Origin of the sequence: Bradyrhizobium sp. WSM3983 (assembly GCF_000473045.1) — a bacterium.
Lineage (GTDB): Bacteria > Pseudomonadota > Alphaproteobacteria > Rhizobiales > Xanthobacteraceae > Bradyrhizobium.
The window spans coordinates 100,393-157,662 of the sequence record NZ_KI421490.1 but is presented as its reverse complement, the minus strand read 5'-3'; the positions used below and the strand labels follow the sequence as shown (position 1 = coordinate 157,662).

The 57,270-nt window shown below is 64.1% G+C and carries 50 protein-coding genes, 1 tRNA gene and 2 pseudogenes (2 of these 53 cut by a window edge); 35 read left to right on the top strand and 18 right to left on the bottom strand.

What is annotated here, in order from left to right:
• The 5 genes from YUA_RS0142835 to YUA_RS49655 all read left to right on the top strand — a co-directional run.
• Positions 1 to 1,089, top strand: the 3' portion of a protein-coding gene (locus YUA_RS0142835; protein ID WP_027536155.1) for a CmpA/NrtA family ABC transporter substrate-binding protein. 75 nt of this gene lie to the left of the window's left edge; the window shows 1,089 of its 1,164 coding nt (coding positions 76-1,164); the start codon falls outside the window, past its left edge; its stop codon occupies positions 1,087 to 1,089.
• A 350-nt stretch (positions 1,090 to 1,439) separates the two neighbouring features.
• Complete coding sequence (locus YUA_RS0142830; RefSeq protein ID WP_027536154.1) at positions 1,440 to 2,270, top strand: formate/nitrite transporter family protein; 831 nt, start codon at positions 1,440 to 1,442, stop codon at positions 2,268 to 2,270.
• 13 nt (positions 2,271 to 2,283) lie between these two features.
• A complete protein-coding gene (locus YUA_RS0142825) occupies positions 2,284 to 4,080 on the top strand; it encodes a NirA family protein (protein WP_027536153.1) in 1,797 nt (598 codons plus the stop codon).
• The gene (locus YUA_RS0142820; RefSeq protein WP_027536152.1) at positions 4,077 to 5,690 is read left to right on the top strand and encodes a sulfite reductase subunit alpha; all 1,614 of its coding nucleotides are present in this window, start codon (positions 4,077 to 4,079) and stop codon (positions 5,688 to 5,690) included. Before YUA_RS0142825 ends, YUA_RS0142820 begins: the two co-directional genes overlap by 4 nt.
• 305 nt (positions 5,691 to 5,995) lie before the next feature.
• Positions 5,996 to 6,148, top strand: coding sequence for a hypothetical protein (locus YUA_RS49655; protein WP_198029604.1), 153 nt, complete (start codon positions 5,996 to 5,998; stop codon positions 6,146 to 6,148).
• A gap of 131 nt (positions 6,149 to 6,279) precedes the next feature.
• On the opposite strand, the gene YUA_RS0142810 is transcribed toward YUA_RS49655, so the two are convergent.
• The 3 genes from YUA_RS0142810 to pxpB are packed head-to-tail and all read right to left on the bottom strand — an operon-like array spanning position 6,280 to position 8,842.
• A complete protein-coding gene (locus YUA_RS0142810) occupies positions 6,280 to 7,047 on the bottom strand; it encodes a LamB/YcsF family protein (protein WP_027536151.1) in 768 nt (255 codons plus the stop codon).
• Positions 7,048 to 7,076: 29 nt separating this feature from the next.
• Complete coding sequence (locus YUA_RS0142805; RefSeq protein WP_027536150.1) at positions 7,077 to 8,114, bottom strand: biotin-dependent carboxyltransferase family protein; 1,038 nt, start codon at positions 8,112 to 8,114, stop codon at positions 7,077 to 7,079.
• Positions 8,111 to 8,842, bottom strand: a complete 732-nt coding sequence (gene pxpB, locus YUA_RS0142800) for a 5-oxoprolinase subunit PxpB (RefSeq protein WP_027536149.1) — start codon at positions 8,840 to 8,842, stop codon at positions 8,111 to 8,113. The genes YUA_RS0142805 and pxpB overlap by 4 nt, the downstream gene beginning before the upstream one ends.
• Positions 8,843 to 9,090: 248 nt before the next feature.
• Between pxpB and YUA_RS0142795 the strand changes: the two genes are divergently transcribed.
• The 5 genes and pseudogenes from YUA_RS0142795 to YUA_RS0142775 all read left to right on the top strand — a co-directional run bounded on the left by YUA_RS0142795 (position 9,091) and on the right by YUA_RS0142775 (position 11,848).
• Entirely contained in the window at positions 9,091 to 9,789 is a 699-nt protein-coding gene (locus YUA_RS0142795) for a ribonuclease activity regulator RraA (RefSeq protein ID WP_027536148.1), read from the top strand.
• 18 nt (positions 9,790 to 9,807) lie between these two features.
• Entirely contained in the window at positions 9,808 to 10,212 is a 405-nt protein-coding gene (locus tag YUA_RS0142790) for a cupin domain-containing protein (protein WP_027536147.1), read from the top strand.
• A 59-nt stretch (positions 10,213 to 10,271) separates the two neighbouring features.
• Positions 10,272 to 10,586 (top strand): hypothetical protein, encoded by a 315-nt coding sequence (locus YUA_RS0142785; RefSeq protein ID WP_156947629.1) that lies wholly within the window; start codon positions 10,272 to 10,274, stop codon positions 10,584 to 10,586.
• A gap of 808 nt (positions 10,587 to 11,394) precedes the next feature.
• A pseudogene (locus YUA_RS52895) lies at positions 11,395 to 11,505 on the top strand (PEPxxWA-CTERM sorting domain-containing protein); the annotation flags it as partial.
• A gap of 40 nt (positions 11,506 to 11,545) precedes the next feature.
• Positions 11,546 to 11,848, top strand: a complete 303-nt coding sequence (locus YUA_RS0142775) for a hypothetical protein (RefSeq protein ID WP_156947628.1) — start codon at positions 11,546 to 11,548, stop codon at positions 11,846 to 11,848.
• A gap of 3 nt (positions 11,849 to 11,851) precedes the next feature.
• Here the strand turns inward: YUA_RS0142775 and YUA_RS0142770 are convergent, their stop codons facing one another.
• The 3 genes from YUA_RS0142770 to YUA_RS0142760 form a co-directional block, all read right to left on the bottom strand.
• The gene (locus YUA_RS0142770) at positions 11,852 to 12,232 is read right to left on the bottom strand and encodes a hypothetical protein (RefSeq protein ID WP_245285402.1); all 381 of its coding nucleotides are present in this window, start codon (positions 12,230 to 12,232) and stop codon (positions 11,852 to 11,854) included.
• 150 nt (positions 12,233 to 12,382) lie between these two features.
• Positions 12,383 to 13,246 carry a DUF2147 domain-containing protein gene (locus tag YUA_RS0142765; RefSeq protein ID WP_027536142.1) on the bottom strand — a complete coding sequence of 288 codons (864 nt, stop codon included), beginning with the start codon at positions 13,244 to 13,246 and terminating at the stop codon, positions 12,383 to 12,385.
• Positions 13,247 to 13,415: 169 nt separating this feature from the next.
• Positions 13,416 to 14,210 (bottom strand): transporter substrate-binding domain-containing protein, encoded by a 795-nt coding sequence (locus YUA_RS0142760; RefSeq protein WP_035973172.1) that lies wholly within the window; start codon positions 14,208 to 14,210, stop codon positions 13,416 to 13,418.
• A gap of 114 nt (positions 14,211 to 14,324) precedes the next feature.
• Between YUA_RS0142760 and YUA_RS0142755 the strand changes: the two genes are divergently transcribed.
• A complete protein-coding gene (locus tag YUA_RS0142755) occupies positions 14,325 to 14,822 on the top strand; it encodes a DUF1993 family protein (protein WP_027536140.1) in 498 nt (165 codons plus the stop codon).
• Between the two features lie 198 nt (positions 14,823 to 15,020).
• Here YUA_RS0142755 and YUA_RS51455 read toward each other — a convergent pair whose 3' ends face one another.
• The 6 genes from YUA_RS51455 to YUA_RS0142725 all read right to left on the bottom strand — a co-directional run bounded on the left by YUA_RS51455 (position 15,021) and on the right by YUA_RS0142725 (position 21,110).
• Complete coding sequence (locus tag YUA_RS51455; RefSeq protein ID WP_027536139.1) at positions 15,021 to 15,491, bottom strand: hypothetical protein; 471 nt, start codon at positions 15,489 to 15,491, stop codon at positions 15,021 to 15,023.
• 165 nt (positions 15,492 to 15,656) lie between these two features.
• Entirely contained in the window at positions 15,657 to 16,646 is a 990-nt protein-coding gene (locus YUA_RS0142745) for a hydroxyacid dehydrogenase (RefSeq protein WP_027536138.1), read from the bottom strand.
• A gap of 35 nt (positions 16,647 to 16,681) precedes the next feature.
• Complete coding sequence (locus tag YUA_RS0142740) at positions 16,682 to 17,782, bottom strand: ABC transporter ATP-binding protein (RefSeq protein WP_027536137.1); 1,101 nt, start codon at positions 17,780 to 17,782, stop codon at positions 16,682 to 16,684.
• A 6-nt stretch (positions 17,783 to 17,788) separates the two neighbouring features.
• A complete protein-coding gene (locus YUA_RS0142735; RefSeq protein WP_027536136.1) occupies positions 17,789 to 18,694 on the bottom strand; it encodes a carbohydrate ABC transporter permease in 906 nt (301 codons plus the stop codon).
• The gene (locus YUA_RS0142730) at positions 18,694 to 19,632 is read right to left on the bottom strand and encodes a carbohydrate ABC transporter permease (protein WP_027536135.1); all 939 of its coding nucleotides are present in this window, start codon (positions 19,630 to 19,632) and stop codon (positions 18,694 to 18,696) included. Before YUA_RS0142730 ends, YUA_RS0142735 begins: the two co-directional genes overlap by 1 nt.
• Positions 19,633 to 19,766: 134 nt before the next feature.
• Positions 19,767 to 21,110, bottom strand: a complete 1,344-nt coding sequence (locus YUA_RS0142725) for an ABC transporter substrate-binding protein (protein WP_027536134.1) — start codon at positions 21,108 to 21,110, stop codon at positions 19,767 to 19,769.
• Positions 21,111 to 21,592: 482 nt separating this feature from the next.
• Here YUA_RS0142725 and YUA_RS0142720 point away from each other — a divergent pair, with 482 nt between their 5' ends.
• Entirely contained in the window at positions 21,593 to 22,405 is an 813-nt protein-coding gene (locus YUA_RS0142720; protein WP_027536133.1) for a Spy/CpxP family protein refolding chaperone, read from the top strand.
• 111 nt (positions 22,406 to 22,516) lie between these two features.
• Positions 22,517 to 22,894, top strand: a complete 378-nt coding sequence (locus YUA_RS0142715; protein ID WP_027536132.1) for a response regulator — start codon at positions 22,517 to 22,519, stop codon at positions 22,892 to 22,894.
• A 100-nt stretch (positions 22,895 to 22,994) separates the two neighbouring features.
• On the opposite strand, the gene YUA_RS51450 is transcribed toward YUA_RS0142715, so the two are convergent.
• The 3 genes from YUA_RS51450 to glk form a co-directional block, all read right to left on the bottom strand.
• The gene (locus tag YUA_RS51450) at positions 22,995 to 23,150 is read right to left on the bottom strand and encodes a hypothetical protein (protein WP_198029603.1); all 156 of its coding nucleotides are present in this window, start codon (positions 23,148 to 23,150) and stop codon (positions 22,995 to 22,997) included.
• 148 nt (positions 23,151 to 23,298) lie between these two features.
• Complete coding sequence (locus tag YUA_RS0142705) at positions 23,299 to 23,502, bottom strand: hypothetical protein (RefSeq protein WP_027536131.1); 204 nt, start codon at positions 23,500 to 23,502, stop codon at positions 23,299 to 23,301.
• Between the two features lie 148 nt (positions 23,503 to 23,650).
• Positions 23,651 to 24,619, bottom strand: coding sequence for a glucokinase (glk, locus tag YUA_RS0142700; protein ID WP_027536130.1), 969 nt, complete (start codon positions 24,617 to 24,619; stop codon positions 23,651 to 23,653).
• A 254-nt stretch (positions 24,620 to 24,873) separates the two neighbouring features.
• Between glk and pncA the strand changes: the two genes are divergently transcribed.
• From pncA to YUA_RS0142615, 16 genes are all read left to right on the top strand, one after another.
• Positions 24,874 to 25,512: a bifunctional nicotinamidase/pyrazinamidase gene (gene pncA / locus YUA_RS0142695; RefSeq protein WP_027536129.1), complete on the top strand. Its 639-nt coding sequence runs from the start codon at positions 24,874 to 24,876 to the stop codon at positions 25,510 to 25,512.
• 16 nt (positions 25,513 to 25,528) lie between these two features.
• Positions 25,529 to 26,644, top strand: a complete 1,116-nt coding sequence (locus YUA_RS0142690; protein WP_027536128.1) for an alpha/beta fold hydrolase — start codon at positions 25,529 to 25,531, stop codon at positions 26,642 to 26,644.
• Positions 26,645 to 26,771: 127 nt separating this feature from the next.
• Positions 26,772 to 28,805, top strand: a complete 2,034-nt coding sequence (locus YUA_RS0142685; protein WP_027536127.1) for an NAD(+) synthase — start codon at positions 26,772 to 26,774, stop codon at positions 28,803 to 28,805.
• 439 nt (positions 28,806 to 29,244) lie between these two features.
• Positions 29,245 to 30,060 carry a sugar phosphate isomerase/epimerase gene (locus tag YUA_RS0142680; protein WP_027536126.1) on the top strand — a complete coding sequence of 272 codons (816 nt, stop codon included), beginning with the start codon at positions 29,245 to 29,247 and terminating at the stop codon, positions 30,058 to 30,060.
• A 28-nt stretch (positions 30,061 to 30,088) separates the two neighbouring features.
• Complete coding sequence (locus YUA_RS0142675; RefSeq protein WP_027536125.1) at positions 30,089 to 31,726, top strand: ABC transporter substrate-binding protein; 1,638 nt, start codon at positions 30,089 to 30,091, stop codon at positions 31,724 to 31,726.
• A 3-nt stretch (positions 31,727 to 31,729) separates the two neighbouring features.
• Positions 31,730 to 32,713, top strand: coding sequence for an ABC transporter ATP-binding protein (locus YUA_RS0142670; RefSeq protein ID WP_027536124.1), 984 nt, complete (start codon positions 31,730 to 31,732; stop codon positions 32,711 to 32,713).
• Positions 32,710 to 33,702: an ABC transporter ATP-binding protein gene (locus tag YUA_RS0142665; protein WP_027536123.1), complete on the top strand. Its 993-nt coding sequence runs from the start codon at positions 32,710 to 32,712 to the stop codon at positions 33,700 to 33,702. Before YUA_RS0142670 ends, YUA_RS0142665 begins: the two co-directional genes overlap by 4 nt.
• Positions 33,702 to 34,631 (top strand): ABC transporter permease, encoded by a 930-nt coding sequence (locus YUA_RS0142660; protein WP_027536122.1) that lies wholly within the window; start codon positions 33,702 to 33,704, stop codon positions 34,629 to 34,631. The genes YUA_RS0142665 and YUA_RS0142660 overlap by 1 nt, the downstream gene beginning before the upstream one ends.
• Positions 34,628 to 35,488, top strand: a complete 861-nt coding sequence (locus YUA_RS0142655) for an ABC transporter permease (protein ID WP_027536121.1) — start codon at positions 34,628 to 34,630, stop codon at positions 35,486 to 35,488. The genes YUA_RS0142660 and YUA_RS0142655 overlap by 4 nt, the downstream gene beginning before the upstream one ends.
• 161 nt (positions 35,489 to 35,649) lie before the next feature.
• Complete coding sequence (gene ilvD / locus YUA_RS0142650) at positions 35,650 to 37,506, top strand: dihydroxy-acid dehydratase (RefSeq protein ID WP_027536120.1); 1,857 nt, start codon at positions 35,650 to 35,652, stop codon at positions 37,504 to 37,506.
• A 238-nt stretch (positions 37,507 to 37,744) separates the two neighbouring features.
• On the top strand, positions 37,745 to 38,071 hold the full coding sequence (locus YUA_RS0142645; RefSeq protein ID WP_035973168.1) for a hypothetical protein: 327 nt from the start codon (positions 37,745 to 37,747) through the stop codon (positions 38,069 to 38,071).
• Positions 38,072 to 38,372: 301 nt separating this feature from the next.
• Positions 38,373 to 38,462, top strand: a tRNA-Ser gene (locus YUA_RS0142640).
• A gap of 409 nt (positions 38,463 to 38,871) precedes the next feature.
• Complete coding sequence (locus tag YUA_RS46740) at positions 38,872 to 45,759, top strand: alkaline phosphatase family protein (RefSeq protein ID WP_035973166.1); 6,888 nt, start codon at positions 38,872 to 38,874, stop codon at positions 45,757 to 45,759.
• A gap of 383 nt (positions 45,760 to 46,142) precedes the next feature.
• Positions 46,143 to 47,615 (top strand): esterase-like activity of phytase family protein, encoded by a 1,473-nt coding sequence (locus YUA_RS0142625; RefSeq protein WP_027536118.1) that lies wholly within the window; start codon positions 46,143 to 46,145, stop codon positions 47,613 to 47,615.
• Positions 47,616 to 48,104: 489 nt separating this feature from the next.
• Positions 48,105 to 48,296, top strand: a complete 192-nt coding sequence (locus YUA_RS0142620; RefSeq protein ID WP_027536117.1) for a hypothetical protein — start codon at positions 48,105 to 48,107, stop codon at positions 48,294 to 48,296.
• Between the two features lie 240 nt (positions 48,297 to 48,536).
• On the top strand, positions 48,537 to 48,869 hold the full coding sequence (locus tag YUA_RS0142615; protein ID WP_027536116.1) for a DUF1476 domain-containing protein: 333 nt from the start codon (positions 48,537 to 48,539) through the stop codon (positions 48,867 to 48,869).
• A gap of 5 nt (positions 48,870 to 48,874) precedes the next feature.
• On the opposite strand, the pseudogene YUA_RS46735 reads toward YUA_RS0142615, so the two are convergent.
• Positions 48,875 to 49,108 (bottom strand): annotated as a pseudogene (locus YUA_RS46735) (TIGR00645 family protein); the annotation flags it as partial.
• A gap of 73 nt (positions 49,109 to 49,181) precedes the next feature.
• Between YUA_RS46735 and YUA_RS0142605 the strand changes: the two are divergent.
• Positions 49,182 to 49,502 carry a hypothetical protein gene (locus tag YUA_RS0142605; RefSeq protein WP_051383660.1) on the top strand — a complete coding sequence of 107 codons (321 nt, stop codon included), beginning with the start codon at positions 49,182 to 49,184 and terminating at the stop codon, positions 49,500 to 49,502.
• A gap of 7 nt (positions 49,503 to 49,509) precedes the next feature.
• Here YUA_RS0142605 and YUA_RS52460 read toward each other — a convergent pair whose 3' ends face one another.
• Positions 49,510 to 49,638, bottom strand: a complete 129-nt coding sequence (locus YUA_RS52460; protein ID WP_256375437.1) for a hypothetical protein — start codon at positions 49,636 to 49,638, stop codon at positions 49,510 to 49,512.
• A gap of 819 nt (positions 49,639 to 50,457) precedes the next feature.
• On the opposite strand from YUA_RS52460, the gene YUA_RS0142585 reads away from it, so the two are divergent.
• Positions 50,458 to 51,384, top strand: a complete 927-nt coding sequence (locus YUA_RS0142585) for a septal ring lytic transglycosylase RlpA family protein (protein ID WP_051383659.1) — start codon at positions 50,458 to 50,460, stop codon at positions 51,382 to 51,384.
• Here YUA_RS0142585 and YUA_RS0142580 read toward each other — a convergent pair.
• Positions 51,381 to 52,346, bottom strand: coding sequence for an alpha/beta fold hydrolase (locus YUA_RS0142580; RefSeq protein WP_027536113.1), 966 nt, complete (start codon positions 52,344 to 52,346; stop codon positions 51,381 to 51,383). The two genes, YUA_RS0142585 and YUA_RS0142580, sit on opposite strands and share 4 nt — an antisense overlap.
• Positions 52,347 to 52,498: 152 nt before the next feature.
• Here YUA_RS0142580 and YUA_RS0142575 point away from each other — a divergent pair, with 152 nt between their 5' ends.
• The 4 genes in view from YUA_RS0142575 to metG are tightly spaced (at most 48 nt apart) and all read left to right on the top strand, a layout consistent with a single transcriptional unit that may run on beyond the window.
• Positions 52,499 to 53,761 (top strand): D-alanyl-D-alanine carboxypeptidase family protein, encoded by a 1,263-nt coding sequence (locus tag YUA_RS0142575; protein ID WP_027536112.1) that lies wholly within the window; start codon positions 52,499 to 52,501, stop codon positions 53,759 to 53,761.
• Between the two features lie 2 nt (positions 53,762 to 53,763).
• A complete protein-coding gene (tmk, locus tag YUA_RS0142570) occupies positions 53,764 to 54,450 on the top strand; it encodes a dTMP kinase (protein ID WP_027536111.1) in 687 nt (228 codons plus the stop codon).
• On the top strand, positions 54,447 to 55,493 hold the full coding sequence (locus YUA_RS0142565) for a DNA polymerase III subunit delta' (protein ID WP_027536110.1): 1,047 nt from the start codon (positions 54,447 to 54,449) through the stop codon (positions 55,491 to 55,493). The genes tmk and YUA_RS0142565 overlap by 4 nt, the downstream gene beginning before the upstream one ends.
• A gap of 48 nt (positions 55,494 to 55,541) precedes the next feature.
• A protein-coding gene (gene metG, locus YUA_RS0142560; RefSeq protein ID WP_156947627.1) for a methionine--tRNA ligase crosses the window boundary here: on the top strand, positions 55,542 to 57,270 show its 5' portion. Its footprint extends 233 nt past the window's final position; only the first 1,729 of its 1,962 coding nucleotides appear in the window; the start codon lies at positions 55,542 to 55,544; the stop codon falls past the right edge of the window.

The following is a 57,270-nucleotide window of genomic DNA, read 5'->3' as shown; positions in this document are numbered from 1 at the left end:
TTTGCCGCAGCCGAAGGGCTCGAGGTCGAGCTCGTGCGCGAGGTGTCCTGGTCCAACGTTCGCGACAAGCTGAACATCGGCCTGTTCGACGCGGCGCATCTGTTGGCGCCGGTGGCAATCGCGTCCTCGCTCGGGCTCGGTCACGTCAAGGTACCGATCGCAGCACCCTTCAACCTCGGCATCAACGGCAATGCGATCACGGTGTCGCCGGCGCTGCATGCCGCGCTGATGGAGGAGATCGACGGCGACCGTTTCGATCCGATGGCCACCGCGAAAGCGCTGGCCAAGGTCGTTGCCAGGCGGCGCAGGGAAGGGGCCGATCCGCTGACCTTCGGCATGACCTTCCCGTTCTCGACCCACAATTACCAGCTGCGGTTCTGGATGGCGACCGCCGGCGTCGATCCCGACGAGGACGTGCGCCTGGTGGTGCTGCCGCCGCCTTACATGGTGGACAGCATCAAGAACGGCCACGTCGATGGGTTCTGTGTCGGCGCGCCCTGGAATTCGATCGCCGTCGATCTCGGCATCGGCCACATCTTGCATTTCGTCTCCGACATCCTGGTGCATGCCGCAGAGAAGGTGCTGGCGGTTCGAAAGGTCTGGGCCGACAAGCAGCCGGACGTGGTCGCTAGCCTGGTGCGCGCGGCGGTGAAGGCAGCAGAGTTCATCGAGCAGCCTGCAAATCTGGCCGAGGTCGCGCAGCTCCTCGCTCAGCCAGAGCGGATCGGTGTCGATGCTGAGGTGATCCAGCGTTCGCTTATCGGGCGCCTGAAGATCTCGCCCGACGGCGCGGTGCGCGAGAGCGAACGCTATCTGCTGGTCGGACGCGAAGGCGCAGGGCGCCCGGACCCGGTCCAGGCCGCCTGGCTCTATGCGCAGATGGTGCGCTGGGGGCAGACGGCGCTGAGCCCCGACGCGCTCAAGACGGCCATGGCCGTATTCCGGCCGGACCTGTACGACGCCGCTTTAGGGCGGAGCGGGGGCGGTCAGGCCAGCACCCCATTCGGCGCCTTTGCCGGACCGCGTTTCGATGTCGCTGATCTCGGCGGCTACTTGGCCTCATTTGAAGTCGGCCGGCGGGCTCCGTAGTCCTGCTCAAATCTTAATCAGAGCGATTCGAAGCTTAATTTTTGGGCTATTGCTGCCCGAAGTAGCATGAACCTCAATCCACTTCATGCATTGCACACAAATCTAAATCACTGATTTCATGCGGCTTTGCAGTCTATGCTGCGTTGGCACACTCCTTGAATAGATGAGCCCAAGCCGCCTGGCGTGGGCGCCGGCGGCTCCAAGTCCATGGTGGATTTCCGCAGCAACGAAGCTGATCGGATCGTTCCGGGTTCCGGCTGGGCGCTTATGCGCCTCCAACCGGCTCCCAGCGATCAACGTCCGTTCAACCCGTTGACGCCGCCTTTCGTGCGGCAAGCTGGAGCTACGATATGGATTACGCGAAACCCTCCGACGTTGTGGCCTCGATGGTCGATGCCAGCCTGAAGAAGCTGGCGCTTGCCCCCCGCGACATTCTGATCCGCGGCGCGATCTCCGGCGCACTGCTCGGCGCCGCCACCACGCTCGCCTTCAGCGGGGCGATCACGACGGGCCAGCCTCTCGTCGGCGCGCTGATCTTTCCCGTCAGCCTCGTGATGATCGTTCTGCTGGGCCTCGAGCTCGTTACTGGCAGCTTCGCCATCGTTCCGCTTGCCCGCCTCGAAGGCAAGGCGAGCTGGAATGCGGTCATCGCCAACTGGTCCTGGGTCTTCGTCGCCAACCTGCTCGGCAGCCTCGCCGTCGGCGCCCTGATCGCGATCTCGCTCACCAACATGGGCAAGCTCGAAGTTACCGGCGTCGCCGCGCGCATCGTCGCGGTTGCCGAGGCAAAGACAATCGGCAACGCCGCGATCGGCACCGCCGGCATGGTCTCCGTCTTCGTCAAGGCGGTCCTCTGCAACTGGCTGGTCTGCCTCGGCGTCGTGATGGCGATGACCTCGACCTCCACGGTCGGCAAGATCGCGGCGACCTGGCTGCCGATCTTCCTGTTCTTCGCGCTCGGTTACGAGCATGCCGTCGTCAATATGTTCGTGATCCCGACCGGCATGATGCTCGGCGCCAAGGTCAGCGTCTCCGACTGGTGGCTGTGGAATCAGATCCCCGTGACGCTCGGCAATCTCGTCGGTGGCTTCGTCTTCACCGGCCTCGCGCTCTACGTGACGTACAAGCCCGCAAAGCCGGCGGCCGAAATGGCGCAGGTCGCGATCCAGGCAGCAGAGTAGGTCCATTCCGCCCATGAAACTCGATGCAGCACCCACGGCCGATTTCTCCGACGAGCAGAAGCGCTATCTCGAAGGTTTCATGTCCGGCATGCAGGTCGGACGTGTCGGGCGCGCCTTTGCAGCCGGCGGCGCGCCTGCGGCCAATGCTCCATCCGAGCCGACGGGGCCGGATGCCGCAGCGATCAAGGCGCAGGACAAGCTCACGGCGGCGGGCAAGAAGCTCGCCGACCAGGAGAAGTTCAAGCGCGAGATGCATCCGTTCGATGCCTATGATCGGTTGAAGGACCAGGCGCGCAACAACGCCAATCCGACGCCGGCGGACAATTTCCGCTGGCGCTATTACGGCATCTTCTGGGTGGCGCCGGCGCAGACCTCCTACATGGCCCGCCTGCGCATCCCCAACGGCATCCTGAAGCACTGGCAGATGTCGGGCTTGGCCGACATCGCCGAAAGCTGTGGCGGCGGCTACACCCACGTCACCACGCGCGCCAACTTCCAGATCCGCGAGATCGAACCGAAGAACGCGGTCGCGCTGATCGAGGGCGTCCAGGACATCGGCCTGTGCTCGCGCGGCGCAGGTGCCGACAACATCCGCAACGTCACGGGCACGCCGACGGCCGGCATCGATCCGCAGGAGCTGCTCGACACGCGCCCATATGCGCGCGAGTGGCACTACCACATCCTCAACGACCGCTCGCTGTTCGGCCTGCCGCGCAAGTTCAACGTTGCCTTCGACGGCGCCGGCAAGATCGCCGCGCTGGAGGAGACCAACGACATCGCCTTCACCGCGGTCGAGGTGAGGGACGGCCATGGCGTCGAGCCCGGTGTCTGGTTCAAGCTCGGCCTCGGCGGCATCACCGGCCACAAGGATTTTGCAAAATACTCCGGTATCGTCGTTCGCCCCGAGGACGCGACCGCGGTTGCCGATGCCATTGTGCGCGTCTTCATCGAGCACGGCGATCGCACCAACCGCAACAAGGCGCGGCTGAAATACGTGCTCGACAATATGGGGCACGACGGCTTCCTCAAGCTGGTCGAGGAGCGGCTCAAGAAGCCGTTCGCACGCGTGCCGGCCGAGGCGCTTCTGCCGCGCCCCGTGTCCGATCGCATGGCCCATATCGGCGTGCACAGGCAGAAGCAGGCCGGGCTCAACTGGGTCGGCGTGGCGCTGCCGGTCGGAAAGCTCACTTGCGAGCAGATGCGGGGCATCGCGAAGATCGCGCAGGATCTCGGCGACGGCGATATCCGTCTGACGGTTTGGCAGAACCTCTTGATCTCCGGCGTGCGTAACGAGAGCGTCGCGCTCGTCACCGCGGCGATCGAGAAGCTCGGCCTCGCCACTGAAGTCTCGAACGTCCGCGCCGGCCTGATCGCCTGCACCGGCAATGCCGGCTGCAAGTTCGCGGCCTCCGACACCAAGCGCCATGCCGCCGCGATCGGCGACTGGTGCGACGAGCGCGTCAATCTCGATACGCCGCTCAACATCCATCTGACCGGCTGCCATCACTCCTGCGCGCAGCATTACATCTCCGACATCGGCCTGATCGCGGCCAAGGTGCCGGGTGCGACGGAGGATGACCAGGTCGAGGGCTATCACCTCTTTACCGGGGGCGGCTTCGGTCCCGATGCCGAGATCGGGCAGGAGGTGTTCCACGATGTGAAGGCCGAGGATGTGCCGAAGACCGTCGAGGGGCTTTTGAAGGCCTATCTCGCCAACCGCGCCTCGCCCGAAGAGCCATTCCTGACCTTCTCCCGTCGCCATCACGGGGAAGCCCTGCGCAAACTCGCCGAACCGGAAGTCACAGCATGACCCAGATGTCCATGCCTCCCAAGATCGAGATCATCCCGGCCAATGCCCCGTTCAGCGAAGGCCAGCGGCTGTGGCTGAACGGGTTTCTCGTCGGCATGCTCGGCCTCGACGGCTCGACGGCGCTGTCGCCGATCGAGAACGGCGCCATGCTGGCGCCGCAGGGCGACGGCGATGACGGGGAGGCACCCTGGCACGATCCGGCGATGGTGATTGCCGACCGCATGAAGCTTGCCGAGGGACGTCCGCTCCGACGCCGCATGATGGCGGCGATGGCGCAGCAGGATTGCGGCCAGTGCGGCTACAATTGCGCCGACTATTCGGACTCGATCGCCAACAAGAGCGAAGCCCGCCTCAACCTCTGCGCCCCCGGCGGCAAGGAGACGGCGCGGATGCTCAAGCAGCTCTTCGAGGAGATCGACAAGGCGCCGGCTGCGAAGCCTGCGGCAGGGGCGGCTCCGGCCGTAAGCGTACCGGCGGCGCCAGAGGTGAAGGCCGAACTCGGCCGCGCCCGCGAAAAACCGGTTGAAGCCACCTTCCTGTCGCGGCGCCTGCTCAACAAGGGGGCTTCCGAGAAGGAGACCTATCACGTCGAGTTCGATCTGTCCGACAGCAAGCTCGACTATGTCGTCGGCGACTCCTTTGGCGTGTTCGCGCGCAACGATCTCGGCCTCGTCGACCAGATCATCGCGCTGCTCGGCGCCTCTCACACCACCAAAATCAACAACAAGACGCTGCGCGAGTCGCTGGTCGAGGACGTCTCGCTGTCACCGGCGCCCGACAAGCTGTTCGAGCTGCTCTCCTTCATTACCGGCGGCGCGCAGCGCGAGAAGGCGCGAGCGCTGGCGCAAGGCGAGGATCCCGATGGCGATGCCGCAGCGCTCGACGTGATGGCCGCGCTGCAGAAATTTTCGGGCACACGGCCGCATCCCGAAGCCTTCGTCGAGGCGCTGGAGCCGCTCCAGCCGCGGCTCTACTCGATCTCGTCGTCGCACAATGCGACACCCGGCAAGCTCTCGCTCACGGTCGATTCCGTGCGCTACGTCGTCGGCAAGCGCAAGCGTCTCGGCGTCGCCTCGACCTTCCTCGGCGAGCGCATCAACGAGGGCGACAAGCTCAAGGTCTATGTGCAGAAGGCGCACGGTTTCGGCCTGCCGGAGGATCCGAAGATTCCGGTCATCATGATCGGTCCCGGCACCGGCATTGCGCCGTTCCGCGCCTTCCTGCTCGACCGCAAGGCGACCGGCGCGCAAGGCAAGAACTGGCTGTTCTTCGGCCATCAGCGCAGCGATTGCGATTTCTTCTATCGCGACGAGCTCAACGCGATGAAGACCTCAGGCCTTCTGACGCGGCTGTCGCTGGCCTGGTCGCGCGACGGCGAGAAGAAGTTTTACGTGCAGGATCGTATGCGCGAGCTCGGCCGCGAGGTCTGGACGTGGCTTGCCGAGGGCGCCCATCTCTACGTCTGCGGCGATGCCAAGCGCATGGCCAAGGACGTCGAGCGGGCGCTGGTCGACATCGTCGCCCAGTTCGGTGCCCGCTCCACCGACGAGGCTGTCAGTTTTGTCGCTGATCTCAAGAAGAAGGGCCGCTTCCAGGCTGACGTCTACTAAGGCTCAGCGAGAGCTCCATGAATCGCCGGCGCCGCGCGGGGCGCCGGCGGTCGCGTTCTACTGTGCATGGGGTTGTTTTCGCGATTTGAGTTGGACGGCCTGACGCGCTGTCATCCCAGCGTCATCCGGCAGGTTCCAGCTGGCTCGGAATTTAACGAATAAGATTCTCGGAACCGGGGGGTGAAGAGAATTTGCGCCTGCGATGCGCGGCCTTCAGAGAAGGGCATCGCTATTTCCGTGAGCGTCTTGCCCGCCACCCCGGTCGATCCCTCATAATCCCGCAAATGGGGCGTTGGAGATCGACCATGCGCGAACTATCGGCGGAAGCCAGGCTGCACTTCTACGCGCGCTCGCTCTCGCGTCGGACCGTGGCGAACGCCCATCACCTCGGGCTCTACAGCGCCTTCGCCGTCATCGCCGCGATCGTGTTAGGCACATTGTCCGTGCATCCGTTCTGACGGGGCTTCGCAGCTCTCGTAGGGTGGGCAAAGGCGCGCTCTTCGCGCGTCGTGCCCACCATCTTTCAACAGACGAGATCGACGTGGTGGGCACGCTTCGCTTTGCCCACCCTACCGGTACCGAACCTGCCTCATCCGCGCTTGAACGGCGCGACCTCGATCCCCGCATCCTTCAATGCCTGGCGCAAGCCGCGCGCGATATCGACGGCGCCGTGCGTGTCGCCATGGATGCACACCGTGTCCGTGCGCATCCTGATGACCTTGCCCGTCACCGACACCACCGCGCCGTCCTGCACCATACGCACCACGCGATCGGCAATCGCCTTGGCATCGTGCAGCACCGCGCCGGGCTTCTTGCGCGAGACCAGGTTGCCGTCGTCCTCGTAGGCGCGGTCGGCGAACACCTCATGCACCATCGGCAGGTTTGCCTCTTCGCCGGCCTTCACCAATTTCGAATTGGCGAGCACGACAAAGATCAAACTGGGATCGACCGCCTTGATGCCGGCGGCGATGGCCTTCGCCGTCATGTCGTCCTCGCAGGCGACGTTGGAGAGCGCGCCATGCGCTTTCACATGCGTCACCTTGTGACCGGCCGCCGTCGCGATCGCCTGCAGCGCGCCGATCTGGTAGGCGACGAGGTTCTCGATCTCAGATGACTTCAGGCCCGCGATCGGGTGGCGGCCAAAACCGTGCAGGTCGCGATAGCCGGGATGCGCGCCGACCGAGACGCCGCGCGCTTTCGCCAGTTCCACCGTCCGCCGCATGATGTCGGGATCGCCGGCATGGAAGCCGCAGGCGATGTTGACCGAGCTTGCGAGATCAATCATCGCGGCGTCGTTGCCCATCTCCCACGCGCCAAAACCTTCGCCGAGGTCGCAATTGAGATCAATCGTCTTCATGGCTTGCTCTCCGCCTTTGGTCTTGTTGTTTACGGCTCCGCCGTCACCTGCCAGGTCCCGGCATCCATCGCACTCACCGCATAGCCCGCGACGTTGGCATCGCTCAGTGCCTCGATGTTGAGTTCGACCGTGTCGGACGAGCGCAGGCGATCGGGCAGGGTGCGGATCAGCTGTTGATACTTGCGCGCCTCGTCCTGCGCCTCGGCCATGGTGACGGCCTTGAAGCGGAACGTCGTGCCTGCCGAGGTCTGGGCGAGGCGGCCGACATCGGCCGTGATCACGGTTGCGATCTTCGGATAGCCGCCGGAAGTGCCGCGGTCCATCATCAGCGCGATCGGCGAACCGTTGCCGGGCACCTGGATGCTACCGTTGACAGTGCCGTCGGAGACGATGTTGTGGCCGTGCAGATGCTTGATCGCGGGGCCTTCGAGCCGGTAGCCCATGCGGTCGGAGGTCGCCGAGATCTTCCACTCGCTGTCGAGGAACAGCGCCTTGTTGGCGTCGTCGAACTCGTCGTCCTGCGGCCCCAGCACGACGCGGATTGGACCGCTCGCAGGCTTCGGCAATTCGATCCGCAGTTCCGGCGCGCCGCTCGCGGCATCGACCGTGAACTCGTCGCCGGCCTGGAGCGGACGCGGGTAGGGGCTGCCGAGTCCCGCGCGGGCATTCACCGCGAGGCTGCCGAACACCGGCTCGCCCTTGATGGCGCCTTCGATCGCGAGATAGGTGAACGCACCGCCACGGGCAAAACCCAGCGTCAGCGTCTCGCCATCCTTGAGCGTGATGGATGTGTCCATGGCCACCGGCCGCCCCGCGATGTCGGCATTGCGCGGCGCGCCCGCGATGGCGACGCGCACGGCGCCGTCCTTGGCGGCGAACGTCGCGCCGAACGGACCGATCTCGACTGCGGCCGCGAACGGCTCATTGCCGACGAGCGTGTTTGCGGCCGCCAGCGCCAGCCGGTCCATGGCGCCGCTCGGCGTCAGCCCATAGCGCTGCGCGCCGTGGCGTCCGCCGTCCTGGACGGAGCTTGCAGGCCCGACGCTGGCGACGATGAGCCGGCTCATGCGATCACCTGCTCGGCGATGATCTCGCCGGCCTCGGCGGCGCGGTCTTGTTCGTCGAACGTCTTGTGGTCGATGGCAAAGAACGTCACGCGATCACCGGGTTCGGTAAGGAAGGTCGGATTCCGGTGGAGCTGATAGGTTCTGACAGGCGTACGGCCAAGCAGGTGCCATCCGCTCGGCGCGGCCAGGCACTGGATGCCCGCCTGGATGCCGCCGATCGAGATCGTGCCGGCGGGCGTGAACAGCCGCGGGCTCTGCCGTCGCGACATGTGCAGCGATTTGTCGAGGCCGCTCAGATACGACCAGCCCGGCGTGAAGCCGATCATGGCGACGCGGTAGTTGCCACCGACGTGACGGGCGACGATGTCGTCGGGCGTGGTGTTCAGCGCCTTCGCGACATCCTCCAGATCAATGCCGTGTTCGCCGCCATAGGCGACCGGAATGCGCCAGCGCCGCGCCTTGGTCGACGGCGGCGGCTTCTGGCAGGCGATCGCGAGCAGTTTTTCGCCGAGGGCGTCGAACCCGATCTTGCCGGGATCGTAATGCACCAGCAGCGAGCGATAGGTCGGGATGGTCTCGGACATGCCCCCGATGGGCGTGGCGGCAAGCGCCTTGTCGAGCGCGAGCACGCGCTCGTTGGCGGCGTCGTCGATGGTGCGGCTGAACTCGACCGTGACGGCGCTGTCGCCACTGGGCAGAAGGCGGGGCGGGGGAAGCGTCGCGGCCATGAGCTGTCGAAATCGGGCCTTTGGAAAAGCGCGGGCTCGGCCTTGAGTTCCGCGTCGCCCCTGCTTCGCGTAAATGCGCCCGCAAGTCCAATAAATTAATGCTGGGGCAAGCGATAAAGCCTTGTTATCGCGGCCCATAACTGCCCTGCAGGCCCGCGTTCTTGTCAGGGCTTTGGCCCTTGACGGCAAGCCCCCGGCTCGCAAGATGCGCGCGTTCTTTCCCGCCCATCCGGAGCTCGTCTGTTTCCATGTCGCTGTCCCCCGAAGCCCGCAAGACCCTCGCCGGCATCACCACTGCCACCATCACCACGGTCCTGCTGAAGAAGGGCCTGCGCAATGTGTGGATGCGCGGCGCGCGTCCGCTGCGTCCGGGCCTGCCGCGCCTGGTGGGACCGGCCTTCACGCTGCGCTTCGTGCCGGCACGCGAGGATCTGGCGACGCCGGAATCCTGGTCGTCGCCGATCTCGACCCGCACCGCGATCGAGGCGATGCCGGAAGGCTGCATTGCCGTGGTCGACGCCATGGGCATCACCGACGCCGGCATCTTCGGCGACATCCTCTGCGCCCGTATGATGAAGCGCGGCGTCACCGCGCTTGTCACCGATGGCGTCGTCCGTGACGTCGAGGGCGTGCTCGGCACCAATTTGCCGGTGTGGTGCGACGGCTATGCCGCGCCGCCGTCGGTCGCGGGCCTCACCTTCGTCGGCTGGGGCGAGCCGATCGGCTGCGGCGGCGTCGCCGTGTTCCCGAACGACATCGTGGTCGCCGACCAGGACGGCTGCGTACTGATCCCGCAGGCGATGCTCGAGCACGTGCTCAATGAAGGCGTCGAGCAGGAGCGGATGGAAGCCTGGATCGTCAACGAGGTGAACAACGGCGCAGTGCTGCCGGGCCTCTATCCCATGAACGCCGAGACCAAGGCGCGTTACGCCGCCAGCAAGAAGTAACAGGAAACGAGGTACCCCATGGACATCACGCTCGCAGGCACGCGGCCGACCCGCCGTGCGCCCAAGGAACACTTCACCGGCACCGTGCTGCAGGATCCTATCAACATGGCGCCCGCGCCGGCGCGGTTGAACGTCTCGCGCGTCTCGTTCGAGCCGGGCGCCCGCACCAACTGGCACCACCATCCGCTCGGGCAGACGCTCTACGTGATTTCGGGCGTCGGCCGCGTCCAGACCAAGGGCGGCACGGTCCAGGAAATCCGCCCCGGCGACACCGTCTGGATCCCGCCGGGTGAAGTGCACTGGCACGGCGCCTCGCCAGGCAACAGCATGTGCCACATCGCCATGCAGGAAGCGCTCGACGGCGTGTTCTCGACCTGGCTCGAGCCGGTGACGGACGCCGAGTACGGCGCGGCGATCGGCTAACGCAGACTGCTTACATCCGCTCCGCCGTCCACGTGCCCGAGCACATGGCGCCACGCCATGTGGCCGTCATCGCCGACAAGCTGCTCGCCATCGGGGCGGATCCCGTGTTGGTCGCGCGCGAAGTCCGTAAGCTCGAGGTGAGGCTGCAGGCCTACCACGCGGCGGCGCGCCTGGCGGAGGCGCGCGCCGCAGCCGCCGCGCTCTGGCCGGAGCCAGCCGCCGGCATTGTCGCCGTGGCTTTGGCCGCCGCTCTCACAATTGCGGAGCCATGCCGATGCCGCGCGCGGCAGGCACGTCGACGACAGACAAACCGGCTTGTGAAGCATATCAGACGCCCGATCGATCGGTCGACCGCGCTGGCCGGCATTTCGTAAGCCTCAGGCGGCTCCGCGAAGCGCTAGCGCAAGCTGAAGGCCGAACAGCCTGCTCGCGTTTGCCGATGAAAGCCAGCTGAGGGCCGCGTGGCGCCTCGCCTGAGGGCGGCGAGCGCCGCCTGGCAAGTGGGGGGAAGTGGCTATCTTGTCATGCGCGCTCAACGCTGGCAGGATTAGGCTACCGTCTGTCCGTTTGGAAATTTTGCCAATTGGGGGAAATACCATGAGCTCAAAGCTTTTGATGCTAGCGACTGTTCTAGCGCTCGGTACTGCAGTCGCATCGCCTGGCGTTAGTTACGCCGACACGATCACCTACACCGTCAACGACGGCCTTGACACGGGCGTAGGATTTTTCACCTCGCCGCTCAGCGGTTACGACAATACCAGCCCTCACTTGGTCGATCAGTTTAACCCCGCGCTTGGCACTTTAAATTCCGTCAACGTCAGCTTGGCGTTTAACACCGCCAATCTGCAAGCACAGGCGGACACCGCCGGGACGGCGACGCTTTACCGGACGACCATTGTGGGCCTCGGTCCCGTTTCATTCCCATCGTACACGTCACTGCTTGCGGTGACGAGCAGCGATGTATTTTCTTTTGATACCTCGCCCGTCACCTCTGTATTGGCGGGCGGATCAGGAAGTGGCAGCGTTTCAAGTTCGCTTCTTTCTTCGTTCATAGGAACGGGGCAGATTTCGACGTACGGGCTTCTTCTTCAGAGCGTAAGCGTCAGCAACAATCGAGGCCTATACGATAGCGACGGATATGGTTTCACGTATTCGATAAGCTACGACTACACTCCGACCGTTGCCGGAGCAGTTCCGGAGCCTTCGACTTGGGCGATGCTGACGCTGGGCTTCGCAGGTGTGGGCTTCATGGCCTATCGCCGCAAAGACAAGTTGGCACCGAACGCCGTCTGATCTGAACCAGTGGTGACCCAAGTTGAAGAGGCCGCCTCAATTGGCGGCCTTTTTGTTCGTCCCCGATGCTGTGATGTTTGGCGTGCAGCGCGGTCGGGTCTCCGGTCAGATCTTCGACATAGTCGTCGATCGCGTCGAGCAGTGGGCGCGCGCGTGGCCGAGCGTCCCGTTTACGAATGAACTAGCGGCGGAGCCGATCCAACTCGACGAGCTCTGCCTCAACCTCCTCTTTCGCCCGCGACTCCTCGGCGCGCTGGTGCATCCCGTTCTTCGTGCCAGGCCTTCGCGGCCGCGCGGTTGTCTGCCTTGGTCATGGCAGCTACATTTAAGCATCATGCTGTAGTATCTAAAGTTTTTCTGCTGTCCAAGTCCCATTGCACATGGCGCCACGCCATGTGCCGGAGCCTGAGGTGCCGCTGAGCCGGCCGAAGCCGACGGCGCGCTTGATGCCCGTGCTCAGGGTGACGTTGATGGCACCGGCATCCGCGACGCGGCCCGACGCCGTCACCGCGGCGCTGCTCGAGGCGATCTGACCGTTGCTGATGCCGATCGCGACGGTTGCGCCATTGGCGCAGGTTTCGCTCGACGACGAGATGCGGACATTCCATGCGCCGTCGAACGTCGAGCCCGCGGCATTCGCCTGCGTGAGCGGGAAGGCGATGGCGATAATGGTGGCGAAGAGACTCTTGCGAAATCCGTTCATGACACGCCACTTGGGGTTAACCATGCGCGGATCGTGTCACGGGCGCGGAACCGACGATGTGATGGCTGTCACGCGCGCGAGGTTCTCTGTGAGGTGACGCACATCCAACCACATTGCAGGCAAAAGCAAGGGGCGCCCGGGGTCCCTTGTCTCTCTCGAAAATACGGTACGAGCCTAGTTCACACGCGTCCAGGTCTGGCCGCCGCAGAACATGCCGCCGAAGGCGCAGCCTTGCACGCGAAGCCGGTCGGTGCCCTTCAACGTGACCGTGGAATCGTAGGTCGAGCCGGTATTGGGATCGAGGATGCGGCCGGACCATTTCTGGTCCTTGCCGGGCTTCATGTTGATCAAAACCTGTTCGCCGTTCTGGTTCGATTTGCTGTCGACCGAATAGCCGCAGAGGTTATTGCCGCACTGCTCGATGCGGACCTTGCCTTCCTTCTCCTCGGTGAGCCAGACGCCGAGCGGTGAATTGAGATCGCGCGCCGGAGCTGCTGCCGGAACTGGCGGTGCGACGGCGGCGGCCTGAACCGGCGCAGGTGGCGGAGGCGATGCTGGAGGTGCGGCAGCCACGGTCGGAGCGGGCGGAGGCGGTGCGGGTGGTACCGCGGCCACCGTCGGAGCCGCGGCTGGAGTCGGTTGAGGCGGCGGCACCATCGCATCTTCGGTCGGCGCGTTGTTTGCCGTGGCGGCCGGAGTTGCCGGCGGGGCGGCAGGCGCCACGGCCGCGGGACCTTGGACCGGGGCCTGCTCAGCCGCCGGAGGCGCGGCGACAGGAGCGGGGGCCGGCTCGAGAGCAGCCGGTGCTTGCGGATCGACCTTGGCCTGTTGCGGGGCCTGCTGGTCAGGCTTGGTGTCGTTCTTCTTGGCCTTCCTGGTCTTGCCCTGGCCGGTGTTGTCGTACACGCCGGGAATCTGCACCGTGCCGCGGTCTGGATCGATGCGGATGGTGCGCCCGCCATATTCGAAGGTGTACTGCGCCTGCGCAGCAGTGCTCGCCAGCAAAAGGAATGCGGCCGTGGCCAACAGCTTCCTCATTTCCATCTCCCGAACAGGTGGTCCCTGCACCGACGCTTACGCCCCGGTCCGATCGCGAAAAGTGATCTAGATCACTGTCACCGTATGAGTCGTGCCCCGGCGGTTCCCGGTTCAATAGACCGGGAGCCAGTCCAAAGTTTGGCCAGGGCAAGCGACAGGAGGACGCGGGTCAGTCGAACCAGGCGGCGTAGATTTTCTTGTAGCTGCCGTCCTCCATGGAGATGTGCAGCCACTGGTCGACGAAGGCCTTCAGCGCCGTGTCGCGCTGGAGCCAGTAGGCTTTCTCCGAGAAGTCGAACGGTTTTTCGGGATGCACCGCGCAGAGCACGCCGGAGTGCTGCTTCTGCTGGTAGCGGGTCTCGGAGGCGTCCGTCATCATCAGATCGGCGTTGCCCTTGGCGATCTCGTCGAAGATCGCGGTGTTGTCGGGGAAGACGGTGATGTCGGCGTCCTTGACGTTGGCGCGCGCAAAACGCTCGTTGGTGCCGCCGGGATTGACGATGACGCGGGTGCCCTTCTTGTCGATGTCGGAAATGCTCTGGTACTTGCCGACGTCGGCACAGCGCGCGATCGGCGTCTTACCCTCGCGCATGATCGGCATCGAGAAGAAGCCCTTCTTCTGGCGGTCGAGCGTGACCGACACGCCGCCCATCGCGATATCGAACTGGTCGGCTTCAAAGTCCTTCATCAGCTTCGGCCATGCCGTCGGCACGAATTCGACCTTGACGCCGAGCGCCTTGCCAAGCGCCTCCGCCATGTCGACGTCGAAACCAGAGAACTGCTGCGTGGCCTTGTCCAGATAGGTGAAGGGCTTGTAGTCGCCGGTCATGCCGACGCGCAGAGTGCCCCGCTTGATGATCTCGTCGAGGCGCGAGGGGGCCGCCTGCTGCGCGTGAGCCGAAAGATTTGCCAGCAACATCACGGCCAAAGCCGCCAGGATTCGAACGGTTATTCGAACGATCATCTCTTTTCCACCGATGCCCGAGCTGTCATTGTGCAGCTCTTGAGACGTGGATTTAGACCAGATGCCAGTTTCTGGCGAGACGGAATTGAAGGGAATCTTGAAGTGACCATCTCGATGTACGAGGCCTCGGTGGGCCTCTTCGTGCCTTACCTGCGCAACCTGTCCGTCCTGCTCGACAAGGGCGTTGCCTATGCCGAGACCCGCAAGTTCAATCCGGCGGTCCTGCTCGGCATGCGCATGGCGCCGAACATGTACGATCTGGCGCAGCAGGTCGGCGAGGCCTGCCGCCACGCCACCGTCGCCCCCGCCCTGCTGGCGCAGTGCGAGCCGGTCGCGCTGCCGCCGCTGGAGCACGACATGGCCGGGCTTCAGGCGCGGATCGCGACGTCAATCGAATTCATTGAAAGCCTGCCGCGCGCCGAGGTCGATGCGGCTGCGGAGCTGAAGGTGTTCTTCAGGCTCAAGAATGGGACCGAACTGCCCTTTACCGGGCGGACGCTGCTGCTCACCAACAGCGTCCCGCAATTCTTCTTTCACGTTACGACCGCGTACGATTTGTTGCGGCACGCGGGCGTCGAGCTCGTGAAGAAGGATTTTCTGGGGAGGAAGTAATTGGCGGGCTCTATGCTCACCTCTCCCCGACGGGGAGAGGTCGGATTGCGCTTGGCGATGCGAAGCATCGTCCAGTGCAATCCGGGTGAGGGGCCGCGCCATCCAGTGAGACTTTACCCCCTCACCCGGATCGCATCTTCGATGCGCTCCGACCTCTCCCTTCGGGAGAGGTGCACGGAGAGACGGTCGCAAGTAGCCTCAAGCCTCGCCCTTGCGCTCGTAGTCGGCGAGCGAGCTGCGGCCGGCGATCTCGCTGCGCAGCAGCTCGAAGCGCCGATGCGCCTCGTTCTCGTGTTCGTCAACGAAATGCACGGCGGCCTCGCTGGTCATGGGGCCGCTGACCACGGGGGCGGACTGCTCGCCGATGGTCTCGTGCACATAGTACTGGCCGTCGTCGCCGCGATGGACCGTCCATTTCAGGCGGATCGCCACCATCGGCCCGGGACCGACCTTGCTGTAGCCGTCGGCGTCGATGTGATGATCGGGCACCAGCGGCTGCTCCTCGACCATCGGGTGCTCGTCGGAGGCGTGATGCTCGTCTGCGACCGCATAGTCATCGGTAGCCACCGTCTCCGTCTCGGTGTCGCGGATGACGAGAACGGGCTCGGGGTGCTCCAAAATGCTGGCGATGGTTGCCAGCGCGTGGTCGGTCGGGTCGATCTCTGACAAGGGGTCCATCCTCCAGCTCGACGCGGCCGGCAAGTCTGTCCCACTGCCGCCGCGGCCGGATACATTACGCGGATTTGATTAAGGCTGAGTTGGGGCCCGATCTGTACCAAAATGGGACGCATTCTGGCCGAAGGCGGGCAGACGATCCGCCCGCCATTCGGTTTTTCAGCCCAGCACGTCCTGATTGATGATGTTCTGCCGGATGGGATCGCCGTCCAGCACACTCAGGATGTTGCGCGCGGTTTGCTCGCTCATGCGGCTCACGGCCTCGACCGTCACGCCCGCCACGTGCGGGGCCATGATGACGTTGGGAAGCGCGAACAGCGCATTGCTGACCGGCGGCGGTTCGACTTCGAACACGTCGATACCGGCGCCGGCGAGCTTTCCGGAAGTCAGCGCATCGTACAGCGCGGCCTCCTTCACGATGCCGCCGCGGGCAGTGTTGATGAGATAGGACTTCGCCTTCATCCGGCCGATACGCGCGGCATCGAACAGGCCGATGGTCTCCGGCGTCTTCGGGCAGTGGATGGTGACGAAGTCGGCATTGGGCAGCGCCGCGTCGAGATCGGCGACCGCCTCGCAGCCGGCGGCCTTGATGTCGGCGGCGGGCTTGTAGGGGTCATAGACCTGCACCTTCATTTCCATCGCCTGGCAGCGCTTGGCGGTGCGGGTGCCGATGCGGCCGAAGCCGATGATCAGCACGGTCTTGCCGTAGAGGTCGAACGGCAGCATGCCGAGCCGGTTGGCCCATTGGCCGTCCTTGACGCAGGCATGCATCTCATTGGCGCGCTTGGCCAGCATCAGCATCATGAACAGCGCCTGCTCGGCGACCGAGGGCGAATTCGCGCTGCCCGCGACCATCAGCGGCACCTTACGGCGGGAGAGGGCGGGCACGTCGACGGCGTCGTAGCCGACGCCGATGCGGGTCACCACCTTCATGTCCTTCGATGCTTCGAGCTCGGTCTCGCCGAAGGCGGTTGCCCCGAGCGCCACGCCGTGGACCGGCGCATGGCTCTTCAGCAGGGCCTCGAAGTCCTTGGCGGAGATCAGGTTCGGAAACTCGACGAGCTCGATATCGTCCCGCCGGGTGAGGAGGGCGCGTGCCCCTTGCGACAAAGTTTGTGTAACGAAAATCTTCTTCTTGTTGGTCGCCATCGCTCCCTGCCTGCTAGCGTTTCTTAAGGCCGGCCTCACAACACGACGCCGGTCTCCTCGTTTAGCAGGTGCATATTGTTGAGGTCCATCGCCAAACGCATGGGAGCCCCGTCCCTGGCGCCGGCATTGGGATCGACGCGGCCGCAGACGGGCGTGTCCTCAAGTCCGAAATAGACCAGGGTCTCCATTCCCATCGGCTCGGTGACATCGAGCACGGTATCGAAGGTCTCGACGCCCGGTCCGAGGTGCGCGTGCGCCTCGGTGAGATGCTCGGGGCGGATACCGAGCAGCAGTCTGTCGGTGCGCGGCAGCCCGTTGTAGCGCGCGGCACGGGCGGGCGGCAGAGCAAAGGCGATGCGGTCGGTCAGGCGGATCTGGAGCGTGCCACCGGCATCCTCCAGCCGGCACGGGATGAAATTCATCGCGGGCGAGCCAATGAAGCCTGCGACGAAGCGTGTCGCCGGCTTGTGGTAGAGCTCGTTCGGCGTGCCGATCTGCTCGATCCGACCCTTGTTCATCACCACCACGCGGTCGGCCAGCGTCATCGCCTCGACCTGGTCGTGGGTGACGTAGACGGTCGTGGTGCGCACCTTCTGGTGCACCTTTTTGATCTCGATCCGCATCTGCACGCGCAGCTTGGCGTCGAGATTGGATAGCGGCTCGTCGAACAAAAACACCTTCGGATTGCGCACGATGGCGCGTCCCATGGCGACGCGCTGGCGCTGGCCGCCGGAAAGTTGCTTTGGCTTGCGGTCGATCAGGTCGGTGATGTCGAGGAGACGGGCCGCTTCCGTCACCCGCGCCTTGATCTCGGCCTTCGGATAATGCTTCAGCCGCAGCCCGAACGACATGTTCTCGGCGACCGTCATGTGCGGGTAGAGCGCGTAGTTCTGGAACACCATGGCGATGTCGCGGTCCTTCGGCGGCACGTCGTTGACGACGTCGCCCCCGATCGTGATGTCGCCGTCGCTGATGTCCTCCAGCCCTGCGATCATGCGCAGCGTGGTCGACTTGCCGCAGCCGGACGGCCCGACCAGCACGATGAACTCATGGTCGGCGATATCAAGGTCGATGCCGCGCACCGCTTCGACATCGTCATAACGCTTGATCACCTTGCGCAGGGAAACGTCGGCCATGAGAGATCAACCCTTTGTCGCGCCAGCGGTCAGGCCGGCAATGTAGTAGTCCATCAGGAAGGCGTAGATGACGAGCGGCGGCGCCGCGCCGAGCAGCGCGCCGGTCATGATCTGACCCCAGTTGAAGACGTCGCCCTTGATCAGCGTCGTGGTGATGCCGACCGGCAGCACGAGTTGGTCCACCGACGTCGTGAACACCAGGGGATAGAGGAACTGGGCCCAGGACACCGTGAAGGCGAAGATGGTCGCTGCGATCAGCCCGGGCAGGGCCACCGGAATGAAGATCCGCAGCAGGGTCTGGAGCCAGGAGGCGCCGTCGATGATTGCGGCCTCATCGAGCTCCTTCGGGATCGAGGCGAAATAGCCGATCATGATCCAGGTGCAGAACGGCACCGTCAGCGTCGGATAGATGAACACCAGCACATACCAGCGGTTCAGTAGCGTAATGCCGGTGAACTCCTGGATCACCGCCAGCATCTTGAACAGCGGAATGAACAGAAGGCTGTCAGGGATCAGGTAGGTGAGGAAGACGCCGGTCGCGAGCGTCGCCGAGCCCCAGAACTTCATCCGCGCCAGCGCGAACGCCGCGGGAATGCTGATCAGCATCGTCACGATCACCACCACGATCGAGATGATCGACGAGTTCCAGAAGAAGCGCAGGAACTGGTTCGAGGTCAACAGCTCGACATAGTTCGACAGGGTGGGATGAAACACCCACCATGGATTGGTCGCCGCCGAAATCTCCGCGCTGCTCTTGAGCGAGGTGATCAGCATGTAGACCGGCGGCGTCAGGAAGAAGATCGCAAACAGCACCAGGAAGAAATAGGACCAGCGCAGCGCCCAGGTGCGGTCGCGGCTCATGCTGCCGAGTTTGCGGGTTGGTCCGGCCTTGTCGATTGCCAGCGTGCTCATCAGGCTTCGTTCCCACGTTTATTGACATCGCGCAGGATGAAGACCGCGGCGACAGCGAGGATCGGCACCATGAACAGCGAGACGCAGGCGCCGAGCGGAATGTCGCTGCTCTGGATGCCGACCTGGAACGCCCAGGTGGCGAACAGCTGGGTCCGGTCCAGCGGACCGCCGGACGTGAGGATTCGCACGATGTCGAAATTGGCGAACGTCACGATCAGCGAGAACAGCGTGGTGATGGCGATGATGTTGCGCATCATCGGCAGCGTGACGTACCACATCTTCTGCCACCAATTCGCGCCGTCGATCGCTGCGGCCTCGTAGAGCTGATCGGGCACCGATTTCAGCGCGGCCAGGTACATGATCAGGAAGAACGGCGCGCCGTACCAGACGTTGACGAGGATGACGGAGAAGCGCGCCCAGAAGGTGTCGCCGAGCCAGGGAATCGGGCCGACGCCGAAGAAGGAGAGCGTATAGTTGAAGGCGCTGTAGGAGGGATCGAACAGCCACAGCCAGGCCAGCGTGCTCATCGCCGGCGGAATCACCCAGGGCACCAGCAGCATGCCGCGCCATTTGCGCTGCTTCTTGCCGGGAATGTTGTGAACGAAATGCGCGACGATGAAGCCGATCAGCGCCTTGAAGACCACGGCGGTGATCGCAAAGATGCAGGACTGCTTCACCACCATCCAGAACGTCTCGCGCTTGAACAGGAAGGTGAAATTGCCGAGGCCGACGAATTTCGTCATCGCCTTGTTCAGCGTCGCCAGATAGAGCGAATAGAAGGCGGGATAGAGCACGAGCAGCGCGATCAGCAGGATCAGCGGCAACGTCAGGAAGAGCGCCACGGTCGATTTCCGACCCAGCACATTGCGCAGGCCCGCAGCTTTTCGCGGGCGCGTGCTGCGGACGAGGCGACCTTGCTCAACGACGACGTCGGCCATGGGGCGAACTCTCTGACGGAAGATTCAGGAAGGAAGCCGGCGACCGGTCGGCTTCGTGTCATGCGGACGGAGTGAGAGTGCGCCTTGGCGGCTCACGCGAGAGAGCGCATGAACCGCCACGGCACACACCCGGCTCAGGTCCGCATGAATCCTTCGCACTCGCTCTCGGCCCAGGCGAGCGTATCTTCCATCTTCTCGCCTTGGGCGTAGCGGAGCACCATCTTGGTCAGCGTCGCCTGATTATAGATCTGCTCCGCAATCTTTGGCGGCGCCGGCGCGGCCGCAATCGACAACGTCTGATGATTGTAGGGGTTCGGATAATGATAGAGAGTGCCCTTCGGGGGCTCTTCTTCGGCCCAAGTCTTCAGTGTTGTCATATTTGCGTACGCCGGCAGATCGTAGCCGCCGCTGGCCTGAACAAACCTTTCGATCGAGGATGGCAGCGACAGGTGGCTAAGCAGGCTCTTGGCTGCTTCCTTGTTCTTGGAGAATTTCCAGATGCTCCAGAAGAACGGCTGGAAAGGCGCAAATCGGCCCTTCGGTCCGGCCGGGAATCCGTGCGTCCAGCATTGCTCCGCAACTTGAGGCGCATCGCGCTTGGCAACCGCCCAGGCGCTCGGGGGATTCATGATCAGTGCGCCTCGGCCGGAAATCAGCCATTTATTGTTCGAGGCGTCATCCCACGAGGGTGCGTCCGGCGGAAGGAAGGCGATCAGCTTCTTGTAGTATTCGAGCGCCTGGCGAACCGCGTCCGTCTTCACGGTTATGTCGCCCTTGGCGTTGATGAGTTCGGCGCCGAAGGACTGGAAGATTGCACCTGCGGTATCGATACTGTCCGGAGTCTGGCCGAGGCCGATGCCGAAGGGGAAGCCGCCCTTCTGGCAGGCTTCAGCCGCCTTGAGGAACGTATCCATCGTCCAGTTGTCGGCCTTGGGCGGTGAACCGGCCGGATACATTTCCTGTACATCGATATTCGCGTATTTCTTCATCAGATCGATACGCGAGCAGGGACCTTTGATTTGACTGCCAGCGGTCCCGGGCACGGCGAGCCATTTGCCGCCGGACTGACCGAGATACTTGACCGTGCCGTTCACCTCGCCGTTCTGCTTGATGACCGGCTCCATGACGTCATTGACCGGTTCAAGCAAATCGTCATAGGCGTGCGGTTGCCAGCCGATTTGAGACGACAGGATATCGTGACCGGACTTTGCCTGCGCTTCGGCGGCCATCGTCAGGAGGAGCTTGTTGCCCTGACTGGTGATGTAGTCGATGGAAACCTCGACCTTCTCCTTCGCGGCCCATTCATTGACGAGAGCGGTGGAAGCCTTGTTGGCGTCGGGCACCCAGTGGTCCCAGAAGCCGATCGAGAGCTTGCCGGCGGCGTAAGCGCCTCGGACATAGGGCGCTGCCATCAGCGCCGTGGAGGACATTGCAGTGGCAGCTACAAATTGACGTCGCGTCAGTGTCTTGCGTGACATCTCGTTTCCTCGCCTTGGTGTGTTTTATTGTTCTGTCGTTTCCTCTGACTTTCCTGAGTTTGTTTTTGATTTTGTTGTTGGACGTTTCTTGTTGGCGTCGTCATCGCCGGCGGCAAATCACGCACGGGACACGGCAAATTGGTAGCGCGATCAGATCATGATTGATTGCCTCTGTCGAGAAAGCCGAATGGCTCGCGCTCTAGAACTAACGTTGTGTAGGGAACGGCCGCGGCGTGCACCGAGCACGAACTGTGGCTGCTCTTATTGCGACGCACACTGCGGAGCGCGGTGGCGGGAGACGATCCGTGCGCAATTACGCCGCAGTTCCGAATGAGCCTGCGTAACCGCTTCGTGCAGAAGAGCTTTCGGATGGGGACGGCGATTGCGCGTGCCTAGACCTCGGCACGGTGAAAACGATAGAGTTGCAACCGGCAGCATGCCTGCCGTTCTCAAAGGGCAAGCAGATCGAGATGAAGACCCAAATGATCACCCCGACGCCGCATGCGCGGCTTGGCCTGCGACGCTGGCTCGCGCTCGGCTCCGTGCTGACAGTGCTGATTGGCGCGGCCGCAGTGGCGAATGCCCAAGGTTTGGTCAAGGGCGTCCAGGACGGAGCCGCGGCCGGTAACAAGGCGGCAGGCCCTGTCGGTGGCGTCCTCGGCGGCGCCATCGGCGGCGTGGTCGGCGTTTTCACCGGGGTGCTCGGCGTCAACAACAATAATGGCCAGGCGCCGGCCGCCAAGGATGCGAACAAGGATGCGAACAAGGACGCGTCCAAGGATGCGAAGGACGCCAAGCAGCCGGGCGCCGGCAAGGACAAGGATGCCAAGACCGCGAAAGGCGCCAAGGGTGCCAAAGCCAGCAAGGAGGCCAAGAACGCTCCGCCGGACACCAAGGATGAGGATGTCGCGGTCCTGACCCAGAACGGCGCGCCGCAACTGACCGCCGACCAGATTGTCGCCAACAGCGATTCCTATATCGAGCGCATCAAGACCGAGCTAAACCTGACTCCCGATCAGGAGAAGCACTGGTTCGGCTTCTCCAGTGCCATGCACTATCTCGGGCATAATGGCGCCGAGCGGCTTAACCTGCGGGTCGAACGGGCCAAGCGCGATCCGCCCGACGACATCATCGAGCAGATGCGCAACGAGTCGCAGTTCCTGATCGACCGTGCCGCCGATCAGCGCAATGTCGCCGACGCCGCTGAGCCCTTGTATTCGAGTCTCGATGACAAGCAGAAGCAGGTGTTCATCCAGGAGATGGTTCGCCTCAGCCATGAGCGCGGCCTGGATTGATCAAGTTGGATCGGATTGCGCGCACTGGAATTAACGGCGCGTGCCACGAATTCGTGTATCCTTTTTACAATTGGGGTATGCTTATCTTCGCAAGGTGGCTGCGAGGTTGATATGGCGGACGGACTCTCCGTTTTCCTGGTCGAAGACGAGGCGTTGATCCGGATGATGATGGCCGACATGGTGGAGGAACTTGGCCACCATGTCGTCGCGGAAGCGGATAATGTGCGCGATGCGAGCGCCTTCGCGATGACGGCGCAGTACGATTTCGCCATCCTCGACATCAATTTGATGGGTGTTTATGTCGATCCTGTCGCCGATTTGATCGAGCGTCGCGGCAAGCCATTCCTGTTCGCCACCGGTTACGGGCCGGAATTACTGCCGTCCTTGCTCCGGCGCAGGCCGATCCTGCGCAAGCCGATAGCGATGGACCAGCTCAAGATCATGATCGACTCGCTGTTTCCGGACGCGGCCGCCAAGGCACCGCACTGATCCAAGCCGCCACACTGACATTGTCAACGATGGCGACATCGTCAACGAAAATGGCCGCCCGACAGGGGCGGCCATTTGGGACGGAAGGTCCGTCAGTATTTCAGATCAAGCCGGCGCTGAGGTCGACGCCGTGTGCCATCAGGCTGAACGAGGCGAGGAGTCCCACGCCGCAGAAGATGATAATGGCTTTAAAAGAATAGTCGGTCGACCGGGACTGGACGGCAGCCGGCATTTCGGCGAGCGAAATCATGCTCATGTTCATTCCCCCCTTTGTGTTGATCCTGAATTGGATCAGGTGAGGGAACTCTTAGAGTAGAGAGTTTGACACGAGGTTGCGAGGGATCGTTAACGGAATCGCAATCGCATGCGCGTTTCCGCGAGACGCAAACGGTCTCGCACACGTCTCAGTTGCGGCCGTTCTTGAGCACGTTGGCAATGGTGTGGGCCGTCATGGCCGCGCGATCCGAGGCACGTTGCGCGGCGAGCCGGTCCCGCGCCTTTTCCTCGATCAACAGCTCGATCAAGGCCAGTCGCTTGCCATCGTCGTCCGCCTCGGTCAGCAGGCGGTGATAGCGATGATAGTCGAACCCAATATCCTGCTTACGCATGTCACGCCCCCGTACGTACGCCACACACTGGTTGAATTGTTTCCCATCGGAAACAAAGGGGCAAGCACGATCCTGCGTGGAACCGCGCCTGCGCTGCAATCAGCTGTGCACTACCCGGCCGAGCGACGCGATGGGCTGGGGCCGCGCCTCAATCCAGATTGTGGTCGGCGAACATCTTCAGGCCGACGAAGCTCGCATCGGGCTTTACGACAAGGCGCGTCGGGATATTGCGCAAATAGTCCTGGAAGCGCCCCTTGGCTTCGAAGCGCGCGCGGAACGCTGAAGCCGAAAGGAATTCCGGAAAGCGCGGCACGATTCCGCCTGCGATATAGACGCCGCCGCGGGAGCCGAAGGTCACCGCGAGATTGCCGGCAACGGAGCCGAGGATGTCGCAGAACATCTCCAGCGCCGCGCGGCTGAGCTCGCAAGTCCCGTCCAGCGCAGCCTTGGTGATCGCTGCCGCATCGCGTTGCGGCACCTGGGCTTCATCGACCTCGGCCATCGCTTCGTAGAGGGATTGCAGCCCGGAGCCGGAGAGGGCGCCGCGCTCGATCGAGACATGGCCGAAGCGCCGTCGCATGGCGGCGATCACACGCTCCTCGCGCTCGTTCTCTGCCGGCAGGGTGGCGTGGCCGGCCTCCGTGACAACGGCCAGCCGGGAGCCGTGGCGCTCGACCAGGCAGGAGACGCCAAAGCCGGTCCCGGGTCCGACCACCAGCAGCGGCTCCCCGGCCATGCCTTCCTGTCCGCCGAGCGGAATCAGGTCGGCCGGCTGCAAGGCGGGCAGGGACCAGGCGACCACCTCGAAATCATTGAGCACATGGACGCTGTCGAAGCCGAGCGCCGGCTGGAGCTCATTGCCGTCGATCACCCACGGGCTGTTGGTCATGACGCAGCGGTTGTTGGTGACGGGACCGGCGACGGCAAGGACGGCCCTGACCGGCTTCTCGCGGTCGGCCCGCCGCAGCACATCGGTGATGGCTTCGCGGACCGTCGGATGATTGGCGACCTTCACATAGTCGATCGGTCCGATCTGCTCGCCATTGCTCAGCGCGAAACGCGCATTGGTGCCGCCGATATCGGCGAAAAGAATGTTTCCTGTCTTGCCGATACTCATCACATTTGGCTGCCCTGGCCTTGCAGGCCGCGGGAACCTTCTCCTCCAGTCCTTCGACCCTATCCGCATGTCGCGGATATCAGAGAATCCCCGCTCGTGCGCGGCTAGTCAACACGGTCGGAGCCAAAGCGTTGCATCCAGGAGGGATCAGCCGGCCGTTCGCGCGACATCGTTGCAGGATGCCGGTGGTTGCGAAGCCGCGCGGGAAGATCGACATTGAAGACGGCCGGCGCCAATTGCGCCGGGCGGATGGAATGGGACCTGCAATGAAGATATCCGACCGCGACGTGCTGCTGGTGATCGACGTGCAGAACGATTTTTGCACCGGCGGGGCGCTCGCCGTTCCCGGCGGCGAGAGGGTCGTCCCCGCCATCAACCGGATCGCCCAAAAATTCGCCAATGTGGTGCTGACACAGGACTGGCATCCGGGCGACCACGTCTCCTTTGCGCCGAACCATGCGGGCCGCCAACCGTTCCAGACCATCGAGCTCGACTACGGCACCCAGGTGCTCTGGCCGACGCATTGCGTGCAGGGCACCGCCGGCGCCGAATTCCATCGGGAGCTCGAGGTCACCCGCGCAAACCTTGTGGTCCGGAAAGGCTTTCGCCGCGGCATCGATTCCTACTCGGCGCTGTTCGAGAACGACCACGAGACGCCGACGGGCCTGCTCGGCTATTTGCGGGAGCGCGAGCTGAAGTCGGTTTTCGTCGCCGGCCTCGCGCTCGATTTTTGCGTCCGCTTTTCCGCGGAGGATGCGCGCAAGGCAGGCTTCGAGGTTGCCGTCATCGAGGACGCCTGCCGCGGCATTGACCTCGACGGCTCGGTCGCGGCGACCCGTCACAGCTTTAGGGAGTTCGGCATTTCCGTCATCAGCCTGGAGGCATTCCTGTGAGGATCGCGCGCTAATGGTGGTCCAGAAGACCGGCCAACCACCCGGCGAAGCGGAACGTGGACCCGACCACCCCATGCTGTGGCCATTTGCGGCGGCACGTCTGGCCATGGACGCCTGCTTCTGGTGGCTGGAGCGCGGCCCGGTGGAGCAGGGCGAGGACGAACTCCCGTGGACCACGCCCGGCATCGTGGCGCTGGACTTGGCCACCATGCGGCTGCGCGATTGTTCGCGGACGCGATCCGGCCAGCCGGCTCTGGTCTTCGCGCCCTATGCGCTGCACCGGGCGCTGATCGCCGACTTTGCACTTGGCCACAGCGTGATGCAGTCGCTGCAGCATGGCGGCATCGATCGCATCTATCTCACCGACTGGCGCTCCGCCACGCCAGACATGCGCTATCTCTCGATCGACGGCTATCTGTCCGATCTCAACGTCGCCGTCGACGAGATCGGCTCGCCCGTCGATCTGGTCGGCCTGTGTCAGGGTGGCTGGCTGTCGCTGCTCTACGCGGCGCGTTTTCCCGCCAAGGTGCGGCGGCTGGTCCTGGTCGGAGCGCCGGTCGACCTCTCGGTCGAGTCCAGGCTGGCGCAATTCGCCCGCAACGCGCCCGAGATCGTCTACGACCAGCTCGTCGCGCGCGGCGGCGGCAATGTCAGCGGCGAGGAGATGCTGCATGTCTGGTCGAAGCGGCCTGACCGCGACGACATCGCGGCGGCGTTGCAAAGAGACCTGTCGGACGGGGAGGGCGCGGCCCTGCTCGCGCGCTTCGACCGCTGGAACACCGAAACGCTCAATTTGCCGGGCACCTACTACCTCCAGATCGTCAACTGGATCTTTCGAGAGAACCGCATCGCAACGGGCAATTTCACGGCGCTCGGCCGCGCCATCGACCTGAAGGACGTGAAAGTGCCGGTTTTCCTGTTGGTGGGGCTCGACGACGATGTCGTGCCGGCCGCGCAGGCGCTCGCCACGGCCAATCTGATCGGCACGCCACCGGCTTTCGTTGCAGCGGCCTCCGAGCCCAGCAACCATCTCGGCCTGTTCATGGGCGCGCGGACGCACGCCCATGCCTGGCCCCGGATCGCGGAATGGTTGCGCGACGACCTCTCTGGCGTTCTCGCGCGCCGCGCCTGACGGTCGGCGAACCTGCAAATCCGTTATGCATGATGCCGGATGGCCTGCACGGGGCCCGGTCGATGGGTTAAATAGAGTCCAGAGCCGGCCGCGGCTGGTCCGACACGATTTAAGGGTACTGCGCTCGATGAGCTTCCACTCGATCTACGCCCACGGATTTGCGCGCGTTGCGGCCTGCGTCACCACCTCCCATGTGGCCGATCCCGCGGCCAATGCGAAAGCGGTCATCGCTGCAGCGAAAACCTGCGACGCGCAGTCGGTCGCTGTTGCCGTGTTTCCCGAGTTGTGCCTGTCCGGCTACGCCATCGAAGACCTCGTCAAGCAGGATCCGCTGCTCGACGCGGTCGAACGCGGGCTCGCCTCGATCGTCGAGGCCTCCTCGGCGCTGATGACCGTGCTGATCGTCGGCGCGCCGTTACGGTTCGGCAATCGCATCTACAATTGCGCCGTTGTCATCCATCGCGGCAGCATTTTGGGCGTCGTGCCCAAGAGCTATCTGCCGACCTATCGCGAATTCTACGAGGGGCGGCATTTCGCCTCCGGCGCCGGCATCGCCGGGGAGGCGATCGCGTTCGGCGGGCTGCATGCACCGTTCGGGACTGACTTGCTGTTTGCGGCCGAGGACGTTCCGGGCCTGACCATCGGCGTCGAGATCTGCGAGGACATGTGGATCCCGGTGACGCCGGCCTCCGAGCTCGCGCTGGCCGGCGCGAGCGTGCTGATCAATCTCTCGGGCAGCCCGATCACGATCGGACGGGCACGCTCCCGCGCGCTGCTGTGCCAGTCGACCTCGGCACGCTGCCTTGCGGCCTATCTCTATTCCGCCGCGGGGGCAGGGGAATCCACCACCGATCTCGCCTGGGACGGCCAGACCTCGATCTACGAGAACGGCGTGCTGCTCGCTGAGGGCGAGCGGTTCCGGCAGGACGGCCAGATCACGCTGGCGGACGTTGATCTCGACCTGCTCAGGCAGGAGCGCGTCCTGATGGGCACATTCGACGACAACCGCCGGCAGCACGAGGGCTTCTATCGCAAAATCAGCTTCGCCCTGAAGCCGCCGAGCGCCGACATCGGCTTCCTGCGCAAGGTCGAGCGCTTCCCGTTCGTGCCGAGCGATGAAAGCCTGCTCGAGCAGGATTGCTACGAGGCCTATAACATCCAGGTCGCCGGCCTGGTGCAGCGCATGCGCGCGACCGGTACCAGGCGCGTCGTGATCGGGGTATCAGGCGGTCTCGACTCCACCCACGCCCTGATCGTCGCCGCCAAGGCGCTCGACCTGCTCGGCCTGCCGCGCGACAACATCCTCGCCTACACCATGCCGGGCTTTGCCACCGGCAGCGAGAGCAAGGCCAACGCGCTTGCACTGATGAAAGCGTTGCAGGCCACTTGGCAGGAACTCGACATCCGCACCACCGCCACGCAAATGCTCAGGGATATCGGCCATCCCTTCGGCAAGGGCGAGAAGGTCTACGACGTCACCTTCGAGAATGTGCAGGCGGGCCTGCGCACCGATTACCTGTTTCGGCTCGCCAACCACAATGGCGGCATCGTCATCGGCACCGGCGACCTCTCGGAGCTCGCGCTCGGCTGGTGCACCTATGGCGTCGGCGACCAGATGGCGCATTATAATGTCAACGCCGGCGTCCCCAAAACGCTGATCCAGCACCTGATCCGCTGGGTGATCGCCTCGAAACAATTCAGCGGCGAGGTGAACGGAACGCTGGCCTCGATCCTGTCGGCGGAGATCTCGCCAGAGCTGGTTCCGGTCAAGCCGGGCGAGAAGCCGCAGAGCACCGAAGCCTCGATCGGGCCCTACGAACTGCAGGATTTCAACCTGTTCTACACGCTGCGCTTCGGCCTACGGCCGTCCAAGATCGCCTTCATGGCGTGGCGGGCCTGGAAGGACGTCGCTGAGGGCGAATGGCCGCCGGCATTCCCGGCCGACACGCGCAAGGCGTACGATCTCCCGGAGATCCGTCGCTGGCTTGAGGTGTTTTTGCGTCGCTTCTTTGCTTTCAGCCAGTTCAAGCGCTCCGCGATGCCGAACGGACCGAAGGTCTCGGCCGGCGGCTCGCTGTCGCCGCGCGGCGACTGGCGTGCGCCCTCGGATTCGAGCGCTGCAGCCTGGCTTGAGGATCTCGAGCGGAACGTGCCGAAGTAAGCGACGAGGGTAGTCCAAAATGACTTCGCGCCGCGCGGCTCATACAGCCGGCGGCGCGAAATTGCGTTCGATGTAGAAAGCACGAGGTCCGGAGTGCCTAGGAGTCCGGACCTCGTAACCTTGCCCCCAGCCTTTGATCCCCCGCCCCAAGTGCCCCCGACCCCGTGGTGCGCGATCAGAGGGTGATGCCCTTGGAAGGCCGCCGATCGATGTCCGCGATGTACGCGAGATCGAATTAGGACTCCATTCCGGATCACTACGGACTCGATTGCGCTTGATTTCGCGTGTTGATGCATGCGCCTGCATGCCGCGCTTGCTACTGCCTGAATTCGATGCAAGCGACCGGATGTCCACATCTCCGGAACCTGCATTTCACCGGCCTGTCATTGAATTGGTCTAGCGCTGCCTTGGTCATCGCTGACGGCCAAGGGAGCATGCCATGTCGAAGCCGGTGTTGGGCGCTGCACTGTCCATCAAATCGATCCCCGCTCACCGCGACTGGCTTCTGGAACGGCAACGCGATCTTGAAGTTCAGGACTTCTTCCGCGCCGATCTGCTGGACGGCGACTGGCGCAGCGCCGCCGCCGACATCAGGCAGATGCTCTCGGGCCATACCGGGCGCCTCGGCATCCACGGCCCGTTCTGGGGTTTCAAGATCGACAGCCATGATCCGATGATCCGCCAGGCCGTGACCAAGCGCCTGTTGCAGGGCCTTGATGCCGCTGAATTCCTCGGCGCGACCCAGATGGTGATGCATTCGCCGTTCACGACCTGGGACCATAATAATCTCGATCTCTATCCGGACAACCGCACCAACATCATCGAACGCGTGAAGGCGACGCTCGCCGAGGTGATCGCGCGTGCCGAGACCATCGGCTGCGAGATCGTCATCGAGAACATCGAGGACAAGGACCCGCGCGACCGGGTGCGTCTCGCCAAGGCGCTCGAAAGCAGCAAGGTCCGCGTCTCGCTCGACACCGGCCACGCCAACTACGCCCACATCTCCACCGGTGCGCCGCCGGTCGACTATTACGTCGAAACCGCCGGTGACATGTTGACGCATGTGCACCTCCAGGACACCGACGGTTTTGCTGACAGGCACTGGGCGCCGGGTGAAGGCAACATTCCCTGGGTCGCCGTGTTCCGCGCGCTGAGCCGGCTGACGTCAAACCCGCGGCTGATCCTCGAGCTGCGCAATCACGACGACGTCCGCAAAGGCGCCGCGCATCTCACCGCGCTCGGTCTCGCCGAATAACTGACATCACAGGGCAGGGGTCATCGTCATGAGCAAGCTCACCCGTCGCACCATCCTGAAGTCCGGCGGCGCCGCCGCAGGCACGCTGCTACTGCCGCGCTTCGCGATCGGGCAAGCCGACAACCGTCCGTCGGTGACGATCGCCGTGCAGAAGGTGACGAACTCCAACGTGCTCGATGTGCTGCGCGAGCAGTCGAATGTCGGCGAGCGCGTGTTCTTCTCCTCGATCTGGGAAGGCCTGATCTCGAAGAATTTCCGCGGCAATCTCGAGGCCGTGCCGGGCCTTGCCACCGAATGGCGCCGCATCGACGACCAGACCGTCGAGGTGAAGCTGCGTCAGGGCGTGAAGTTCCACAATGGCGACGAGCTGACCGCCGAAGACGTCGTCTTCACCTTCAGCCGCGAGCGCATGTTCGGCGAGACCGAAGCCAAGAGCCGCTCGACCATCCAGGCTTTCGAAAAGATTCCGACGCCGCGTCCGGGCAAGGAACTGCCGCCTGACGTGCCGGCGGTCGCGCGTCGGATCTGGCCGGATCTCGTCCGCGTCGATGCCGTCGACAAGTACACGGTGCGCTTCTACAACGCTACGCCTGACGTCACCATCGAAGGCCGCCTGTCGCGCTACGGCTCCGACATCGCCAACCGCCGCGCTTGGGCCGAATCCGCGAGCTACCTCGACTGGGCGCGCAAGCCGATCACCACCGGTCCCTACAAGGTCGTCGAGCTCAAGCCCGACGTCTCGCTGACGCTCGAAGCGCACGACGAGTATTGGGGCGGCCGTCCGCCGCTCAAGCGCATCCGCTTCCTCGAAGTGCCCGAGGTCGCAAGCCGCATCAACGGGCTGTTGTCGGGCGAATATCAGTTTGCCTGCGACATTCCGCCGGACCAGATCGCCGGCATCGAGAAGAATTCGGCGTTCGAAGTGCAGGGCGGCACCATTCTCAATCATCGCCTGACCGTATTCGACAAGAACCACGCCCAGCTCGCCAATCCCTTGGTGCGCCGTGCCTTCACCCATGCGATCGACCGCCAGGCCATCGTCGACAGCCTGTGGGCCGGCCGCACCCGCGTGCCGAAAGGGCTGCAGTGGGAATTCTACGGCGACATGTTCAATGCCGACTGGAGCGTCCCCGCCTATGATCCCAAGCTCGCGCAGGATCTGTTGAAGCAGGCCAACTACAAGGGCGATGCGATTCCCTATCGCCTGCTCAACAACTACTACACCAACCAGGTCGCGACCGCGCAGGTGCTGGTCGAGATGTGGAAGTCGGTCGGCCTCAACGTCGAGATCGAGACCAAGGAGAACTGGTCGCAGATCATGGAGCGTGCGCCGACCCGCGCCGTGCGCGACTGGTCGAACTCGGCCGCCTTCAATGATCCGGTGTCGTCGCTGGTGGCCCAGCACGGCCCGAACGGCCAGCAGCAGCAGATCGGCGAATGGACCAACGCGGAGCTGAACAAGCTCTCCGAATTCCTGGAGACCTCGACCGACCGCGCCGCGCGTAAGAAGGCGTTCCACCGCATGCTGGAGATCGCCGAGCGCGAGGATCCCGCCTACACGGTGCTGCACCAGAACGCGACTTTCACCGCCAAGCCGAAGTCAATCAAGTGGAAGGCGTCGCCGGCATTCGCGATGGATTTCCGCGCCGGCAATTTCGAGGCCTAGGTCGTGACGCCGCTGGTCAGCATCCAGGGCCTCAGCGTCGCCTTCAACGGCGTTGCGGTGCTGCGCGGCGTCGATCTCTCCTTGCAGAAGGGTGAGGCCCTGGGCCTCGTCGGCGAGTCTGGCTCCGGCAAGTCGGTGACGTGGCTTGCCGCGCTCGGCCTCCTGCCGAGGCATGCGGAGATCTCGGGATCGGTTCGTCTCGACGGACGCGATATCCTCGGCGCGCCTGCGTCCCAACTCGACCAGGTGCGGGGCGGGCGGGTCACGATGATCTTCCAGGATCCGGCGAGCGCGCTCAATCCGGTCCTGACCATCCGCAGGCAGCTCTGCGAAGCCTTGGCGCTGCATCGCGAACTCTCCGGCACGGCCGTGAAGGCCGAAGCACTGCGTCTGCTCAACCTCGTCGGCATCCCGGACGCGGCACGGCGGCTGTCGGCCTATCCGCACGAATTCTCCGGCGGCCAGGTCCAGCGCATCATGATCGCGATGGCGTTGGCAGGGAATCCCGATCTGCTGATCGCGGACGAGCCGACCACCGCGCTCGACGCCACCATCCAGGCACAAATTCTGGAGCTGCTCTCCACTATCCGCCGCGAGATGAGCATGGCGATGGTGCTGATCAGCCACGATCTCGGCGTCGTCGCCGAGAACTGCGACCGCGTCGCCGTGATGTATGCTGGCCGCATCGTCGAGCAGGCACCTAGCAACCAGCTCTTTGCCGATCCCGTGCACCCCTATGCGCAAGGCCTGATTGGCGCGCTGCCGCCGCTCGACGGGCCGCGCCGACGCCTCACCGCCATTCCAGGCACCGTGCCCGATCCCGCGCACATGCCTGATGGATGCGCCTTCGCACCGCGTTGTTCGCTGGCTGCGGAGCCGTGCGGCCTCGCGGCTCCAACGCTTGCGCCCATCGCGGACGATCGCGCCGTCGCTTGCATTCGCGCCGAGGCCTCGCGCCGCGCGCTGCTCGGGATCGCCGCCGAATGAACGCGCCGCTCGTCGAGGTGTCCTCGATCGCGCGCAGCTATTCCATGCGCTCCGGGATGTTCGGCCGCAGCACGGCCGTGCACGCCGTCGATGGCGTGTCGCTGACCATTCCCAGGGGCGAAACGCTCGGCCTTGTCGGCGAGTCCGGTTCGGGTAAGTCCACGACGGGGCGCATCGTGCTCGGCCTCGAGCCGCCCGATCGCGGCGAGGTGCAGTTCGACAGCAAGCCGATGGCGGCGCTCGGGACACAGGCGTGGCGTGCACAGCGCGCCCGCATGCAGATGATCTTTCAGGACCCGCTGGGAGCGCTGGACCGGCGTTTGCCGGTCGCAGCACAAATCCGCGAGCCGCTCGATATTCACGGTGTCGGCACGCCGGCCGAGCGCGAGGAGCGCGTCCGCGAATTGCTGCGCGCGGTCGAACTCACGCCGGCGCATGGCGGGCGTTATCCGGGCGCACTGTCCGGCGGACAGCGCCAGCGCATCGTGCTGGCACGCGCGCTGGCCACGAAGCCGGATTTTTTGGTCTGCGACGAGCCGGTCAGCGCGCTCGACGTCTCGATCCAGGCGCAGGTCGTGAACCTGTTGGCCGATCTCCAGGCGCAGCTTGGGCTCACGCTGCTGTTCATCAGCCACGATCTGCGGGTCGTCAGGCAGATCAGCAATTTCGTTGCCGTGATGTATCTCGGCCGAATCGTCGAGATCGGCAGCGCCGACGATCTCTTTGCGCGCCCGGAGCACCCGTACACGCAGGCGCTGGTCTCGGCTTCGCCCGCGCCCGGCCGCCGCAGCGCAGGCCGCATCGTGCTGGCGGGCGATCCGCCGAACCCGGCGGCGCGGCCGCAAGGCTGCGCCTTCCATCCGCGCTGTCCGCGTGCCATCGCGCGCTGCGCGAGCGAGGTGCCGACACTGTCTGCCGTCGGCGGCGATCGCCGGGTCGCTTGCCATCTCGTGACCGGGCCGCAGGCTGGGGCTTGGGACGCGGCGTGATGGGACGCTATTTCGCCATTCGCATTGGACGGGCTGCGCTCACGATCGTCCTCGTTGTCACCTTCGCCTTCGTCGTGCTGCGGCTATCAGGCGATCCCGCGCTGATGATTTTGGGACCGGAGGCGCCGCCGGAAGTGCTCGCCGCCTTCCGCAAGGCGTGGGGCCTCGATGATCCCATCTGGTTTCAGTATCTCGATTACTTCGGCGCCATCGCCAAAGGCGAGCTCGGCCGTTCCATGCGTGACGGACGACCGGCGATCGAGCTCGTGCTGGAGCGGATTCCAGCAACGCTGGCGCTGACCTTGCCGGCCTTCTTCTTCAAGGTCGCGCTCGGAATTCCCGCCGGCATCTACGCCGCGCTGCATCGGGGATCGGGAATCGACCGCGCCGTGATGATGACGGCGGTTGCCGGCTTCACCGTGCCGAGCTTTGTGCTGGCGCTGCTGCTCGTGCTTGTCTTTGCCGTGCAGCTCGGCTGGCTCCCGTCGGGCGGGCAGGACAGCTGGCGGCACGCCATCCTGCCCATCGTGACACTCAGCCTTGGCGGCGCCGCGGTGCTGGCGCGTTTCACCCGCAGCGCCATGCTGGAGGTGTTGGGTCAGCCCTATATACGCACGGCGTCCGCCAAGGGTGTGCCGTGGCGCAAGGTGGTGACGTCGCATGCCCTGCCGAACGCCGCGATCCCGACCGTCACCATTCTGGGCTTCATGGTGGGCACGCTGATCGCGGGCGCGGTCGTGGTCGAGAGCGTGTTTGCCTGGCCGGGAGTAGGGCGCCTGCTTGTGGTTGCGGTTGCCAACCGCGACCTCGCCGTCGTGCAATGCATCCTGCTGCTGGTGGCGCTAACCATGGTCACGTCCAACCTGATCGTCGATTTCCTCTACGGCTTCCTCGATCCGCGGCTGCGGGCCAAAGGGGCTCATGCATGACCGACGCGACGCTGAAAGACGCTGGCGTGCGCCGCCGCATCAACCTTCCCGCGATCCCGATCTCGGTCGCGCTCGCGGTGACCTGGATCGTCGCCATGCTGGTGATCGCAGCGTTCGCCGAGAAGATCGCGCCCTATGGCTATACCCAGCTCGACCTGCGCAACCGACTGTCGGCGCCCGGCAATGTCGCGCATTGGCTCGGCACCGACGAACTCGGCCGTGACGTGCTGTCGCGCCTGCTCGTCTCGATCCGCATCTCGCTGCTGATCGCCTTCGGCGCGACCGCGATCTCGGCCGTGGTCGGCACCACGCTCGGCTTCCTCGCCGCGCATTTCCGCGGCGCCGTCGAGCAGCTCGTGCTGATGCTGACCGACTTCCAGGCCAGCATGCCGTTCCTGATCATGGCCCTCGCGGTGCTCGCCTTCTTCGGCAACTCGCTGCCGCTGCTCATCGGCCTGATGGGCCTGTTCGGCTGGGAGCGCTACGCCCGCATCGCCCGCGGCCTCGCCATCTCCGCCAATGCGCAAGGATATGCAGCCGCCGTCCGCCAGCTCGGCGCCACGCCGGCGCGGATCTACCTCCGGCACATCCTGCCCAACATCGCCTCGACCCTGATCGTCTCGACCACGCTGGTTTTCCCCGAGGTGATCCTGATGGAATCAGGCCTGTCCTTCCTCGGCCTCGGCGTGCAGCCGCCGATGACCAGCCTCGGCAATATGGTTGGCTACGGCCGCGAATATTTGACCCGGGCGCCCGGGATCATGCTGGCGCCGGCGACCACCATCGTGATCACCACGCTGGCGGTCTCCGTGATCGGCGACTGGCTGCGCGACCGGCTCGATCCGACCCTGCAATAGGCCGCGCCGGGAGCAGGGGAGGCCTGCACCGGGCTAATCCGGGCCATCTTGAGGCAAGTTCCCGTTGCGCCCGCCCGGCCCGTGCGCTATCCGGCCGGAAAGGCCTGAGGCGGCTTCGATATTTCCCGCCCGGCCGATGCAAACCGAGGACGGAAACCGCCATGCCAGCCTATCGCTCCCGCACCACCACCCACGGTCGTAACATGGCGGGCGCCCGCGGCCTCTGGCGCGCGACGGGCATGAAGGACGGCGATTTCGGCAAGCCGATCATCGCGGTCGTCAACTCCTTCACCCAGTTCGTGCCCGGCCACGTCCACCTCAAGGACCTCGGCCAGCTTGTCGCCCGCGAGATCGAGCAGGCCGGCGGCGTCGCCAAGGAGTTCAACACCATCGCGGTCGATGATGGCATCGCCATGGGCCATGACGGCATGCTCTACAGCCTGCCGTCGCGCGAGCTGATCGCCGACAGCGTCGAGTACATGGCCAACGCGCATTGCGCCGACGGCCTCGTCTGCATCTCCAACTGCGACAAGATCACGCCCGGCATGCTGATGGCCGCGCTGCGGCTCAACATCCCCGCAGTGTTCGTCTCGGGCGGGCCGATGGAGGCTGGCAAGGTCACGCTCCAGGGCAAGACCAAGGCCGTCGATCTGATCGACGCCATGGTGGCCGCAGCCGACTCCAAGGTCAGCGACGAGGACGTCAAGGTGATCGAGCGCTCGGCGTGCCCGACCTGCGGCTCCTGCTCGGGCATGTTCACGGCCAATTCGATGAACTGCCTGACCGAGGCGCTCGGCCTGGCGCTGCCCGGCAATGGCACCGTGGTCGCAACCCACGCTGACCGCAAGCGCCTGTTCGTCGAGTCCGGCCACACCATCGTCGATATCGTGCGCCGTTACTACGAGCAGGACGATGCGAGCGTGCTGCCGCGCAATGTCGCGAACTTCAAGGCGTTCGAGAACGCGATGACGCTCGACATCGCGATGGGCGGCTCGACCAACACCGTGCTGCATCTGCTTGCGGCGGCCCATGAAGGGCAGGTCGAATTCACCATGCAGGACATCGACCGGCTGTCGCGCCGCGTGCCCGTGCTGTGCAAGGTCGCGCCGTCCGTTGCCGACGTTCACGTCGAGGACGTGCATCGCGCCGGCGGCATCATGGGCATTCTGGGCGAGCTCGACCGCGCCGGCCTGATCGACACCTCGGTCTCGACCGTGCACGCGCCGACCATGAACGACGCGCTGGAGCGCTGGGACATCAAGCGCTCCAGGAGCGAAACTGTCCGCACCTTCTATCGCGCCTCGCCCGGCGGCATCCCCACGCAGGTCGCGTTCAGCCAGGAGCGCCGCTACGACGAGCTCGACACCGATCGCGAGAAGGGCGTGGTCCGCAACCTCGAGCACGCCTTCAGCAAGGACGGTGGCCTCGCCGTGCTCTACGGCAACCTCGCTCAGGATGGCTGCATCGTGAAGACCGCAGGCGTTGATAGCTCGATCCTGACATTCTCCGGCCCCGCGCGTGTGTTCGAAAGCCAGGACGCGGCCGTCGAAGGCATTTTGGGCGGCAAGGTCGTGGCCGGCGAGATCGTGGTCATCATCTACGAAGGCCCGCGCGGTGGCCCCGGCATGCAGGAGATGCTGTATCCGACCAGCTATCTGAAATCGATGGGCCTCGGAAAGGCATGCGCGCTCGTCACGGATGGACGCTTCTCCGGCGGTTCGTCCGGCCTGTCGATCGGCCATCTTTCGCCGGAAGCGGCCGAAGGCGGCAACATCGGTCTGGTGCGGACCGGCGACCGCATCGCCATCGACATCCCGAACCGCAGCATCAACCTCGATGTCTCCGACGAGGAGCTCGCCAACCGCCGCGCGGCAGAGGAGGCAAAGGGCGATGCCGCCTGGCAGCCCGCTGCGCGCAAGCGTAACGTCTCGACCGCGCTGCAGGCCTACGCTGCGCTCACCACCAGCGCCGCGCGCGGCGCGGTGCGTGAGGTGAAGCGGCGCACGAAGTCAACGTGACTTTGCGCGGGCGTGATCGCGAACCTCGCGGTCGCGCAACGTGCATGGTCAACAAGTTCTGAACGGTCGGCGAAAGCCGGCCGTTCGCATTAAGGATGCCCCGACGAACTTCGGAAGAGCTGGATTTTGCAGCGTATAGTGCTGCGACCTTCGCAAATCCATTTTGTGCAACTGGGGCACCACCACAATGTCTCGTACTCTTGCTGTTGTTTTCGGAACAGTCGTCGCTGCGATTTCGATGACGACTGCTGCCTCCGCCGGCTGCTACAATTGCTACGCGCCGCCGCAGCCGTGCACGACCTGCTATCAGCAGCAATACGTCGCGCCGCAGTACCGCTCCGTCGACGAGACCGTGATGGTGTCGCCGGGTGCGACCGTCGCCCATCGCACGCCGGCGCAGTACCGCACCGTGATGGTTCCGCAGACCGTGATGGTGGCGCCGCCGAGCGTCCAGTACGAGCGCATTCCGCCGCAATACGCCACGCGCCAGCGCGTCGAGATGGTCTCGCCCGGCTATTCCTATTACGCGCCGGTGGCGCCGAGCTGCGCGTCCTGCGGCTACTGAGCCAACGCAACAAACAAACGAACTTCGCGCGGTGCCCCAAAAAAGGCGCCGCGTTTTCTTTTGAGGGCGAAGCCAAACGAGGCCCGGAAATGGAGGCGAATCCAACCGGGCCTCGCGACCAGCGACGCCCTGGGTGGCATTGCCAGTCCCGACGGAGGCTAAAGGACCAAACTGACGCTCGCCTGACAGATCCCGTGCCAACGAAAAGGCGGGGCAGGCCGCGCAAGCAGCCCAACTTCGCGTTGCCTTGCGCGGCCGACTACGTTAAGCGACAGCCATTCCGGACTTGCAGCCCGGGCTTGGAAGGGTGGCCGAGTGGTTTAAGGCACCGGTCTTGAAAACCGGCGTGCCCGCAAGGGTACCGTGGGTTCGAATCCCACCCCTTCCGCCAGTATATTGTTCTCCACTGTTCGTGGTTGTTCGAACTCCACAACAAATCAGTGACTTATGCCGAAGAGCTGTACTTCGCAGTGTGCGGGTCTTCAAGGTGATGATCCCGTTTGGCACGCGGGCCCCTGGCCGGTGAACGGGCAGGACCTTTATCGAGCGGACACTCGGATTCGGTTGGGGGTACCCCCAATGAGGCCGCAGAATAGTCCGCCGTGCTGCTACAAATCCCCTGCGGCACGTTGTCTATTATCCAGGGTCCGTTGGACGTTAGCGCCACGGCTGGCAAGATCATTTTGTCTGGCGACCGGCACGGCATTCGTGGTGCGGGGAACGTTTGTTGCGAAGCTTGATGCAAACGTTGACACCTGAGCCTCAGCGAAATCTTGGACAGAGACAGAGGGAGCAGGAACATGAGTTATTCCTCTCAGATCCAGACACTGTTCTCCGGGCCATCGGACACCAACACTTATCCCCCGGATAGCGGCCTCGCCATCGGGCCAAACTACGCCGTGATGATCGAGGGCTCGCAGATCGAGTGGACGAACCTGACCGGCGGATCGCCGACCGTGCAATCGGTCTACAGCTTCTTCGCGCCGCTGTCGCCGACAGGGGGCTTTTTCGATCAGCGCGTCGTCTACGACAGCGTCAATCAGCGCTTTGTTGCGATCATGGAGTACCTGGCGCCGGACGGCACCACCACCGACATGGACATTGCGGTCTCCAAGGACTCCAATCCGAACGATGGCTGGACCTTCTCGCAGCTCAATACGACCGTCACGATCAACGGTCAGTCGACCGACTCCGACCGCCCGACGTTGGCGGTCGACGGTTCGAACGTCTACATCTCGGCCGCACAGTACAACATCAACGTGTCCGGTTACGCCGGCACGGAAAACTGGATCATCGGCGATACCGCCGGGGCGGGCGGTGGCATCTATGGCGGCGGCACGCTGAGCGTGACCGCGAGCGAAGTCATGCCGTCGACCCAGGGTATCTTCGCCGTCGCATCCGGCACCAACGGCAAGACCTACTACGCCAGCGACTACTCCAGCGGAGGTCAGATCGTCGTCGCCTTGCAGACCTACGACAAGGCCACCAATACCTTCAGTACCACCAGCACCATCGCGCTCGGCAATATCGACCAGGGCGGCAGCTACACTGCGCAGCAGCAGGGAACGAGCCTCCTGCTCGACGCCGCTGACAAGCGGATCGCCAGCATGGTCTATGCCAACGGCTATCTCTATGCCGTGGCCGAGATGAAGCCGATCGGGTCCAGCGTGCCCCTGGTCCATTGGTTCAAGATCGACGTCAGCAATCCCAACGCTCCGTCCCTTGTGGCGCAAGGTGATATCTCCGGCGCCGCAATCGGCGCCAGTGTAGCGACGTTCAATCCTTCCATCGCAGTGGATACGGCGGGCGATGTCCTCATCAATTTCACCGCTAGTGGCCCGAACATGTACCCGGCGGATTACTACGTCTTCCAAGGCGGTAGCGATCCCGTGGGATCGTTCAGCGCGCCGATCCTGTATCAGGCCAGCACCAGTTTCTTCAACTCGGGCGATGGAAACAGCACGCAGCGCTGGGGCGCCAATTCATCGGCGACGGTCGACCCGAATAATCCGAACTCGTTCTGGATCTCGAACGAATATGTCGCCAACGGCTGGTGGCAGACGGCGGTCGCGCGGATCGCCATCCAGGGTTCAGCCGCAACGCCGCCGACGGTTTCTTCGATCGCGGCCTCGGGCACCGGCATCACCAGCGGCGCCGGCGATCTCAACGCTGGCAAGTTGGTCACGCTGACCGTGACCTTCAGCGCGGCCGTGACGGTCAACACCACCGGCGGCGCACCGACGCTCGCGCTCAATGATGGCGGCACGGCGAGCTACACCGGTGGTTCGGGGAGCACCGCGCTCACCTTCAGCTACACGGTGGCGGCGGGCCAGAACACAGCCGATCTCGTCATCTCGGCGCTCAATCTCAACGGCGCGGTCATCAATGATGGGGCTGGCAACGCCGCCAACCTGTCGGGAGCCGCCAACTACAATTCGGCCGGCATCCTGCAGATCGACACGACGGCGCCGACGATTGCCTCGATCGTCGCGACCGGCACCGGCATCACCAACGGCAGCGGCACTGTGAGCACCGGCCAGGTCGTCACCTTGACCGTCAATCTCAGCGAGGCCGTGACGGTCAATACCAGCGGCGGCACGCCGACGCTCACCCTCAACGATGGTGGTACGGCGACCTATACCGGCGGCACAGGTAGCACCGCGCTCACCTTCAGCTACACGGTGGCGGCAGGCCAGACCACGTCCGATCTCGCCATCTCGGCGCTCAACCTCAACGGCGCGGTCATCAGCGACGGCGCCGGCAATGCCGCCAACTTGGCCGGCGCAAGCAACTACAATCCCGCCGGCATCTTGCAGGTCAACACTACGGCGCCGACGATCGCCTCGATCGCGGCTTCCGGGACCGGCATCACCAGCGGCAGCGGCGATCTCAACGCCGGCCAGGTAGTTACGCTGACGGTCAATTTCAGTGCGGCCGTGACGGTCAACACTACCGGCGGCGCGCCGACGTTGACCCTCAACGACGGCGGCACGGCGAGCTACACCGGCGGTTCGGGCGGCACCGCGCTCACCTTCAGCTACACGGTGGCGGCAGGCCAGAACACCGCCGATCTCGCCATCTCATCGTTCAACCTCAACGGTGCGGCCATCGCCGATGCGAGCGGCAATGCCGCCAATTTGTCAGGCGCGACGAACTACAATCCGGCCGGCACGCTGCAGATCGACACGACAGCGCCCACGATTGCCTCGATCGTCGCGACCGGCACCGGCATCACGAACGGCAGCGGCAGTGTGAGCACCGGCCAGGTCGTCTCATTGACGGTCAATCTCAGCGAGGCCGTGACGGTCAACACCAGCGGCGGTACGCCGACGCTGACCCTCAATGATGGCGGAACGGCGAGCTATACCAGCGGCACGGGCAGCAGCGCGCTCATCTTCAGCTACACGGTTGCGGCGGGCCAAACCACGTCCGATCTTACGATCTCGACGCTCAACCTCAACGGCGCGGCCATCAGCGACGGAGCCGGCAACGCCGCCAATCTGGCGGGCGCCACCAACTACAATCCGACCGGCACCCTGCAGGTCAACCCGAGCACCACCGCCACCTCGCGTATCCAGACGCTGTTCTCCGGGCCATCGACCACCAGCAACTATCCGCCGCACAACGGTCTTGCTGTTGGCCCGAACTTCGTCGTGATGATCGAGGGATCACTGATCGAATGGACAAACCTGGCCGGCGGGTCGCCGACCCAGCAGTCGGTCTACAGCTTCTTCGCGCCGCTGTCACCGACCGGCGGCCTTTTCGATCAGCGCATCGCCTACGACAGCGTCAATCAGCGCTTTGTCGCGATGATGGAGTACCTGGCGCCGGACGGCACCACCACGGACATGGATATCGCTGTTTCCAAGGACTCCAATCCGAACGATGGTTGGACCTTCTCGCAGCTCAATACGACCATCACGATCAATGGTCAGTCGACGGATTCGGACCGCCCCGCGCTGGCAGTCGACGGTTCGAACGTCTACATCTCGGCACCGCAGTACAATATCAAGGTCTCCGGTTACGCTGGCACCGAGAACTGGGTGATCAGCGACACGGCCGGCGCGGGCGGTGGCCTCTATGGCGGCGGCACGTTGAGCGTGACCAAAAGCGAGGCCATGCCGTCGACCCAGCGCATCTTCACCGTTGCAGCCGGCAACAATGGCAAGACCTACTACGCGAGCGACTTCTCCAGCGGAGGTCAGATCGTCGTTGCCCTGCAGACCTATGACAAGGCCACCAATACCTTCAGTGCCACCAGCACCATCGCGCTCGGCAATATCGACCAGGGCGGCAGCTATACCGTACAGCAGCAGGGGACGAGCCTTCTGCTCGACGCCGTCGACAACCGGATCACCAGCATGGTCTATGCCAACGGCTATCTCTACGCCGTGGCCGAGATGAGGCCGAGCGGCTCGAGCGTACCTCTGGTCCATTGGCTTAAGATCGACGTCAGCAATCCCAATACTCCGTCCCTCCTGGCGCAAGGCGACATCTCCGGCGCCTCACTCGGAACCAACGTGGGGACGTTCAATCCGTCCATCGCGGTGGACGCAGCGGGCGATGTCATCATCAATTTCACCGCGAGTGGTCCGAACTTGTATCCGTCGGACTATTACGTCTTCCAGAGCGGCAGCAGTGCCGCGGGCTCCTTCAGCGCGCCGATCCTGTATAAGGCGAGCACCGGTTTCTTCAACTCGGGGGACCGGTCCAGCGTGCAGCGCTGGGGCCTCAATTCCTCGGCCATCGTCGACCCAAACAATCCAAACTCGTTCTGGATCTCGAACGAATATGTCGCCAACGGCTGGTGGCAGACGTCGGTCGCCCAGATCGCCATCCAGAATTCCACAGGAACCGGTCCAGCGATTGCCTCGATCGCGGCCTCGGGCACCGGCATCACCAACGGCAGTGGCGATCTCAATGCCGGCAAGGTGGTCGCGCTGGCCGTGAACTTCAGCGCGGCGGTGACGGTCAATACCAGCGGCGGCTCGCCGACGCTCGCGCTCAATGATGGCGGCTTTGCGAGCTACACCGGCGGCTCGGGCAGTACTGCGCTCACCTTCAGCTACACGGTGGCGGCAGGCCAGAATGCCGCCGATCTCGTCGTCTCCGCGCTCAACCTCAACGGCGCGACCGTCACCGATGGCAGCGGCAACGCCGCCAACCTGTCGGGCGCCACCAACTACAATCCCGCCGGCACCCTGCAGATCGACACGACGGCGCCGACGATCGCCTCGATTGTCGCGACCGGCACCGGCATTACGAACGGCAGCGGAAATGTGAGCACCGGTCAGGTCGTCACCTTGACCGTGAATCTCAGCGAGGCCGTAACGGTCAACACCAGCGGCGGCATGCCGACACTCGCGCTCAACGATGGCGGCACGGCGACCTACTCCGGCGGCTCCGGTAGCACCGCACTCACGTTCAGCTATACGGTTGCGGCGGGACAGACCACATCCGATCTCGCCATCTCCTCGTTCAATCTCAACGGCGCAGTGGTTAGCGACGGGGCCGGAAACGCCACGAATCTGTCGGGAGCTACCAATTACAATCCCAGCGGCACCCTGCAGGTCAACTCGACGGCGACGACGGTTGCCTCGATTGCGGCCTCGGGCACCGGCATCACCAGTGGCACCGGCGATCTCAATGCTGGCAAGTTGGTCACGCTGACCGTGAACTTCAGTGCGGCCGTGACGGTCAACACCACCGGCGGCGCACCGACGCTGACGCTCAACGATGGTGGTGCGGCAAGCTACACCGGCGGTTCAGGGAGCACTGCGCTCACCTTCAGCTACACGGTTGCGGCGGGCCAGAATGCCGCCGATCTTATCGTCTCCGCGCTCAACCTCAATGGCGGGACCATCACCGGTGGCAACGGCAATGCTGCCAACCTGACGGGTGCGACCAACTACAATCCCGCCGGCATCCTGCAGATCGACACGACGGCGCCGACGATTGCCTCGATTGTCGCGACCGGGACCGGCATCACCAATGGCAGCGGCAGTGTGAGCACCGGCCAGGTCGTCACATTGACGGTCAATCTGAGCGAGGCCGTCACGGTCAATACCAGCGGCGGCACGCCGACGCTCGCCCTCAACGACGGCGGCACGGCGAGCTACGCCAGCGGCTCGGGCAGCACCGCGCTCACTTTCAGCTACACGGTGGTCGCCGGCCAGACCACATCCGATCTCGCCATCTCGTCGTTCAACCTCAACGGCGCGGTCGTCAACGATGGCGCCGGCAATGTCGCCAACCTGACGGGCGCCACCAACTACAATCCCACCGGAACGCTGCAGGTCAATTCGACGACGACCACCACGGGCGTACCGAAGTACAGCCACATCGTCGTCGTGGTCGAAGAAAATCACAACTATGACCAGATCGCCGGCAACAGCCAAGCGCCTTACATCAACAGTCTCATGGCCGGCGGCGCATCGCTAACCAACATGACGGCGGAGGCTCATCCGAGCCAACCGAACTATTTCACCCTCTATGCCGGCTCGACATTCGGCACCACCGATGACAACTCCTACAGCCTTCCGGATCCAACGCTGTACACCGTGTTGAAAAACGGGGGATTCTCGTTCACGGGCTATGTGGACGAGGGCGGGCTTGGCAGCGACTTCAACCATGACCCCTGGGTTTCATTCCCGGAGGGGCGCACGGTTCAAACGGACTTCACCAGCTTCCCGGCGCTTTTTGCCAACGGCAATTATTCGAGCCTGCCGACCGTCTCGTTCGTCATTCCCAGCGTGAGTAACGACATGCATAACGGGACGATCGCCCAGGGTGATACATGGCTTCAGCAAAACCTGGGCGCCTATGCCCAATGGGCGGTCAACAACAATTCGCTGCTGATCGTCACCTGGGACGAGAATGACGATTCGACCTCCGAGGCTGCTTCCAACAAGGTTCCAACTCTCTTGTATGGCGCCAACGTGGTCCCGGGAAACTACAGCACCGCCTACGATCACTACAATCTTCTGAGCACGATCACTAATTCCTTGGGCTTGACCGCTCCCAACAACGCCGCGACAGCGGCGCCCATTCAAGTGTTTGGGACGGCCGCTCAGGCGGCTGCGCTGACGGTGGATCAAGACGGGGTGGCCGAGAGTCCGGCGCTGACGATTGGCGGCACGTCGCTGACGGTGCAGGCCGGAGGATCCGTGCCGTTGGGCATCACCGCGACGCCCGTCGACTCCGACGACCAACTGTCGCTGAGCATCAGCGGCTTGCCCAGCTACGAGTCGATCACGGCTCCGGCCGGAAACACTGTCACGAGCAGCCTTCAATCCAACGGAACCTATACCTGGACCATTACCGAGGGCTCCTCCACGACAGGCCAACCGCTTACCGGGCTGACGCTGTCGTCGAGCTATACGGGTACCGACCATCCGGTCGCGACGTTTACGGTGACCGCGAGCAATACAACGTCGGGCGAAGCCGCGACATCGGCGTCACAGACCATGACGGTAACCGATCCGCCGGCGCCTTCGCCAAGTGGCCCCAATGGCTTGTCCCAAGACGCGGGGAGTATCGACCGCCTTGCAGCGCTGATGGATCAATTCGCAGCGGCCGGCTTCGGCGGAAACAGCTTTGGTCCGTCTCCTTCGACCCCCCATCCAATAATGGGTGGAATTGGTGGGGACCCGGCTTTCCTGGCCGCTGCCCATTGCCACACAGGATGAGCAGCGGTGGACCGGCCTCGCTATTCGCCTGTTTCGTGGCGCGATCACACCCGCGCCATTTGCTCAGGCCAAGGGGTATATCCAGCACGGCAGGATCTGTCGGCTCCGAAGAATCCGCTCGACCAGGCAGCAGAGGAACGAAACGCGGAAAACCAGCGGACGTTGCCGCTGGCCGCGCAAGTCTGGACTGGCGATCGCGAGCGGGGCTGCCGATCAGACTGAGGGCGAGCTGTCGCGGCTCATCTCGGGTCGCGCAAGGGCGCAGGGGTTTCGACTGACACATTGCACCGGCGAGCAGCAACACCTGGACGCTCTGTGACATCTATCTGTCACAAGAGCGCGGCATATCATTCTTACCAAATTGGAAATCTGGGGTTGGAAATATGCGTCGTATCGTTTCTTCAAGTGTTTTGCTTGCTTCGATGTTGGCCGCACCGGCGGCCAAGGCGGATGTCATGCTGCTGGCGATGGGCTCGCTGAGTGGAAGCAGCGCCGGCGCAAATGCGGACCTTTCGGGGCTCACCGGCACGCTGGAAAATGGCCTTCCCGCCAACATACTTGGCGGAATCGGATCCGGAATCACCTATGCGGGTGGCAATACGTTCTACGCGCTGCCGGACCGCGGTCCGAACGCAACGCCCTACAACTCGAACGTGGATGACACCGTCTCTTATATCAGCCGATACCAGACGGTGAGCATGAACCTGACGGCAACGCCAGGCGGAAGCTTGCCGTATTCGCTGACGCCGACCCTGACCAAGACGACGCTGCTCTCCAGCTCGGCGCCATTGATCTACGGAACGGGCGCGGGTCTCGGCAACAAGATCGACGGTACCCCACTCGGGTCCGGTGCGCCGACGCAGAATACGAGCAGCACCTATTACTTCACGGGTCGTTCTGACAATTTCGGTGCCGGGAACTCCGGAAATCCCAACAACGCCCGGCTCGACCCCGAGTCCATTCGCGTCTCGCCGGACGGCAAGAGCGTGTACGTCTCCGACGAGTACGGCCCCTACGTTCGACAGTTTGACAACGCCACCGGCAAGTTGGTCCAGACCTTCACCTTGCCGAGCAACCTCGATGTATCCAAACTCTCTCCGGTGGGAGGTACCGAGATCAGCGGCAACACGTCCGGCCGGACGGCAAATAAGGGCATGGAAGGACTGGCACTCACGCCGGATGGAAAGACGTTGGTGGGCATCGTGCAAGCGCCGCTCATTCAGGACGCTTCGGGAGCCTCAAAAAACACCGTACGCATTGTCACGATCGACGTGGCGACCCACGCAACGCACGAATACGCATATAATCTGACGACAGGCAGCGGAGTCAGCGAGATCGTCGCGCTGAATGACCACCAATTCCTCGTCGACGAGCGGGACGGCAAGGGCCTCGGCGACGGCAGTGCGGCCAAGGTGAAGCAGCTTTTCATCATTGACCTCAAAGGAGCCACTGATGTCTCGAGCCTGAACGGTTCGGCTCTGGCGGCCGCTGCCGTGACGAAGTCGGGCCCGTTCCTCGACATCGTGTCCGCGCTCGGAGCCCACGGTATTCCGAGCACCCAGGTGCCGTCGAAGATTGAAGGTCTCACCTTTGGCCAGGACGTCACGGTCAACGGCCAGGTCGAGCACACGCTGTGGGTCGCCAACGACAACGACTTCATCCCAGGGACCGCCGGCCCGAACGTCTTTTATGTGTTTGGGTTCACCGACGCCGATCTGGCCAAATACGGCGCCAGTTTCACTCCGGAGCAGATCGCTGCCGTTCCGGAGGCATCGACCTGGGCGATGATCATCACAGGCTTTTTCGGAATCGGCCTACTTGCCTCTCGGCGTCGGAAGCAACCGGCCTTGGCCTAAATCCAGTTTTGCGAATGCTAAAAGGCCGCCTTCGGGCGGCCTTTTCATGTCCGCGCGCGCTCGGGCGGCGCATCAATCCCGACGGACGAAGCGCGGCTCGATATCGGACAGCCGCATCTCATCAGGCCCAACGATGATCCCGAACAGGTCGAGTCAAACGATCGATCCCTACGCCGATCGATTTCGGAATAGTCGCATTCTGCCGCTGTTTTGCCCGACACGTCAAGTGAATTTCGCAGAATCCGCATTCGCATCGGGCGTGCCCGGCAAGCCATTGATTCCGCTGCCCCAGGCTACTGTGCATGGGGTTGTTTTTCGACTTATTCGCGCGGGTTGGGTGCGTCCGGATTTCAGGGGACCGGCCGACGAGACCAGACGCCGGTCTTGAAAACCGGCTGCGCCCTGTCGTTAGGAGCCTGAATGGTTGGCCATTTCGGTCCGAACCGGCCGCCAGGCGGAACCTTTTCCTCACCGCGGCGTTATGTCGGCATGACTGAAGACCTTTCCTTCCGACGCAAACCCCTGACACCCGAACAGCGCCAGGCGCGCGATGCGGCACGCCGGATCGAGGCCGAGAAGGCCATGCGCGACCATGAGGAAGCGCAGAAGGCATTTTACGCCAACCGCGAACGCCTGAGGGCCGAGCGGCTGGCCCGCGAGGCGGCCGCAGCCAAGGGCTGACCGGTCAACAGGACTTGTCGGTCAGACATCTCCAACCTGTTTCACCAAGGCGCCTCCGGTTCAGAACCGGGAGCGCTTGCTATGTGCTGCCCGGGCTGACGGCTGACGCCGCGTGGGTCCGGCCGGCGGCTTGACGGCGTCTGCCTTCGGTTGGAAGATTCAAATGATCCTCAATGGACGAGAACCACGGAGACGGCTTCCCATCAAGATCCCATCAGCGCAACGCAAATGGAGCTGACCATGACCACGTTCGACAAGCGCGAGCAGGGCTTTGAGGCCAAATTCGCCCACGACGAGGAGCTCATGTTCAAGGCCGCGGCTCGGTCGAACAAGCTGCTCGGGCTGTGGGCCGCAGGCCAGCTCGGGCTCAGCGGCGAGGCCGCAGCGGCTTATGCGACGGCGCTGGTCACGGACAATCTGGCGAGCCGGACGATGGACGAGACCCTGAACAAGGTGTCGAGCGATCTTGCGGCGAAGGGAATTTCGCGCGAGCAGATTGCGCAAAAGGTCCAGGAATGTCTGCACCTGGCATTGGCGCAGCTCGAGGCGGCATCGCGCAAAGCCAACGATTGATCACTTCACTCCGCGGGGCTGCGCGTGGTTGCGTCACTGACCCTGTCGACGAAGACGATCCCGATTGCAGAGACCACGAAGGTGATGTGGATCAACACCTGCCACATCACGCCGCTCTCGGTGAAGCTGGCGCGGTTCGAGCCGAGATTGCCGGCCTCGATGAAGGTACGCAGCAGCGCGATCGAGGAGATGCCGATGATCGCCATCGCCAGCTTGATCTTGAGCACGCTGGCGTTGACGAAGACGCCACGCCGGTTCGCCGCCTGTGGATTGCGCAGTCCCGTGCTATCGTGGCGAACGGCAGCCGTGCAGATGGCTAGCATCAGGGAGAGGTGGACAGTGCTGCGCAGCGGCTTTGGCAAACGACTCGGCACGGTCGCGATCTCGAGCGCGATGGTCTTTGGCGCCGGCGGTACCGCGGAGGTGTCAGCGACGCCGCTGACGCCGTTCCGCTATGAGGCGCAGGCCCAGCGCCATTGCCCCGGCGACAAGGTGGTGTGGCTGGATTTCAGGAAGGGCGTCTACTACCGCAAGGGACAGAAGCTCTATGGGCAGGGATTCGACGGCAGCTTCGTCTGCCAGACTGAAGCCCGCGACAGCCTCTATCGCAGATCGCCGCTGGGCTTGCGCTGAGCGCCTGCTAGTTCTGGATCGGCAGCTTCACGGGGACGTGCGGGGAGGTGCTAATGACCCGGGGGCTTCCGTCCGGATAGGTCCGGCCGCTGCGGATCAGCGATTCCAGAACCAGGATGAATTTCTCGGCTAGCATGTGCGTCACCTTCGTTGGTGTGGCCTCTTGAAATTAGGTCGAGGCGCCGAACGCGGAAATTCAATCAACTAAACGGGAGCCGGGTCATCCCGCTGTCGACGTACATGCTGAGTTGCGGTAGCGCGGCGGTCGCGCAAGTACGAAAATTCGAAGTGAGGATTAGCCGAAGGCCAGGGCCACGAGGCTCGAGCAGAGCAGGACCAGACCGCCTGCGGTCAATGCCAGAAAGCCGTCGGATACGAGGTCATGTTTGCGCATGGGACACCTGCTGCTCTCGTCTTCGATGCTCGATCGGATCGATTAAAATTGTCCGAACGTGCCGTCCTGAAGAGGTGATGCAATGTCGCCCGCGCGAGTGCCGTCAGGCCCTCGTGCGGTAGCCTTCAAACGCATGGGCCAGGAAGATCCCCGCGCTTACCAGACCCATCAGTGCCGAAACCGTCTCGATCATCGTTAAATTCCAATCCCGCCCCTGCACGCGAGAAAACGCGGGCGGCCTTGCACAGTCAAAAGAATTCCGGTGAAGCCGGCGACAATGGGGGTGGAGTGAGCTTTTGGCGCAACAGCTTGTGCGGGACTGGCACAGACGAGGCGGTGCTAGAGCCCCTCGCGTTCCGTAGATCAACGGAGAATGCCGAACGTCCTGTTTACCATCCCAGCGCGAACGCTGTGGGCTCCCCATTTCCGCCGTGTTCGGGTTGCGTTATCGTCACCATCTCTGGGACGGTGGTGGGCCGCCCAGGAGCTTGACGACCGGAAGGCGCTTCCCGTGGCTAAAGCGGGTTGGGTTCGCCTCCGGCGAAATGGTATTTGGGGCGAATGGGGATCCGACGATCAGATTCGGTGGTGCGGGCAGCGCGGTGCGTTGCGGCGGTCGCCACCTGCCTAGCGCTCGCCAATTGCGCCTCGTCCAACAAGTTCGCCAGCAGGGTCGATCCCAAATACGGCGTATCCTCGAGCCCGCGAGTCGTGGCCTGGGGCGATCCCGTCCCCAAGGGCGGCGGCACCTATCGCGTCGGCAAGCCCTATATGGTCGCGGGCCGGACCTACGTGCCGGAGGAGGACGTCAACTACCGCGCCGAGGGCCTCGCGTCGTGGTATGGCGACGATTTCCATGGCCGCCAGACCGCCAACGGCGAAGTGTTCGACATGGGCTCGCTGACCGCGGCGCATCCGACCCTGCCGATGCCGTCCTATGCGCGGGTGACCAACCTGTCCAACGGCAAGTCGCTGATCGTCCGCGTCAACGATCGCGGGCCCTATCACGGCAACCGCCTCATCGACGTCTCGAACAAAGCCGCCGAACTGCTTGAATTCAAAGGCAATGGCGTCGCCAGGGTGCGCGTCGAATATGTCGGCCGGGCGCCGCTCGAAGGCTCCGACGACCGCCAGCTGATGGCGACCTTGCGCACCGGCATTCCGGCGCCGTCGCCCTCGATGGTCCGGGTCGCCTCGGCGCGGCCCTTCGTGCCTGAGCTGTCGTCGAGCCGCGGCGCCTTTCGTGGCGAAGTCCCGATGCCGGAGGGGCGGCCCTACAGCCTCGGCAACACGTCGGCCGACGTCGCCTCGCTCAACGCGACCTCGGAGATGTCAGCATCGAGCCGCAGCAGGGGCCGGGCGTTCCAGAACACTCGCCAAGTGTCCTATGACGAGGACGGCCGCTATGCCGCCGAGAGCCGTCCTGCGGCGTCCGATGACGGCGCAGCCGAAGCCCGCAGCATCCTGACCGGCCGCGGCCTCTACTAACTGCCGCTAGCGCGACCCGCTTCGCGCAGGAATCCGACCAGTGCGGCGTTGACCTCGTCGGGCCGCTCCTGCTGCACCCAATGGCCGGCACCTTCGATGATCAGCTTTCGCGTCAGATTGGGCAGCACGCGCTCCAGCTCGTTGACGCGCTTGGCGCCGATCAGACCGGTGATGACGGCGTCCTGCGCGCCGGCGATGAAGAGGGAAGGTTGTTGAATCTGCGCGTCCTGCCAGGGCGCGGTCAGCTCCCAATTGCGGTCAAGGTTGCGATACCAGTTCAGCCCGCCGCGGAATCCGGACTTGCGGAAGCTTTCGGTGAAATAAGCCAGATCGGCCTCGCTCAGCCATGCCGGCAGTGGTTCCTCCGCGCTAGTATGGCCGAGAAAGCCCTTGCCCTCCTGCACGAACATCGCGGCGCTCGGATCGGCAAGTCCGCGTCCGCCGAGCACGCTGCGCATGGTACGGGCGACGTCATGCTCGAACTCCGCCTCCGCGACGCCGGGCGTCTGGAAATACTGCCAGTAGAAATTGGTGATGCCGCCCTGGCGCAACAGCTCGAGCGGTTTGCCGCGTCCGCGGAATGGCGGCGGTACGCTCAGGCCCGCGACGGCCGTGAAGATATCTGGACGGAACAGCGCCGCATGCCAGGCAACCGGCGCACCCCAGTCGTGGCCGACTATCATCGCCTTGGGCGCGCCGAGCGCCTGCACCAGGCCGACGACGTCGCCGACGAGATCGAAAATCGAATAGGCGGACACGTCAGACGGCGCCGCGCTCTGGCCGTAGCCGCGCATGTCGGGGGCCACGACGTGGAAGCCGGCAGCCGCGAGCGCCGGGATCTGGTGCCGCCAGGAGTAGGATAATTCCGGCCAGCCATGGCACAGCAGCACGAGCGGCCCCTGGCCGGCCTCGCGGATGAAGAGGTCGATCCCATTGGCCTTGATCACGCGGGTCGTGGACATCGCTTTTCCGCCTTGTTTCAGGGGTTTGGTCAGGAAACATGAGGTGCCACGATAGGGACGCGACGAGAATCGTGCAATCTCGGGAGGCGGGTACCGATCCTCGTTGTTCGCGCCGGTTCCAACTGTTAGAACGCCGCTCTCAGGGCTTCGCCATGGCATTTCGTCTCCTCTCGCTCCGTCGCACCGGGCTCACAGCCGGAGCATTGGCGCGCGGGCTTGTCGCGGCGGCGCTCGCGGTGAGCCTCAGCTGGAGCGGGGTGATCTACGCCGCCAACCAGAGCGTCCAGGGCGCCAAGAAGACTGAGGATGCCGGCTTCGACGGCGATGCCCCCACCGCAATCCTGATCGAGGCCTCCAGCGGCAGCGTGCTGTTCGAGAAGAACGCCGATGAGCTGCGCGCACCCTCCAGCATGATGAAGCTCGTGACCGCGGAGGTCGTGTTCAACGCGATCAGGAAGGGCGACGTCAAGCTGACCGACGAATACCGGATCAGCGAGAACGCCTGGCGCAAGGGCGGCGCGCCTTCCGGCGGCTCGACCATGTTCGCCGCCATTAACAGCAAGGTCTCGGTCGACGATCTCCTGCGCGGCGCGATCATCCAGAGCGGCAACGACGCCTGCATCGCGCTCGCCGAAGGCATTGCCGGCAACGAGAAGATCTTTGCCGCCGACTTCATGACCAAGCGCGCCCGCGAGCTCGGCATGACCAGGTCGACCTTCGCCAATTCCAACGGCTTGCCTGACCCCGGCAACAAGATGACGGTGCGCGAGCTCGGCATGCTCGCCCGGCACATCATCCTGGACTTCCCCGAATTCTACAAACTGTTCGGCGAGAAGGAGTTCACCTGGAACAAGATCCGCCAGCCCAATCGCAATCCTTTGCTCAATTCGATGGAAGGCGCCGACGGCCTGAAGACCGGCTACACCAAGGAAGGCGGCTACGGCATGGTCGGCTCGGCCGTGCAGAGCGGCACGCGGTTGATCGTTGTCGTCAACGGGCTTGAGGACATCGAGGACCGCGCCACCGAAGCCAAGAAGATGCTGGAATGGGGCTTTCGCAATTTCGAGACCCGCACGCTGATCGCGGCCGACCAGCCCGTCGGCTACGCCAAGGTGTTTGGCGGCGAGACCCGCTCGGTGAAGCTCGTCGCGAAAGAGCCGGTGAAGGTGATGGTGCACAAGAGCGGCGGCGACAAGCTGATCGCGCGCGTCGTCTATAACGGCCCGGTGCGCGCACCGGTCCAGGCCGGCCAGCAAGTCGGCGTGGTCAAGGTCTGGCGCGGCGGCAACATCGCGGTGGAGACGCCGGTCTACGCGGCCGAGGCGATCGGCACCGGCTCGACCGTGCGGCGCGCGATCGACGGTGCCAGCGAGCTCGTGATCGGCATGTTCCGCGCGGGCGCCGAGAAGCTCTGATCATGAGTGAGAGCACGGGACAGCGGCCGTCCGGACGCGGACGCTTCATCACCTTTGAAGGCGGCGAGGGGACGGGCAAGTCGACCCAGATCAAAAAGCTCGCCGATCGTCTCAATGCGGCGAGGCTCCGCACCCTCGTCACGCGCGAGCCCGGCGGGTCGACGGGCGCCGAGATCATGCGCCATCTGGTGCTGTCGGGGATGGGCAAGCTGCTCGGGCCGGAGGCCGAGACGCTGCTGTTTGCCGCTGCGCGCGACGACCATGTCCGCACCGTCATCGAGCCTGCGCTCAAGCAGGGCGTTTGGGTGCTGTGCGACCGTTTCGCCGACTCGACGCGGGCCTATCAGGGAAGCCTCGGTAGTGTGCCCGCGGAGCTGATCAACGCCATGGAGCGGGTCACGATCGGCGATCTCAAGCCGGACCTCACCTTCGTCCTCGATTTGCCGGTCGAGATCGGCCTGGCACGCGCGGCGGCGCGGCGCGGCAGCGGCACGCCCGACAGGTTCGAGGGCGAGAAGCTCGCCTTCCATCAGGGCCTGCGCGAGGCCTATCGCAAGATCGCCGCGGATGATCCCGGGCGCTGCGTGCTGATCGATGCCAATTCCGATCTTGATACGGTTGCCGGACGCGTCTGGGCCGCGCTGCGCGACCGTCTCTTGCCGACGCCTGCCTCGGTGATCACAGCATGAGCCCGCGTCAGGTCGAGCGTGAATCCGCCATTCCGCATCCGCGTGAGACAAGCCTTCTGTTCGGCCATCGCGAGGCCGAGACCGCGTTGCTCACGGCCTATCGCAGCGGGCGCATCCCGCATGCCTGGCTGATCGGCGGGCCGCAGGGCATCGGCAAGGCGACGCTGGCCTATCGCATGGCGCGCTTCGTGCTCGCTCACGGCCAGCCGCTGGCGCCCGCAGTGCACGCCGCCGAGGACCTCGCGGTCGATCCTGATGACGGTGTGGCGCGGCAGGTCGCGGCCAGCTCGCATGGCGGCCTGCTGACGCTTGAGCGCACCGCCAACGATCGAGGCGTGATGCGCACGGTCATCACCGTCGACGAGACGCGCGAGACCATCTCGTTTTTTGGCTCGACGGCGGCGGCCGAAGGCTGGCGCGTCTGCATCGTCGACACCGTCGACGAGCTCAATCCAAATGCGGCCAACGCACTGCTGAAAATCCTCGAGGAGCCACCCCAGCAATCGCTGTTCCTGCTGGTGAGCCACGCGCCCGCCCGCGTCCTCGCCACGATTCAGTCGCGTTGCCGCAAGCTGCGCCTGCGCTCGCTCACGACCGACGAGGTGATTGCCGCAGCCGCCGCGGCCGCCGACCTCGCTCCGACCGACCTGGCGCTGCGCGAGGCGGCGGAGGCCTCCGAAGGCAGCGTTGCACGGACGCTGACGCTGCTCGGCGGCGATGCGCTCAAACTCCAGCAGCGCACGGCAGCGCTGCTGGCGCGTCTGCCGCAAGTCGATCCGCGCGAACTGCACACGCTCGGCGAATCCCTTGGCACCAGCGACCGCGTCGCGCTTGCAGCCTTCATCGACGGCATTGATCGCTGGATCGCCGAACGCCTGCATGCGGACGAGGCCAATGCCAACCAAAACCTGCCGCGCCTTGCGCGCCTAGCTGAGGTATGGGAAAAGATCGTCCGCGCCGCGCGCGACACCGAAACCTACAATCTGGAGCGAAAGCCCTTGGTTTTCTCGGTGTTCGGCTGGCTGGCGGACGCAACGCGCTAGGTGCAAATTCGTTTCCAAATTTCGAGAAGCCGGTAAAAGGAATTCGTGGTGGCAACGCGAGCTAAGAAAACCGCCAAGGGCAAGAGCAGCAAGAAGAAGGCTGCCAAGAAGGTCGCGAAGAAGGCTGTGAAGGCGCTTGCGCGCAAAAGTGCCAAGAGGGTCAAAAAGACCAAGAAGGCTGCCCCCAAGAAGGGCGTGAAGAAGAGCGCAGCGAAGACTTCGACGAAGGCCGGCAAGAAGGCTGCGAAGAAGCAGGTCGTCGCCAAGAAGACGGTGAAGAACGCGACCAAGAAGCCAGCCAAGACTCCGGCGAAGAAGGTCACCAAGAAGGCGAGGGCGACCGCGCCTGCCGCGATTGCAGCTCTGGCTTCCGTCTCGATTCCGCCCAAGACCGTTAAGGCGAAGGCGCCCCGTGCACCGAAGCCCGTTGCAGCTCCGCTGGCCGTCGCGCCCGTGGCAGCCCCGGCGCGCGACAACGTCTTCTACATCTCGACCGCGATCGCCTATCCCAACGGCAATCCGCATATCGGCCACGCCTATGAGGCGATCTCCGCCGACGTGCTGGCGCGCTTTGCGCGGCTCGACGGCAAGGACGTGTTCTTCCTGACCGGGACCGACGAGCATGGTCTGAAGATGGTCCAGACGGCGCAGAACGAGGGCCTGACACCGGCCGCGCTCGCGACCCGCAATGCCGGCCGCTTCAAGGAGATGGACGAGCGGCTGAACGTGTCGTTCGACCGCTTCATCCGCACCACCGAGGAGCAGCACCATCGCTCGACCCAGGAGATCTGGCGGCGCATGGAAGCGAACGGCGACATTTACCTCGACAGCTATTCCGGTTGGTACTCGGTGCGCGATGAGGCCTATTACGCCGAGGAGGAGACGCGCCTGAACGATGACGGCGTGCGGCTCGGGCCGCAGGGTACGCCGGTCGAGTGGGTCGAGGAGAAGAGCTATTTCTTTCGCCTGTCGGCCTATCAGGACAAGCTACTGAAGCTCTACGAGGAGCACCCGGAATTCATCGGCCCGGATGCGCGTCGCAACGAAGTGGTGAGCTTCGTGAGAAGCGGCCTGCGCGATCTCTCAATCTCGCGCACGACGTTCGACTGGGGCGTCAAGGTGCCGGGCGACGAAGAGCACGTGATGTATGTCTGGGTTGATGCACTCACCAACTACATCACGGGCTTGGGTTTCCCCGACGAGACCGATGCCAATTGGCGCTATTGGCCGGCGGACCTGCATATCATCGGCAAGGACATCATCCGTTTCCATGCAGTGCACTGGCCGGCGTTCCTGCTATCGGCCGGGCTCCCGCTGCCGAAGCGGGTCTATGCCCATGGCTTCCTGTTCAACAGGGGCGAGAAGATGTCGAAGTCGGTCGGCAACGTCGTCGACCCCTTCAACCTTGCCGACCAGTATGGCGTCGACCAGATGCGCTATTTCTTCCTGCGCGAGGTGCCGTTCGGGCAGGACGGCAACTACAACCATGAAGCCATTGTCGCGCGCATCAATGCCGATCTCGCCAACGATCTTGGCAACCTCGCTCAGCGCTCGCTGTCGATGATCGCCAAGCAACTCGGCGGCGTGCTGCCGGAGCCCGGCGAGTTCAGCGATAACGACAAGGCGATCCTGGCGATGGCCGACGGCATGATCGACGCGTCGCGCGAGGCGATGACGACGCAGCAGATCCATCACTGGCTCAATGCCGTGTGGGCCGTGGTCGCGGAAGCCAACCGCTATTTCGCGGGTGAGGCGCCGTGGGCCCTGGCCAAGACCG

Excerpts from the sequence above, each read along its gene's own strand:
- YUA_RS46740 (WP_035973166.1), top strand. The coding sequence starts at position 38,872 with ATGAGTTATTCCTCTCAGATCCAGACACTGTTCTCCGGGCCATCGGAC.
- YUA_RS0142715 (WP_027536132.1), top strand. The coding sequence starts at position 22,517 with ATGGCGGACGGACTCTCCGTTTTCCTGGTCGAAGACGAGGCGTTGATC.
- YUA_RS0142805 (WP_027536150.1), bottom strand. The coding sequence starts at position 8,114 with ATGAGCCGGCTCATCGTCGCCAGCGTCGGGCCTGCAAGCTCCGTCCAG.
- YUA_RS0142825 (WP_027536153.1), top strand. The coding sequence starts at position 2,284 with ATGAAACTCGATGCAGCACCCACGGCCGATTTCTCCGACGAGCAGAAG.
- YUA_RS0142720 (WP_027536133.1), top strand. The coding sequence starts at position 21,593 with ATGATCACCCCGACGCCGCATGCGCGGCTTGGCCTGCGACGCTGGCTC.
- YUA_RS52460 (WP_256375437.1), bottom strand. The coding sequence starts at position 49,638 with ATGCTAGCCGAGAAATTCATCCTGGTTCTGGAATCGCTGATCCGCAGC.
- tmk (WP_027536111.1), top strand. The coding sequence starts at position 53,764 with ATGAGTGAGAGCACGGGACAGCGGCCGTCCGGACGCGGACGCTTCATC.
- YUA_RS0142675 (WP_027536125.1), top strand. The coding sequence starts at position 30,089 with ATGAGCAAGCTCACCCGTCGCACCATCCTGAAGTCCGGCGGCGCCGCC.
- YUA_RS0142620 (WP_027536117.1), top strand. The coding sequence starts at position 48,105 with ATGACTGAAGACCTTTCCTTCCGACGCAAACCCCTGACACCCGAACAG.
- YUA_RS0142830 (WP_027536154.1), top strand. The coding sequence starts at position 1,440 with ATGGATTACGCGAAACCCTCCGACGTTGTGGCCTCGATGGTCGATGCC.
- YUA_RS0142565 (WP_027536110.1), top strand. The coding sequence starts at position 54,447 with ATGAGCCCGCGTCAGGTCGAGCGTGAATCCGCCATTCCGCATCCGCGT.
- YUA_RS51450 (WP_198029603.1), bottom strand. The coding sequence starts at position 23,150 with ATGAGCATGATTTCGCTCGCCGAAATGCCGGCTGCCGTCCAGTCCCGG.
- YUA_RS0142770 (WP_245285402.1), bottom strand. The coding sequence starts at position 12,232 with ATGGTTAACCCCAAGTGGCGTGTCATGAACGGATTTCGCAAGAGTCTC.
- YUA_RS0142730 (WP_027536135.1), bottom strand. The coding sequence starts at position 19,632 with ATGGCCGACGTCGTCGTTGAGCAAGGTCGCCTCGTCCGCAGCACGCGC.
- YUA_RS0142725 (WP_027536134.1), bottom strand. The coding sequence starts at position 21,110 with ATGTCACGCAAGACACTGACGCGACGTCAATTTGTAGCTGCCACTGCA.
- YUA_RS0142585 (WP_051383659.1), top strand. The coding sequence starts at position 50,458 with ATGGGGATCCGACGATCAGATTCGGTGGTGCGGGCAGCGCGGTGCGTT.
- ilvD (WP_027536120.1), top strand. The coding sequence starts at position 35,650 with ATGCCAGCCTATCGCTCCCGCACCACCACCCACGGTCGTAACATGGCG.
- YUA_RS0142655 (WP_027536121.1), top strand. The coding sequence starts at position 34,628 with ATGACCGACGCGACGCTGAAAGACGCTGGCGTGCGCCGCCGCATCAAC.
- YUA_RS49655 (WP_198029604.1), top strand. The coding sequence starts at position 5,996 with ATGCGCGAACTATCGGCGGAAGCCAGGCTGCACTTCTACGCGCGCTCG.
- pncA (WP_027536129.1), top strand. The coding sequence starts at position 24,874 with ATGGGACCTGCAATGAAGATATCCGACCGCGACGTGCTGCTGGTGATC.
- YUA_RS0142795 (WP_027536148.1), top strand. The coding sequence starts at position 9,091 with ATGTCGCTGTCCCCCGAAGCCCGCAAGACCCTCGCCGGCATCACCACT.
- pxpB (WP_027536149.1), bottom strand. The coding sequence starts at position 8,842 with ATGGCCGCGACGCTTCCCCCGCCCCGCCTTCTGCCCAGTGGCGACAGC.
- YUA_RS0142760 (WP_035973172.1), bottom strand. The coding sequence starts at position 14,210 with ATGATCGTTCGAATAACCGTTCGAATCCTGGCGGCTTTGGCCGTGATG.
- YUA_RS0142820 (WP_027536152.1), top strand. The coding sequence starts at position 4,077 with ATGACCCAGATGTCCATGCCTCCCAAGATCGAGATCATCCCGGCCAAT.
- YUA_RS0142765 (WP_027536142.1), bottom strand. The coding sequence starts at position 13,246 with ATGAGGAAGCTGTTGGCCACGGCCGCATTCCTTTTGCTGGCGAGCACT.
- YUA_RS0142755 (WP_027536140.1), top strand. The coding sequence starts at position 14,325 with ATGTACGAGGCCTCGGTGGGCCTCTTCGTGCCTTACCTGCGCAACCTG.
- YUA_RS0142790 (WP_027536147.1), top strand. The coding sequence starts at position 9,808 with ATGGACATCACGCTCGCAGGCACGCGGCCGACCCGCCGTGCGCCCAAG.
- YUA_RS0142740 (WP_027536137.1), bottom strand. The coding sequence starts at position 17,782 with ATGGCCGACGTTTCCCTGCGCAAGGTGATCAAGCGTTATGACGATGTC.
- YUA_RS0142645 (WP_035973168.1), top strand. The coding sequence starts at position 37,745 with ATGACGACTGCTGCCTCCGCCGGCTGCTACAATTGCTACGCGCCGCCG.
- YUA_RS0142625 (WP_027536118.1), top strand. The coding sequence starts at position 46,143 with ATGCGTCGTATCGTTTCTTCAAGTGTTTTGCTTGCTTCGATGTTGGCC.
- glk (WP_027536130.1), bottom strand. The coding sequence starts at position 24,619 with ATGAGTATCGGCAAGACAGGAAACATTCTTTTCGCCGATATCGGCGGC.
- YUA_RS0142605 (WP_051383660.1), top strand. The coding sequence starts at position 49,182 with ATGGCTAGCATCAGGGAGAGGTGGACAGTGCTGCGCAGCGGCTTTGGC.
- YUA_RS0142745 (WP_027536138.1), bottom strand. The coding sequence starts at position 16,646 with ATGGCGACCAACAAGAAGAAGATTTTCGTTACACAAACTTTGTCGCAA.
- YUA_RS0142735 (WP_027536136.1), bottom strand. The coding sequence starts at position 18,694 with ATGAGCACGCTGGCAATCGACAAGGCCGGACCAACCCGCAAACTCGGC.
- YUA_RS0142810 (WP_027536151.1), bottom strand. The coding sequence starts at position 7,047 with ATGAAGACGATTGATCTCAATTGCGACCTCGGCGAAGGTTTTGGCGCG.
- YUA_RS0142665 (WP_027536123.1), top strand. The coding sequence starts at position 32,710 with ATGAACGCGCCGCTCGTCGAGGTGTCCTCGATCGCGCGCAGCTATTCC.
- YUA_RS0142705 (WP_027536131.1), bottom strand. The coding sequence starts at position 23,502 with ATGCGTAAGCAGGATATTGGGTTCGACTATCATCGCTATCACCGCCTG.
- YUA_RS0142685 (WP_027536127.1), top strand. The coding sequence starts at position 26,772 with ATGAGCTTCCACTCGATCTACGCCCACGGATTTGCGCGCGTTGCGGCC.
- YUA_RS0142575 (WP_027536112.1), top strand. The coding sequence starts at position 52,499 with ATGGCATTTCGTCTCCTCTCGCTCCGTCGCACCGGGCTCACAGCCGGA.
- YUA_RS0142660 (WP_027536122.1), top strand. The coding sequence starts at position 33,702 with ATGGGACGCTATTTCGCCATTCGCATTGGACGGGCTGCGCTCACGATC.
- YUA_RS0142680 (WP_027536126.1), top strand. The coding sequence starts at position 29,245 with ATGTCGAAGCCGGTGTTGGGCGCTGCACTGTCCATCAAATCGATCCCC.
- YUA_RS0142580 (WP_027536113.1), bottom strand. The coding sequence starts at position 52,346 with ATGTCCACGACCCGCGTGATCAAGGCCAATGGGATCGACCTCTTCATC.
- YUA_RS0142615 (WP_027536116.1), top strand. The coding sequence starts at position 48,537 with ATGACCACGTTCGACAAGCGCGAGCAGGGCTTTGAGGCCAAATTCGCC.